Origin of the sequence: Arthrobacter sp. ISL-30 (assembly GCF_018613855.1) — a bacterium.
Classification (GTDB): domain Bacteria; phylum Actinomycetota; class Actinomycetes; order Actinomycetales; family Micrococcaceae; genus Arthrobacter.
On record NZ_JAGGPK010000041.1, the window covers coordinates 1 to 55,224 of the forward strand.

Consider the following 55,224-nt stretch of genomic DNA (forward strand, 5'->3'; position numbering starts at 1 on the left):
CAAAGAACTGGTCTCCGGCTGGACGAAAACCTTTAGCGACCCCCGCCTCTGCGCCGCGATCGTGGACCGGTTGACCTTCAACGGCACGATCATCGAAACCGGCACCGACTCATACCGCCTTGCCCACACCATCGCCCAACACGCAGCCAGCTAAAAGACCTGTGGGGCCAGATATAACCGTCCTGCCGGGGCCAAAAAGAGTTGACATAGTCACTAGCAGATGACCTCACCCGCCAGGTCAGGGCTGCACTATCAGGCCCCGTCACTGCCCTCTACCCCAACTAACCCACCCATCCCGGCGTCAGGCACCCCTAACGCAGCAGGAGAAGGACGCGTGGCAATCACTATGTCGAAGTCCAGTACCGAGCGCTTTCCCATCCGGACGTTACTCTGTGGGAGCAGCGGCAGGCATTGGATCGACTACGCCGGAACGGGCGGGCTCAGGTTGGTGAACAGGACCTGTTTCGGAAGTTGCAGTCTCCCAACTTTGATGGTGCCCCCGGGTCTGGGAGGGCTTGGCGGTGGCTTTTACTACGGTGCGGAACGCGTACCTGCGTCGGTGCTCGGCCCCGATGTTGGAACGAAGTTCCAGTCGAAAGACCCGTCGTCTCGGAGTGTCATCCGGAGGAAACCGTGAGTGTCGCTGAACCGCTTCACAATGTACGACGGACTGCTAGTGAAGGATCGGAGACCAATACCTCCCGTGGAAACCTGGAACGCTGTCATCCCGTCACTGACGCACTGGTCAGCGTTGTTCACCGGACATGAGCGTTCGTAGTTGTGTTGTGACCCTGACAGGGTGAGCCGCACCCGGTGCTTCCACATCACGTCGATCCACGGTTTGTGGTCAGCGGCCCGCTCATGTGCCTTGGTGTTCGACGTGAAGTACGGCTCGTGGTACACGACCGCCAGGTGCTTACCCGCCGCCTTCGCGGCAGCAAGGTCGTTGTCCAGCCACGTCGTCAACGCCCGAGCCTGTGTCGGGTTGTACCGCCAGAGCGCGGACGACAGGAACGCGAAGTGCCAGTTCCCGAAGTCCTTCGAGTACGGATCCCCGTTCCCGATGAACCCACGCTGCTCGTTGATCGCAGCCTTCGCGGGGGCACCCGGGCATTGGCCGTTCATGAAGTTATCGAGGTCTTCATTCCGTCCGGGTCGCCAGTCATGGTTGGGTGCGGACACCCAGTACAACTTGGGTTTCGTGCCACCCCAAAGCCGCGTCCAGTAGTTCACGTAGTCAGCGCAGTAAGCGGTGTCGTACTGGAAGTCCCCGAGCCCCAGGAACGCGTCAATCTCGTTGTTCTGCACGAGCCTGGTGATCGCCGCACCGTTCCGCCCGGACGGGCTATCCGGTGCGTCCGTCTTCACGCCGTTCATGTCACCGACAGCAGCGATCCTCACATCGGTGGATGACAGCCCACCGCCGATAACGAGGGACGCGGCCAAGAGACCAGTGACGCCTAGGAGAAAAGCGGACGTTCCAGCGATCACACGATTGCGGCGCATGGGGGGCGCCTCCCTTCGTGGGGTGCGGTGTGTACTACTTGGGGCAAATTGGGGTACGCCCGGTATGTCTACCTTTGAGTTTAGAACAACCCTGGGACGATCACAGGCCATCACCAGTTCTGGTCAGCACCCGGGTTCCCGTTCGCGGTGCGGTACTTCGTAGTGCGGGTCGCCCCCAGCACGTACAGGGGCGAACACCTTCACGACGCTGATGACGAGGGTGGAGCGGAGCCGGGTGGAGTCAGCTAGGAACACCAGCGTCACCGGCCGTCAATCCCCGAGCTGGTTCCTCGCCCGCACGACTCCAACCCCATCCGTGAACGCACCAACGCCGGCCTCCGGCTGCCCGGGCCCGCGGTAGCTTCGGCGGCCAGCCAGCCAAACTCAGCAAGGAAAAACTCAAGACCGCCCGCAAGCTCAACGACGAAAAGGACATGACGGTCGAGAAAATCGGCCTAGTCCTGAGAGTCAGCCGTACTACCCTGTACCGGGCGCCTCGAACGCAACAGTCGGCGGCGCCTTCGCAGAAACGTGCGGCGGCCTGCAAAAGGAGAAGTAGTTCCTCAGCCCTGTCTGAAGGTGTGCCACACGACAAAGTCCTCCCCGACATATAGGCTCCGTTCAGCCTTCAAATTTCAAGGGGGATGAATGAAGTGCATGAGTGGCCGGCGGCGGAGGCTAGGTTCGCTGCTCGTCGTTGGAATGTTGCTGACATCTTGCGCGGCCGGGATCAGCGACGGATCACCGTCGGCCGCGCCTACGCTTCCTCCAACCAGTAACTCCGGCCATCCGCCGAGCAGTTCGATCAGCCCCACAAGCAGTTCTCCCAGACCTCAGGTAACCTGCGTCTCTTTCCTGACATCTGCTCCTTGCTCCGAATACGTCAGCGTAGCCGGGTCAGCCAGTGGAGTGGACCTGCCATGGGTGGAGCCGGGGAGCCTTACAGTTCAGCTCAGCTCCGTGAACGACAGTCTCCAGTTGGCTGTGAAGACGCCTTGCAATCCGATCAGCGGGCGGGTGTCGATCAACGGTAGTACTCTCACAGCGGAGAGACTCGCGACCGGTGCAATGGGCTGTATCGGCGAACAGTCCGAACAAGAGAAGTGGGTCCTAGACTTCCTGGCACGACAAGTTGAGATGACCTTCAGCCAGAACACCCTCAACTGGAAAAGCGGGCCCGACATGCTCAGCTTTAAAATCAAGTAGCAAGTACTCATCTAGGCAGCCCCCCGAGCCACGCTCGTATACTCCGGTTTGGGAATTTTGCTCTGACTGACTCTAGGAATAGAGGATTTAGTCTCGGGTGCCGTCACATGGCGGCTAATAGCGTACGTTCTAATGACCGACGCCTCCCTCTAAGTGTTTATTCGAGCACTCAGATCCATAAGTGGTCCTGCTCAACCCGACTCCTGAACCGCTGAAATCGTGACTTGTGATTTCGCTGCCGCGCAATTCTTCGGGGTAGCTTGGGTGAACACGATTTGGGGGAAGTGCATGAAGCATCACGCACTGAGAGTTACGACAGTGGCCGCCATCCTATTGCTCTTGACCGGCTGCTCGAGCTACGAGGGTATGGAAGCCTTCCATAGGGAGGCCACATCTGAGGATGAGTTGCCGCCCGAGATAAAACTGGGCCCCGAGGGCGATCCTTCACGAGACAATTTCCGACTGCTCAGCGAACACGAGGGCGTGAAGTACTACGCCGGAGAGAGCGACAACTTCCTCACCGCATGCCTGGTTGTGTTTCCCGAAGACAAACCAACGCAGTGGATTGCTTCATGCAGCCAAGGAGTAACCGGCCAACGTGAAATCCTCACAGCCACTGGGCCTGACGGCTCTACGACAAAACTGGTTACTACGGGCTTCGATACCAAAGGGTTGGAAGCAGCCGGGTGGAGAAAAATCCACGAAAACGTTCTCGTAGGTTCATAACCGCGAAACCACCCATCTCGAGATTCCAAAAGGGTGGCTTTCGGCCGGACCTCGTCCGGCGCAGATGTGGCCATAGCTCGGGGCAAGTGAGGCAGTTGGACTACCTCGGGATCGGTCATTTCAGGGTGTTGCGTCGGATTTCAAGGCGAGTCCCAGTGAAGCACACACTTTTTCGTCGCCGGGGATGACGGCGGCTCGGCCATCATTGAGCACGCATACGGTCAGCGGGTCAGGGACCGGGTAGGAAAAGCTGCGGTCATGCAGGCTTGGATGTGGGTAGCCATTAGGGGCGTCGGGGTCCAGTATGTGTTGAGCCCACAAGTCCCGGCAGGCGGTCAGCGCGTCTTCGATAGGGATGGGATTGGGTGGCGCTGGCTCGCCGGGCCTTGCACCTTCGAGCAGTGTAGCTGTGGTGCCGGGGAACTGGTTGCCGTTGAGTTCGGCTCGTGCGAAGCAAGCTATCGAGCTTTTGTCCGTGACGGGCAGCTGCATAACGACCGCTCCCCCGGTGGCCACAAGCGCGACGGCGACTCCGGAAAGCAGGATCCGCTTGCCTTTGGTGTTCTGGAAGTGCCGGTTTTCCGGGGTTCCGTTCTGTGCGACGCTGGCCAGGAGCTCCTCAATGGCGGCGCTGCGTTCGGCGTTGAAGTGTTGTGAGCGCGAATTGTCGTTCATGGTGTTTCTTCCTCAGAAGTCAGTGGGGTCGGTGCCGGCAGGAACCCGGTTGGCGGGTTCATGAGCTGGGAAAGTTTCCGTTTAGCGCGTGAGAGCCGGGACTTCACGGTGCCGGGTGGAATGCCAAGCAGTTCGCTCACCTCAGCTGTGCTCATGTCCTCTCAAGAACACAGAGCGCAATGATTTCCTGGTCCCGCCGGCTCAGCGAACGGTAGGCCCGGTGCAGGAGCTCAGACCGCCGGTCCCCGTCGACACTGTCAGCTACGAAGTCGCTGTGATCCGGCACATCCTGGCACTGCGGAAGTTTCCGGAGGAGGCGTTCATAGCGCAGTGTGGACCTGAGCTTGTTCCTGGCCACGTTCGTGGCAGTGATCAGCAGCCAACCGAGCATCGAATCGTTGACCAGCCGGATTTTGGACCTGCAGCGCCAGGCCTCAAGGAACACCATCGCAGTGACGTCCTCAGCCTCGAAAGAAGTGTTTACCAGCCGAAGGCTGTGACCGAAGACCCGGTCCCGGTGGCGTCTAAAGAGGGAAGCAAAAGCCGAACCGTCATCACCATCCATGACACGCAGCCAAAGCTCACGGTCCGTGGGTGCCTTCCCTGTGTCCCCCATACCTATAAGTGTCCGGCAACCCCAACACGGTTCCATTACCAAATAGAGAGTCGCCGACGTCTTTCACACGAAGGGTCGCTTTTGAGGACCTTGCTTGAACGGAGGGGTAATTCGCCAATCAAAGGGAGCGACGCCGTCACCAACCGCCGCGGGTCGGCGTATGTCCCTTTCGGGCATCGTCGGGCATTGCCATTTCGGCCCGCAGGCCTAGGAGTCGGATCGGACGGCCCACTTCGATTCCGGCTGCAAGGTCCAAGGCCCGCGCGAGGATTTCGTTCCGGTCGAATGTCTCGGGAATCTTCCTCGCGTGGGTCTTGGTGAAGAACGGCGCGTACCGAACCTTGAGGGTCAGCCCAACCACGGGCCGTCCTTCGGCCACAACATCCTCAAGGACATGCGCTGTCAGCTCCCTTACGGCGTCGTCCACCTGGGAAGGCTCGGTCAGGTCGCGCTGGAAGGTGGTCTCCCGGCTATGCCCGCGGGCGACCCACGGGGTGTCGTCTACAACGCTGGCACCGTCCCCGCGTCCGAGCTCCGCGTACCAAGGACCCATCTTGGGGCCGAACTCCTGGACCAGGTCTTGGGGGTCGGACGCGGCGAGCTCGGCGACTGTGTTGATGCCGAGTTTGGCCAGCCGGCCCGACACTTTGGTTCCGACGCCCCACAGGTCCTTGGTGGGCCGACTGCCCATGACGTCGAGCCAGTTCCCGGAAGTGAGACGGAAGACGCCGGCCGGCTTGCCGAAACCGGTGGCCACCTTGGCTCGGACCAGGGTGTCGCCGATGCCCACGCTGCAATGCAGCTGCGTTCGCTCCAGGACAGCGGCTTGCACCTGCCGGGCGTAGGCTTCCGGATTCTCTGTCTCAGTGCCTACAAAGGCTTCATCCCAACCCAGCACCTGCACGATGGCGCCGGGCTGCGCGCGCAGGGTAGCCATCACCGTTTCAGACGCCGCGAGGTACGCCTCCTGATCGACGGGCAGGATCACAGCGTCGGGCACTTTCCGGGCCGCAATGCGTAAGGGCATTCCGGAACCCACGCCGAACACCCTGGCTTCGTAGGATGCGGTCGACACCACAGCTCGTTCCGTGGGGTCGCCCCGACCGCCGACAATGATCGGCTTGCCCGCAAGCTCCGGCCGCCGGAGCACTTCGACCGCCGCTATGAACTGGTCGAGATCAACGTGCAGCACCCACCGGATTCCGCTCACGCCACCAGTCTGCCCTAAACATCCCTGCCAAGCATCGGCCCTCCACCGAACTTGGCCGCGCAGCCTGCGGTCCTCCTGACCTTGCCAGGGCCAAAATCGTACCGCTCAGGGTTTCCCAAAAGGACCGGCTTGCGGGCATCGCCGACACGTCCACTGGTCGCGTTATACGTTATGCCCATGATCGAACTGCGGGCACTCACCGACGAGGACGTTCAAGCGCACAACGCCGGCGAGGACGATGAGGTGATTCGCTGGCTCTCCGGCGCGCCTAGTACCGACGATTCGACGCGCCGACACTTCGCGATGCTGGCCGAAAACGCGAGCCGCGGGGCAGGTAAGCGCGGATTCGGCATATGGTTCGACGGCCAGCTAGCCGGCTACGTCGACTTCGACCCCGATGCAAACTATTTACCCGCGGCCGGCGATGTCAATATTTCCTATGCCGTTCACCGCCGGGCACGTCGCCGGGGGGGTCGCGACGTCAGCCGTTCTTCTTGTATGCAAATATATTGCGGACGAGGATATCGGCGACCGAGCAATCATCCGCGCTGACCCCTTGAACACTGCGTCAGTCCGCGTAGCCGAAAGCAGTGGGTTCCGCTTCATCACAGAAATCACCTCGACTAGTGACCACCATGCGGACGGCTCGCCCGTCGTATACGTCACGTACGCCCTCATTCTTCGCGACTCAGCCACGGCAGGTGAGGGACCCCCAACGGGCGCCAGGGGTGACATTTAACGCTGCAAAAACTCTGCCATTTAGCGCCGGGAGCCACGTCGAATCAGCGAATCGTGGCACTGAATCGGCAAGTCGAAAAGACTAGCCAGAAGTGGTGGATTTCGACGATGCGGGGTCACGTTGCCGCCAGCTGAGGCGGCCGTTCCGGACTATCGCGTTAGCCACCACCCAGAATCTGCGGCTTGTAGATACTTTTCCCTGCTGAAGCCCGGGAACTCCCGTTCCAAGCGGGAAGGGGCATCGGTTTCGGACAGGTCGCAGCGTTGCCCGACCTCAAGGAGGCGGTTGGTGAACCTCACTGCGTCCTGGATCTCCTTCCGGCTGTAAAGGTGGCTAAAGCCCCTGACGTGTCCCATCACTGGGCCAGCCGCGATGGGCCGTTTGTTCTTCATCAGGATCAATCAACGTCTTTTTGTAGAACGCGGCCGAGTCCTCGTAGCCGAGTTGGAGGTAGAACGCTCCTGCCCTGCGGCTGGCCAGTGATGTATAGGAAGCGCCCTGTTCGCGTCCCCATCGTTCGGCCTCGGTCATGAGTGCCCGCCCGATGCCTTCCCGGCGGTACTGCCCATCGACCATCACTTCTTCGACCCAAGCAACAGGTCCGTTGGCAAGGAAAGTCTCGTGGGTATGAGCTAGCAGGTAGGCGCAGATTCCCTCCTGCAGATGCGCGACAAGGACGAGTGCGTTCGGGCTTCCTAACAGGGCACGGAAGGTCCGCTCAAACAGCTCACGTTCGGGACGGAAAGAGGTGGCAAAATCGCGAGCAAGCGGCCACACGCCCTCCATGTCCTCAGCGACAGCTCGTCGCACCTGCAGTTCAGTCATCTGGCCATAATATGGGCCTTCGCTATCGTGGTCGCGACTTGCCCTCGTATCGCCGTCGTGCCGCATTTCCCGCCGAGGCCCCTCAGCTGAACCCTTACTTCATAAGCCTTTATTCCTTAGCTACGCTTATCCTCAGCATATGCATTACCAATGCTTGAACAAGAAGTTGGCGACTGGTCCGTGCGCGGCTTGTGTGACCTTCCATTCCGTCGGCATTCTTTCCCGGTGTTAGCCGAGTCACTTTTTGAATGCGGCTTGTTGGAATTGGCAAAACCGATCCGGAGGAATTATGGGACTAAGCTCCCCAACGCTGACCCTTGAAACATCGAAAGCGGAAAAGCCCGAAAGCGGCCTGCGCAGGTCGATGGGCGCCCGCCACCTCGTCATGATTGCCATGGGCGGAGTGATCGGCTCCGGACTTTTCCTCAGCTCGGGCTACACGATCGCCCAGGCCGGGCCGCTCGGTGCCATCATCGCCTACCTCATTGGCGCCGTAGTGGTGTACCTGGTGATGGCCTGCCTGGGCGAACTGGCTGTTGCCTATCCGGTGTCCGGGGCATTCCACATCTATGCGGCACGTACCATCGGCCCAGCCACAGGATTTGCCACTGCCTGGCTTTACTGGCTGTGCTGGGCGGTTGCCCTCGGTTCCGAGTTCACTGCCGCGGGCCTGCTAATGCAGCGATGGTTCCCGAATGTAGAAGTGTGGATCTGGTGCCTCGTCTTCGCCACCGTACTCTTCGCCTTGAACGCTATTTCGTCGAAAGTGTTCGGGGAATCGGAGTTCTGGTTCGCCCTCATCAAGGTGGCCGCCGTGATCGGGCTCATCGTCCTCGGCGGCGCAGCCCTCTTCGGCTTCCACCCCTTGGCGGAGTCCGACTATCCCCTCCTTGGCGAGAACCTTGGTACTGCCGAGGGTCTTTTCCCCAATGGCGTTACGGGCGTTCTCATTACCACTCTCGCTGTTTTTTATGCCTTTTCCGGTTCCGAACTCATTGGGGTTGCGGCCGGAGAAACATTCAATCCCGGAAAAAACATTCCCAAAGCCATGCGGACTACGGTTATTCGTCTCATGATTTTCTTCGTTGGAGCAATTGCGGTAATCGCACTGACGGTTCCCTATGAAAACATCGCCCTCGATGAGAGTCCATTTGTCACCGTATTTTCCCGACTTGGAATTCCCTTTGCCGCGGACATCATGAACTTCGTCATCATCACAGCCCTGTTGTCCGCCGGAAACTGTGGCCTCTTTTCCTGCGCCCGGATGCTGTTCTCCCTCGCCGACGAGGGCTACGCTCCGAAGGCCTTCAGGAAGCTGACCAAGCGGGGAATTCCCCTCATTGCACTTTGTGTGAGCATGCTGGGCGGCCTGGCATCCCTGATCAGCAGCGTCGTGGCCCCGTCCACGGTCTACCTTGTGCTGGTTTCTGTGGCCGGATTCGCCACGGTGGGCGTCTGGATGTCAATTACGGCCTCCCACTTCTTCCACCGACGGGCGTTCCTCAGGGACGGGGGCGACACCCGCACGCTTGCCTACAGCGCCCCGCTGTTTCCCCTGCTGCCGATCGCAGCGTTCGTCCTATGCGTCATCTCGCTTATCGGCATCGCCTTCGATCCTGCCCAGGCCACGGCACTCTACTTCGGCATCCCATTCGTGGGCGCCTGCTACGCGTACTTCTATTTCAAGTACGGACGACAGGAAGCGCAGCTGAGCCAGGTCTAGCCTGCGGAGCAAAAAAGGGGCGTGGACACCGTCGTCATGACAACGGCGTCCACGCCCCTCCCCCAATTCCCCCAGTCCCGGACTCCGCCACGAGGGCGGCAGGAGCCCGGACCCCTAGCTCCGGCTGAAGCCCTGGCTGAACCGTCCCGGGCGGAACGTTGCCAGCATCGGATGCTTGTCCCCGGTGAGGATCTCGCCCGCAAGCAGTTCGCCGACGATCAGGGCCAGCGTTGCCCCCGAGTGCGTGAAGGCCACGAAACAGCCAGAAACGGCATCCAACTCGCCGAGCACAGGTTCGCCGTCTCCGGGGATGGGCTTGTAGCCGATCTTCCAGGAGGCGGGCTTCAGCTCGGGGTTGCCGGCGATTAGCTTGGACGCCTCGTCCGCCAGCTCCTGCACCACCTCGTCCGGAATCCCGAAGGTACCGTCGCTGTACTCCGTGATGTGTTCCTTGTACCAGTCGTGGTCCAAGGCAAGAGTGCTGCCGGGATTTGGCCGGACGGCCGCCCTCGGTGTGTTCAGGACACTCTCCAGGCTGTGCTCCACCGGTTTTGTAATCACCAGCATGGAAACCGGAGACCCGTTAGGAATCTCGACGCCGAGCGGCGCGACAACAGACGGGGTGGCCGCGCCGCACGCGACCAGGACGGCGTCGGCGTCGTACGTTTCGCCCGAAGGGAGCACCACACCGGTGGCGCGGCCCTCGCTGGACAGCACGGAAACTTTGCCGGCATTGAGCACAAGCTCTCCCCCGAGCTCATGGAATTCCTCCATCAGGTGCTCCAGGAGATGCGGGAGGCTCACCCACCCCTCGCCGCCGTTGAAGATGGCATTCTCCGGGACCGAGGACGAGTCGACGCCCGGAACAATCCGGCCGATCTCCTCCGGCGCGAGCAGCTTCGAGTCGTACCCAATCGACTTCTCGTAGGCGTGGCGGGCAGAGGTCTCCTCACCATGCCCGACGGCATTCCACATGACGCCGCCATCGAACTGGAGCCACTCACGCGAGGGATCGGCGGCGAAGAGGGTCCGGTAGCGCTCGACTCCCGCAAGGCGGAGCTGATGGTACGGCGTGGACCTTTCCCCTGCCGAGTTCAGCCACGACAGGGAGCGGCCGGAGGCCTCGCTGGCCAACCGGCCCTCGGTGAGCAGAATTACGGACCCGCCCTCACGGAGAAGGTGAACGGCGGTGGAAACGCCAAGGATGCCACCACCGACGACGGCGACGCGCTTGGGAGCTTCGGAAGACATGGGAACTCTCTTTCAGAAATGGTTGTTTGAGGAAGCAGGCTTCAGGCGAAGGCGTGGATCTCTTCGATGATCTTCAGGACGGCGAGGGATTCGGCAGGATCCACCGGAAGAGGTCCCGCTCCATGCAGGGCCGCGGCCAGCTGTGAGTAGAAACGCGGGTAATCGCCGCGCTCCGCCGGCACCACTTCGGTGGCACCGTCCACTCCCAGGACTCCCCAGGAGCTTTGGGGCTCGACGCCGTAAGCCGGGTCCGTGGGAACCACACCATTCGCGAGGGCTGGCTCCTGTCCGTCCAGACCCCACTTCGTGTAGCCCGCCTTTGTGCCGAGGACGTGGAAGCGTGGACCGGCCTGCGCGGCGGCTCCGTTCATCCACAGCCGGGAGCGCACTCCGGATTCGTGGACCAGGGACACGAAGGCCTCCTGCTCGGCGCCGAAATCCTGGCTGGCAGCGCCCTTCCCGCCAGCACCCGTCTCGCCGTAAACCCGCTCAACAGGCCCGAACAACTCAACGGCCTGGTCGATGAGGTGCGCGCCAAGGTCGTGCAGGATTCCGCCGGCGTCACCCTGCGTGGCGGTGTCCGCCAGTTGCCAAAGCCCTCCGGCCGCCACCACTCGAAGCGGGATTCGAAGGTCTTTACGTCACCCAGGCGCCCGGATTTGATGACTCTTCCCAGCGTCAGGAAATCGGCGTCCCAGCGCCGGTTCTGGAACACCGTGAGCTGCACACCGGCGTCGGACGCTCGATCGATCAGCTCCTGTCCCTGCATGGAGGTCGGCACGAATGGCTTATCCACCACCAAGTGGAGACCGTGGCGGATCGCCTCGGTGGCGAGGTCGAAGTGCGTGGACGGCGGCGTTCCCAGGACAACGAGGTCCAGGTCGGCGGCGAGCGCGAACATTGCCTCCGCCGTCTGGACCACCCGGGCCTGTGGGTAGAGGCGCAACGCCTTCCTGGCACGGTCCGGATCGGCGGTGACGATCACGTCCAGTGAGTACGCCGGATTAGCGGCAAGGAGCGGGGCATGGAAGACGCTTCCGGAAACCCCGAATCCGACGACGCCGGTGCGGATCGGCGCGTGGGTGACCGTCAGCATCACAGCACCTCCGACAGGAATCGCTGCAGGCGGGCGCTCTGAGGGTTGTCGAAGATCGCCGAGGGAGTTCCGGCTTCTACAACTTCGCCTTCGTCCATGAAGACCACCTGGTCCGCGACGCGGCGGGCGAAACCCATTTCGTGAGTCACCACCACCATGGTCATGCCGCGACTGCCCAGCCCGGCCATGAGGCTGAGGACGCCCTTGACCAGCTCGGGGTCGAGGGCGCTGGTTGCCTCGTCAAAGAGCATGACCTCAGGTTCCATGGCGAGGGCGCGGGCGATGGCGACGCGCTGCTGCTGTCCGCCGGAGAGGTCGCGGGGACGGTGGTCGGCCCGCTCGGCCAGGCCCACTTCGGCGAGCCGGCGCTTGGCACGTTCCCTGGCCTCGGACTTGGACATGCCCTTCACGCTCCACAGCGCCAGCGCCACATTCTCCAGCGCAGTGTGGTCCGGAAAAAGGTTGAAGTGCTGGAACACCATCCCGATGCGTCGACGCAGGACGTCCGGCTTCACAGCCAGCGCACTTTCACCCGCGAGCAGGACATCCCCGCTCTTGGGTTCGTGCAGCCGGTTGATGCCGCGCAGCAGGGTGGACTTTCCCGATCCGGAGGGGCCGATAATGCAGGTGGTGGTGCCGGGCGCTACCTCAAGACTGACCTTGCGGAGGACCTCGACATCGCCGTAGGCCATGGTGAGGCTCTTCAGCTCAAGGCTGGAGCCGCGGAAGGTCTCGACGTCGGAGGTGGTGTTGGTGGTGCTGATGTTGGCGAGGCTCACTTGTTGCTCCCGGCGGTCAGCGGCTGGGCCGCATCGAGTTCTTTCAGTTCATTGAGGCCGCTGCTGGGTGGAGTGGCACGACGCCGGCCTGTGCGGAAGCGGTCGTCGATGTAGTTGACCAGGTGTGTCAGGGGAACGGTGATGACGAGGTAGAAGATGCCCGCCATGACCAGGGGGGAGAGATTACCGCTGAGCACCGCGGCGTCCTGGCCCACCCTGAACAGTTCGCGTTCGCTGACCAGGAGGCCGAGGAAGTACACGAGTGAAGAGTCCTTGACGATGGCAATGAACTGGTTGACGAGGGCCGGAAGCACCCGGCGGACCCCCTGGGGGACCACCACGAGCGCCATGGCTTTCGCGTAGCTCATGCCCAGGGCGCGGCACGCCTCCGCCTGACCCTTGTCCACGCTCATGATTCCTGCCCGGAAAATCTCACCGATGTAGGCGCTGGCGATGAGGCTCAGGGCGACGATGCCCAGGGGGTACGGAGAGGGACCGAAGATCGACTGGCTCAGCCGGGCGAAGCCTTGGCCGATCAGCAGGATGGTCAGGATTGCTGGAAGGCCACGAAACAGGTCCGTGTAGATTCGGGCCGGGATGCGGAGCCAGCGGGATGAGGAGATGCCCATGACGGCAACCACCATGCCCAGGACTACCCCGATGACGGTGGCGGCTACCGAAATGATCAGCGTGTTGAGGAGGCCGACTCCCAGCAGCTGGGGCAGGACTTCGATCATTGCGTTGAAGTCGAAAAAGGTGCGAATGATGGTGTTGAACCAGTCCATGGTTGCTCTCAGACTTAGTTGGTTGTGGATGCCGGGCGGGTCTCTTCGGACTCAGGACCCTTTATGGTTCAGGTGAAGGAGGCCCGCCCGGCTGAGCTCGTTGCTGGCTGCCGCTACTTAGCCGGCGTGGGGGTGGCCGCCGCCTGTTCGGCTTTGGGCAGGTACTGCTGCGGCATCGGGGAGCCCGGGAACCACTTCTGGTACAGGGTCTTCCACGTTCCGTCTTCCATGGCTTCGGCGAGACCCTTGTCAAGGGCTTCCTTCAGCTCCGTCTTGCCCTTCGCAATAGCGAATCCGGCCGGAGCATCGAAAGACGGAATATCGGCAGCGCTGACCAGGCCGAACTGCTCCTGGTAGGACTTTGCGGCCTCGTAATCCAGGAAGTGGGCGTCAACCGAGCCGCTGTTCACGGCGGAGACGGCAGTGTTGTTGTCCGGGAACCGCACCAGGCTGGCCGAGGTGAAGTTCTTCACTGCATACGCTTCCTGCAGGGTTCCCTGCACCACGCCCAGGCGCTTGCCGGAAAGCCCCTCGGCATCAGTGATTCCGGAGGTCTTTGTGGTGATGACGGTCAGGTAGCCGGCAAGGTAGCCGTTGGAGAAGTCCACGGTCTGCTTGCGCTTGTCGGTAATGCCGATGGCGGCCACACCGACGTCGAACTGGCCGTTTGCGACGGCGGCCAGCAGGCCGGAGAAGTCCTGGCCAGTGAAGACTACGTTGTCCACACCGGCGCGCTTGGCGACGTCCTTGAAGAGTTCGACGTCGAAGCCCGTGAAGTTCCCGGAGCCGTCGGTGAAGGTGTAGGGCTTCGAGTCGCCCAAGCTGGCGACGCGGACGGTGCCGGGCTCGATGAGGCCGTAGGGGTTCTCGGCCGTTGAGGAAGAGGCCGAGGATGATCCGCCGCAGCCCGAGAGTGCGAGGACCGTCGCGACGGCAGCCGCGACAAGCATTCCGGGACGGAACTTCTTTCGTGAGATCACAGCGTTTATCCAATCGTGGGGAGTCAAGGTGGGGCCGAGGCCGCCTCGGGGAGGGAAGTCGATGAACTGCTTGCTGAGTCCGGTCTCACTGCTTAGGATTGAGACCGGACTCACATCGATTGATAAAGAATGTAACCGAAGCCACACAGACCGTCAAGAAAAAAGTCTTCCGGCACTCAGAGACCTGAAAGGGCCGATATGAACAACAGCGCGTCCCGTCGTCGAGACGTCACCGTTGCCGACGTCGCAAAGGCAGCACAAGTTTCCAAAGCGCAAGCCGCACGCGCCCTGGGCAACTACGGCGCTGTGAGCGACGACGTGCGGGAACGGGTCCTTGCCGCCGCCGAGGAGCTCGAATACCATCCCAATGAGCTTGCGCGCAGCATGAACACGGGTCGCTCCAACACCATTGGCGTTGTTCTGGGCGACATCGAAAACCCGCACTTCGGCTTGGCCACGCGCGGAATTACCGATGTAGCCAAGAGGGCCGGATACAACGTCATCCTCATCAATTCCGACGAGGATGACGCGGCCGAGGTGGAGGCCGTCCGGGTGCTACTGGACAAGCGTGTTGACGGCCTCATTGTGGCTCCCGCCTCCTCCCGGAACGTGGACCACCTGCGCCGGGCACAGGAATCCGGACGGCCCCTGATCCTTTTGGATCGCACGGCCGATGGTATGGACGTGGGGACCGTGGCGGTGGAAATGACGGAGGTTTCCTACGAATCCACAACGTATCTGATCGAGCAGGGCCATCGTCGAATCGCCTTCGTTTCAACGCTGAAGACCGATCTGCCCTACTTCCCTGGGATGCCCTTGGATTCCTCCCAGATTTCCGAACGCCGCCGCGGCATGATCCGGGCCTTTGATGAGGCAGGGCTGGAGCAGCCGGAGGACCTGGTGCGCTTCAACGCCGGCAACCCGGAATCCATCAAGCGCATCACCCGTGAGCTGCTGCAATCCGAGGACCCCGCCACCGCAATCATCGCTTCGGACGGGCTCATCGCCCTTAGCGTCGTGGAGGGTATCCAGGAGCTGGGGCTGACAATTCCGGACGACGTGTCGTTCCTCATGTACGACGACTTCCCCTGGACCCGACTCACCACCCCTCCCCTGACGGTGATCGCTCAGCCCGTCTACGAGATGGGCGCTGCCGCGGCGGAGGCACTCATTGGACAGATCCAGGGGAGGAAAAACCCAGGACGACTTCCGGAGTTCACGGCGACGCTCATCCGGCGAGGATCAGTAGGTGCGCCTCCGACAGCGGAGGTGCCGGACGCCGTCGGGGTGTCTGGGGCCGCGGAGGTGCCCGGCGCCGGGGAAGTTCCGGGCGCCGGGGTTCCGGTTCCGTCAGTGGGTTAATTTGGCGTCGGGTTCTGCCGGATCAGTCCTTCGTAAGGCAGGTCCGGCCCCGTCTTTACGGGCAGCAGCCAGGTTGCGCCCGCGAATGATCGGGCAAAAAACCGACGCCGGTAGGCGCGCGAAAGAGTTTGCTCTACCGAGTTGAGGTCCGCCGGCTACTCCACGTCCGTCTTGACGATGTAGACGTCGCAGGGGGCGCCATGGGCCACCGAATTGGCTACGCTCCCCAGGACACGCCCAATTCCGCGCATTCGCTTGTTTCCTACGACAATCATCTTGGCATCATAGGTTTCCGCCTGCTTGATCAAGGCGTTGGCAGGCGTGCCTCGAATTGCATAGAACGACACCTCAATCTCGCTCGTGCCGAGACCATCAGCCACTGTCCGCGCGATCTTTGCAGCATCATCCGCTGCCGAAACGATGAATTGGTCGCTGCCGCTGCCGTAAACCTCAGTGCGATCCCCTTCAAAAGCACTTACCACGTGGAGCTCCGCTCCGATCGCCACTGCCAGGTCCCGGGCAGCTTCCGCTGCCCTCCTGGCGGTTTCGCTGCCGTCAACACCGACGACGATGACTCCGCTCATACAGCCCACTCCTTCGTTTTTTGCGAAATGTGCTGTCCCGTCCGGGTTCGTTCAGGCCAGCACCTTTCCCGAGAATACATCTGCATGTGGTTTAGCGGCGGTATGCGAGCTTCCCCCGCAGGCTCGCGACGCCCCACACGGCCAGGAGCACTCCCACCAGCAGCAGCCCGGCGTCGCCCAGGTCAATTGAGCCCAGCCACGCAGTCACAGGGTCCTCGAGGCGGAACGCCGAGTTGACGAAGCCGCCGAGGGTGATCGCGGCAATGAACAGCGCTGAGAACGCGGATACGCCGGTAACGACGGCGTTGAAGCCCAGTTTGCGCCGGGGATCGGTGATGGCCGAGCGATACATGTTCAGCATAGCCACGCCATTGAGCGAATCGCAGAGCGTCATTGCCGCGGTGAAGGCGAGCGGCAGGGCCAGGAGCGCCAGCGGCGACACGCCGGCGAGGGACGCAGCCGTTGTCATCACCAGCAGGCCGATAGTTGTTGCCGTGTCAAAACCCAGCCCGAACAGGAACCCGATCACGTAGATGTTCCGCGGCCTTTGCACCCGCGCGAGCGGCCTGGCGAGCAGCCGCGCAATAACGCCCTTGGCCTCGAGATCGTCGACGTCGATCGTCCCGCCGGCGCGCGCAGTTCCATACAGCCGGGCGGCGCGCAGGAATGCCGAGCCGTTGAAGATCCCCATCGCCAGCAGGAACAACCCCGAAACTGCGCTGCCGACCAGTCCGAGCACCAGGTTGGAGGTGCTGCCCTCCTCCATAAACCTGCCCACCACGGTGGCACCCGAAACGACCAGGATCCCGGCAAGGACCACCACCGAACTGTGGCCAAGGCTGAACGCGAACCCGACGCTCACGGGCTGCTTGCCCTGTGCCACGAACTTCCGGGTGGAATTGTCGATCGCCGCGATGTGGTCCCAGTCGTAGCTGTGCTTGACGCCGGCCAGGTAGGCAGTGAGCACAAGGCCCAGCGCGAGCGGCTGGCTCGCGGTGCCAACCAACAGGAGGACGACGGCGGCGCAATGCAGGGCGGCGACGGTACCAAACGTCCAAGCCAGCCGGGTGGGCGCCGACAGGTGGTCGCGGCGTCGGTACAGGCTGGCCAGGTCCGTCAGTGCGGTCATCAGTGCTTCCTGAGATTCAATGGTTCCTGGCCGTACCATTTTCCGCGCAGGAGGGTGGTGCAGTCACCTAACAGGCGGTGGAGTTCGCCGGTGCTATTGGAGAGCGAACGCAGCACTAGGCCCCTGGTTTCGCCCCGCGAGGCTGTGAGTGAGATGCCTGTGTAGGCGTCATAAGCCGCTGTGAGCTCGTGGAACTGGTCCGCGAGCGTCTGGTCCACCCGCGGATCGACCACAACCAGGGACCCCAGATGGCTGAAGCCTTCCATGAAGCCGAGGCCAGTCACATCCCCAGCATTCGGCCGAATGAGGAGATTGTCCAGGGCGAGCAGGCCGCCGGACTCTCCCTCCACATGGATCTCGGCACGCAAGCGCAGTTCCTCGTATTTGAACGACGCCCCGTCGGGAGACCAGCCGGGGGTGATGATTTCACTCATGACCAGGCTCGACGTCGGACGCACACTAATGCGCGTATTCTGCCGGTAGCTGGCCTCCCGGTAGGCAATGAGCTGGTCAGGTGCCAACTCCAGCCGCGCCCCCTCCCCCAATTTCAGGTCCATCCGCTGCGCGGCAAACGACCCGGGAGTCCGATAGATCTTAGTGGCCGACTGCGTAGTCAAAAGCAGGGAAGCCCGAGCCTGGACCTCCACATCAACAAGATAAAGATCAGCCCCCAAATAAGCCCCACCAGGATTCACAAGAACAAAACAAACCTGCCCCGAATCATCAAGATAGTGCGGCCTTAAGACTCTTAAAGCGCCCCTGTGGTACTGATGCACCGCCACGGACTTCCCGCCGCGCTCAGCAATTTGCAAGGACAGCTGTCCCATCGGAGACATGGTCTGCGAGGCGGCGGAGCCGGATTTGGGGGCCGCGGCGTGGTGGAGCTCGCGATGGGCCCACTGCCGCGAGGGTCCCGACCCGAGCTTGCGAGGGTTGGGAGCGGCTGGGGACGGGCACGGCCCCAAATCCGGCGTAGCCGCCGGAGGTGAGGGGACTGTCAAAGGTGACCCCTGTTTGCGCTTTTGCAGAGGAACGGTCATGAAGCCAGGTCGAGCATCAGGACGTCGCGCCGAATCCATGCTATGACCTTATCCAACCCCTCGTCGGTCTTCAGGTTGGTGAAGCAGAAGGGCTTCTCACCTCGAAATTGCTTGGAATCCCGCTCCATCACGGACAGGTCAGCGCCAACATGGGGTGCCAGGTCCGTCTTGTTGATGATGAAGAGGTCGGCCTTGATCATCCCTTGGCCGGCCTTGCGCGGGATCTTCTCACCCTGCGCGACATCGATGATGTACACAGAGAAGTCCACCAGCTCCGGACTGAAGGTGGCGGAAAGGTTGTCGCCGCCTGACTCCACGAAGATCACTTGGAGGTCCGGGTGCCGCCGCTTGAGCTCCTCGATGGCCGCCGTGTTCATGGACGTGTCCTCGCGGATGGCAGTGTGCGGGCAGCCGCCGGTCTCGACGCCGATGATCCGGTCCTCGGGCAGGATTCCGTTGGCCGCCAGGATTTTGGCGTCCTCGATGGTGTAGATGTCGTTGGTGATGGCGGCCATCGAGATTTCTTCGCTCAGGTGCCGGGTCAGCCGCTCCACAAGCTGAGTCTTCCCTGCGCCGACGGGTCCTCCGATGCCGATCTTGATCGGTTCAGGCATGTGTCCTCCTACTGTTCCTAGCTCATGAACATACGCGCGCGCTGCCGCTCGTGGCGCATCTGCGAAATTTCCAGCCCGGGGCTCAGTGCCCCGAAGTCGTCCCAGCCGAGGTGCAGTATTCGCCCTACGGCGGCAGCGACGTCGTCGTGCGCTTTCCGCAGCACCCGTTGCCCCGCGTTCTGCCCCAGCGGAATGGCCCGCACAGCGTTCTGCGTCAGCGACGTCATGGTGGCGAAGAGGTACGCGGACAGCGCCTCCTCGAAGGGAACCCCCAAGGAGCGCGCGACGACGGCGAACGCCAGCGGCTGGTGGCCGTCGGCCCGGCCGTCGCGAACCAAGGCCCGGTACGCCTCCACCGCCGCGGACGGAAAGACTTCGGCCCCGATCTCCAGGAGCCGTCCGCCCATCTTGGTGCTCGCCTCACGCAACTGCCGCGGCAAAAGCTGGGCTGTGAGCAGGGACTCCAGCTCCTCAACAGGCGTGCCGTCGTACAGGAAGCGGATCGCCAACCCGTCCGAATACGTCAGCTGCTGCCCCACAAAAGCGGACAGCCAGGTGCTGAACGAGGCCTCGTCCCGCACCAGCCCGCGATCAATGTAGGTTTCAAACCCGAGGGAGTGGGCAAACGCGCCGGTAGGAAGCGCAGAGTCAGTGAGCTGCTGCAGGGCGAGCTGATAACTAGTGGCTGTGTTCGGCATGGCGGAAGGGCACCGGCATTATTCGTTCTTGGCGCGCATACGGCACGCCGACTTGTTTGAGGTAGTCCTCCACGGTGTGGTCGTACTGGCAGACCATTACCTCGCCCGCGTACTCGGAATCGGCGTCGAAGAACTGCGCCTGTAGATGCCGGTTCCCCAGCGAGTGTGCCACGATGCCCATCTCGTAGATGCTGCGCGGCGCGATCACCAGCACGTCCGTGGGCAGCACGGACACCACGACGACGTTCGCGTCGCCCACATGGAGGATGTCGCCGTCCCGCAGGTCCGGGTGGGCGGCAGGGAGCCGGATGCCCAGTTCCTTGCCGTGGTCCGTGGTGACCCGCTGGATGCGCTTGACCAGTTGGGCGCTCGGCAGGACCACCTTCTCCTTATGCAGCCTGGCGAGCGCTGCAGCCTCGGCCTGCGGCAACTCGTGCAGGTTGCCGAGGATCTTTTCTACGATCATGCTTGCTGTCCCCCTTTGTCCTGTTTCGTCTGGATTGGTTCTAGAAAAGGAAGTATCGCTGAGCCATCGGCAGCTCGTCGGCGGGCTCGCAGGTGACGTCCTCGCCGTCGACCTTCACCTGGTAGGTTTCCGGATCCACTTCGATGTTCGGAGTGGCGTCGTTGAACTTGAGGTCGGCCTTGCTCAGCGAACGGATCCCCGAAACCGGCCGGATCACCTTCTGCAGCCCGAGCTCCCCTGGAACCCCGGCGTCGATCGCGGCCTGGGAGAGGAACGTGATGGAGGACTGCTGGAGGGCTTTGCCAAAAGTGGCGAACATAGGGCGCATGGTGCGCGGCTGAGGAGTGGGGATGGACGCGTTGGCGTCCCCCATCAGCGCGTACGCAATCTGTCCGCCCTTGAGAACCAGCTCCGGCTTCACGCCAAAGAACGCCGGATCCCACAACACGAGGTCGGCAAACTTGCCCACCTCCACTGAGCCGATGGAGTCAGCCATACCCTGCGCAATGGCCGGGTTGATGGTGTACTTCGCCACGTAGCGCTTGAGCCGGAAGTTGTCGCTGTCAGCGGAACCATGCGTCCCGCCGTCGGCGTCTGTGCTGTCCCCTGCGCTGCCCCTGCGGGGGTCCTTCAAAACCCCGCGCTGCTTCTTCATCTTGTCCGCCACCTGCCAGGTGCGCGTGATCACCTCGCCCACGCGGCCCATGGCCTGGGAGTCGGAGGAGGTAATGGAGAAGATACCCATGTCCTGGAGGACGTCCTCGGCGGCGATGGTCTCAGCACGAATGCGTGAATCAGCGAAGGCCACGTCCTCCGGAATGTCCGGGTTCAGGTGGTGGCACACCATGAGCATGTCCAGGTGCTCTTCGATAGTGTTGCGCGTGTACGGGAGCGTGGGGTTGGTGGACGCCGGAAGGACGTTTGGCAGTCCAGCAATTTTGATGATGTCCGGGGCGTGCCCGCCGCCTGCGCCTTCCGTGTGGAAGGTGTGGATGACGCGGCCGTCGATAGCCCGAATGGTGTCCTCCACGAAGCCACACTCGTTGAGGGTGTCCGTGTGGATGGCCACCTGGACGTCGTATTCGTCCGCGGTGCGCAGCGACATGTCTATGGACGACGTCGTTGACCCCCAATCCTCGTGGACCTTGAGCCCAATGGCACCTGCGCGGATCTGCTCGGCCAGGGGCTCGACGGCGGACGCGTGGCCCTTTCCGAAGAAGCCGAGGTTGACGGGCAGGCCCTCGGCAGCCAGCAGCATCCGCTGGATGTGCCAAGAGCCGGGCGTGACAGTGGTCGCTTTAGTGCCCTCGGCCGGGCCAGTGCCGCCACCCAGCATGGTAGTCACGCCGCTGCTCAACGCCGTGGGCACCTGGTCCGGGGAGATGAAGTGGATGTGCGTGTCGATGCCGCCGGCCGTGAGGATCTTGCGTTCCCCGGCGATGATTTCCGTTCCCGCACCGATCACGATGTCCACGCCGTCGGAGATCTGCGGGTTGCCGGCCTTGCCGATGGCAAAGATGTGGCCGTCCTTGAGCGCGATGTCGGCCTTGTAGATGCCGGTGTAGTCGAGGACAACAACGTTGGTGATGACGGTGTCCGGCACCCCGCCGTCGGAACCATCACGGGTTGCCTGGCCGTTCTGGCCCATGCCGTCGCGGATGACCTTGCCGCCGCCGAACACTACCTCCTCGCCGTAGACGGTGTAGTCCTTTTCAATCTCGAGGAACAACTCGGTGTCCGCCAAGCGGATGGCGTCTCCCGTCGTCGGGCCGTAAAGGTCCGCATACTGCTTGCGGGGCAGTTCGAAGCTCACGCGGGGCTCCCTTCCGTGGTGGCGGTGTCAAGGGGGCCGTTAACCGCGTTGCTCAACCCGTACACTTCACGGGTTCCGGCGAGCGCCACCAGCTGCACCGTGCGGGAATCTCCGGGCTCGAAGCGCGCTGCCGTCCCTGCCGGGATATCGAGCCGCCTGCCGTAGGCTGCTTCGCGATCGAAGTCCAGTGCACTGTTGGCTTCGGCGAAATGGTAATGCGAGCCGACCTGGATGGGACGGTCGCCCCTGTTCACAACCTCGACGGCGATCGCGTCACGGCCGCTGTTGCATGGGATGGGCTCCGAGCGGAGCCGGTATTCACCTGGAATCATGCCGCCTCCTAACGGATCGGATCGTGGACGGTGACCAGTTTGGTGCCGTCGGGGAACGTAGCTTCAATCTGGACATCATGGATCATCTCGGGCACGCCTTCCATCACGTCGTCACGGGTCAGGAGGGTGGTTCCGTAGCTCATGAGCTCGGCCACGGTCCTGCCGTCACGCGCGCCTTCGATCAGTTCGTAGCTGATAATTGCGACGGCTTCCGGGAAGTTCAGCTTGAGTCCTCGGGACTGGCGACGGCGCGCTAGATCGGCGGCCACGACAATCATGAGCTTCTCCTGCTCACGGGGCATTAGATGCATGCGTACTCCTTCTGGCCGCGGCCTCATGGAACAACGCCGGCGAGGCCATCCCTGCCGAGCCTCCCGAACGGTTTGTGACCAGCGTAAGCCGTGGAGGTTTCAGTGAGATTTCGGACGGTTCCGTGGGGTTATCTCGGTTTCCGCGAGGCGCGGCGGCCCGTTGTCCCCCAGAAGGTCAGGGAACCCGATCTTTGATAAGCGCGTACGGAACGCTCGGGAGGTTTCCCGCCTTCCAAGGCTCTTCGGACGGCTCCGGCGGCAGCTCATGGCGGCCATCATGAAGGACCGTCACCACGGTTCCGATCATTGCTGTCAGGGACACAATCCCAAGGATGACCAGCAGGATTGCAACGGACATGGACACCTTCGAACACCTCGCCAGTTCCATCCTACGACCCAAAACCCTTCCCCAAGTGACTCGCATTTGTAGTCGTTAAAACGGCTCTTAGCGACAACAAATGCGAGTCACTTGGGAAGCTCAGGGCCCTGTTCGCCCGTCTGGCCCGGCGGTATGGTAAGCATACTGACGAATTAATGATTGGTTCGTCACGGCCTGTTCCACGTTCAAAGGAGACATTGTGAGCACGAAGGTTGAAAAGCGGATTCTCGTCAACGTCCCGGTGAGCACGGCGTACAACCAATGGACACAATTCGAGGACTTCCCCCACTTCATGGGTGGCGTGAAGAGTGTCAAGCAGCTGAGCGACGACCGCTTGGAATGGGTGGCGGAGATCGCCGGGGTACGGCGGCAGTGGCAAGCGAAAATCCTTGAGCAGGTCCCTGACCGCAAGATCGCCTGGGCAGCAACAGAAGGCGCAACCAACGCCGGAGCCATTGAATTCGAAGATGTCGGAGGCGGCCAGACCTCGCTGCGGCTGACGCTGGAGTACGAGCCTGAAGGCCTCGTGGAGAAGATCGGTGACAAGCTTCATTTGGTGGAGAACCGGGCGGAAGCAGACCTGAACAGGTTCAAGGCCTTCATCGAGGACGAGCGTTACGCGAGTGGCGCTTGGCGTGGCACCATCGGCGAAGGCGCCACTGCCGGAACGCCCGGAGTCGAAGACGCTGCCGCATCACAAGGTGACAGCGGCAAGGCTGGAGTGTCAGGAAAGGTAGTCGCGGGAGCCGCCGGGGTGGCGGCCGCTGCTGCGGCAGCAACCGCCGCCATGGGAAGCAAAGACAAAGAGTCGGACGCCCCATGGCCCTCTGACCCCGAGCCATCCAAATCCAGGCCAGCCAGTTTTGAGGACATGGGCACGGTGCGCGCCCCTTCAGGGGAAGCTTCTTCAACAGCCGACGCCGAACCCGAAGTGCCTGACGACGTGATCGCCCGCCCCTTCGACCAGACGAACGATCTGGTGGACACCTCAGGCGATTCTGACGAAACCGCCGCGAGCGATACGCGGAGTGCAGCCGAACGCGAGCGGTCGCGGAATGATGAGGCCGGAGTTATCCCGCCGGGGGCAGCAATTCCCCCGGGCGCGATCCCTCCGGCAGGAGGCAGCGCCGGTCCACGCTGACGGGTGAACACCGGCCGGCCAGAACTGACCGTGCACCAACTACCGGCCGGTGGGCTCCGTAGCCGCCGCATTTTCGGAGGCGATGCGGTGGTTCCGCCACCATCTGCGAACCAGGTCCACCAAGGCAAGAAGCCCCGCGATAGGGGAAAGCACCACGATGGTGTACACAAAAAGCAGCCAGCCCAGCGTAGCCAGCGGAGGCTGATGCCCGGTGAGCAGTGACAAGCCGCCCAACAGTGCGATTGTCCAGAAAATAACGACGACCAACAGCACCGCAGCCGCCGGGAAATACTCGTTCGTCACCACATTCATGAGAGTCGTCATGCTTGTCCTCCTGCCTGCTAATCCACGGGTTTCAACGCCCAGATTCAGTATGCGGCGAGCACATGCCGTAAGGGCGTCAAGACGCGGGAAGTGTGATGGAAAGAACCTCTCCCAACCACAGAAGGAGCCATCATGATCATCAGGGAGCACATTGACCGCTTGCTTGAAGGCAACGGAAACGTCATCGGTCAAGACGGCGAAAGAATTGGAGGCATCGGCCAGTTCTACGTCGACGATGTAGGCAACGAGCCAAGCTGGGTCACGGTCAAGACGGGCCTGTTTGGAACCCGGGAGTCCTTTGTCCCGCTCGAAGGGGCACGGATGGAGGGCGATGACCTCGTTGTCGCCTACACAAAGGAGCAGGTCAAGGAAGCCCCTTCCGTGGACCCCGAGGGCCACTTGGACCTGGCTGACGAGGACCTTCTCTACGAGCACTACCGGATGGGTGGCCTCCGTACTGCCAGGGGCCAGGCTTCCGTAGGAGTCCAGGAAGAATCCGTAGGAGTCCCGGAAGAAGCGGGAACCTTCGAGCGGGGCGACTACGGGGAGGCAGGCTATGTTGCGGCCGACGATGAGCAGACGGGCTACGTACGGAAAGACGAACAAGCGGCCACGCGACCGGTCGGCGACACACTACCGGTCGGCAATGAACAGGCAGGCTACGAGCGGGGCGACTATGGGGACGCCGGTATTGTGCGGGCCGAAGACGAGCAAGCAGGGTACGTGCAGGCCGATCGGGAAGACATGGTGAGCCGTCCACGGCTGCGGAAATACCTGACCACGGAGCGCCCGCCAGAGGGTCCCGATCATTTATGAGAACCAGGGCTGGAAAATCCAGGTGATGGAACCAACGGGAGGGGGCTTCGGCAACAAACACGCCGGGCCCCCTCCCGTCGCCGCCAACCAGTGGCACACTGGGGTTCATGCGTGAGTTGGTCGTCCTCGGCACTGCCTCGCAGGTCCCGACCCGGACCCGCAACCACAACGGGTACCTGCTGCGCTGGGACGGCGAGGGCCTGCTCTTTGATCCCGGAGAGGGAACGCAGCGGCAGATGATTCATGCCGGAGTGGCCGCCTCGCAGATCACGCGTATTTGCCTCACCCATGTCCATGGCGACCACTGCTATGGCCTGCCGGGCGTCCTTTCACGCATGGCACTGGACAAGGTGCCCCATCCGGTTCACTTGCACTACCCGGCGTCGGGTGAAGAGGTGGTCCGGGCCCTCGTTTCCGTCGCCTCCCCTGGCATAGACCTGCGGCTGCATCCGCATGGAGGCTTTGCGTACGGGGGCGTGGCACATGCGGGGCCTAACCATAGGGCTGCTGAGCCGATCGCGCCGGGACTGGAAGTGCGGCCCTTGAACCACCGCATCGAAGCCTATGGCTACCGGCTCATGGAGCCCGACGGCCGGACATTCCTGCGGGAGCGGCTTGCTGCCGCTGGGATTACAGGGCCCGACATCGGCCGCCTGCACCGCGAAGGGGGCCTGGACGGAGTGCGCCTGGAGGACGTGAGTGTTCCGCGGCCCGGCCAGCGCTTCGCCTTCATCATGGATACGGCCCCCTGTGAGGGTGCGGAGGAGCTGGCGGAGGGGGCGGATCTTCTCGTCACGGAATGCACATTCAGTGACGACGACGCCGAGCTCGCCTCGCAGTTCCGCCATCTCACCGCAGGGCAGGCGGGCGATCTGGCGGCATCCGGCGGCGCCGGGACCCTTGTCCTCACCCACTTCTCCTCGCGATACGGGGACGTCGCCCCACTCGCTGAACAGGCTCGAAGCCGGTCCGCTGGAGCTCGGGTGTTGGCTGCGATGGACCTGGACCGGATCCAATTTCCGCCGCGCCGGGTGCATCCCTCCTAAAGGCAGACGCCTTCCAGGTTGGTGACTATTTGTGAGTTGTCGGCGCCGAACGGGCCCTCCTGAACCAGGCTGCCATCGGCGAGGGCCGCGATGACGTCGTCGATCTCGTCGTTGAAACGGAACGATCCGATCAGTTCGAGTTCCCGCGTAATGGGGAGTGAGATCGGGACCGGCTGATCTCCGGTGGGAAGCAGGCCGACCATTATGACGCGACCGCCCCGCCGAGCACCCCGGATGGCAGAAGCCAGTCCTCGGTGGTTGCCCGAGGACTCGATCACGACGTCCGCCTCGGTGGCGTTGATGGCTTCAACGTCGGTTGCCTGGACTGTTCGCGTGGCGCCGAGTGCCCGGGCGATCTCCAAGGGTTTCTCGTGGAGGTCCACGGCTGTGATTTCTTTGGCGCCGGCCCGTTTGAGAGTGGCGACGCTGAGGGCGCCGATGGGTCCGCTGCCGATGACAAGGGCGTTCTTGCCTCGGATGTCACCTGCCCGGGACGCTGCGTGCCATGCGACACTTGCCGGCTCGATGAGGGCGGCGGTCTTTAAGGGGATACCCGGCGGGATGGTTCGAAGCATCCGGGCAGGGAGCACGGCATATCTGACGAACGCACCATCCGTATGAGGAAATTGGGCGGCGCTGCCGAGGTAAGTGCACCCCGGCGATAAGTTTGGCCGGTTTTGAGGATATTTGGCATGATCTCCATCCGGTGTGGCCGGATGGACAGCCACGGCTGTTCCTGCAGACGGTCCGCTCCGGTTGGAGGCGGCACGAAGGACAATGCCCACAACCTCGTGCCCAAGGACCATAGGGGCCTTCAGCACCGATTCACCGGCTGCTCCATGCATCCAGTAATGCAGGTCTGAGCCTACTCGGAGAACTTTCGTGCCGGCCTCGCCCTCACATGCGCCCGCTGACCCTGCGGCCCAAACAGCGACAGATACTCCACAGCCTGATTGTCGGCGTTGCCCATCCAGTGCGGCAGGCGTGTGTCGAACTCGGCCGCCTCACCGGCGGCCAGGACCAGCTCCTTGTCGCCCAGCACCAGGCGGAGTCTGCCGCTGAGAACATAGAGCCACTCATAGCCCTCGTGTGTGCGAGGATCCGGTTCAGCCGTCCGCTCCGTAGCCGGAAGCAGGTGCTTGTATGCCCGCAGCCCTCCGGATCGCGGAGTCAGCGGAATGATGGTGGTCCCGAAGCGGCGGATGGGACGTAGATGCACCCTCGGGTCTCCTGTTGGCGGAGCACCCACCAGCTCATCGATGGCCACCCCATGTGCCCGTGCCAGGGGCAACAGCAGTTCCAGCGTCGGACGCCGCTGGCCGGATTCCAGCCGCGACAGCGTGCTGACGGAGATGCCCGTGGAAGCCGAGAGCTCCGCCAGCGTGGTCTTGCGCTCCTTTCGCAGGACTCGCAGTCGGGGTCCGACGGCGTCGAGCACCGTTTCCAAGTCAAGGTCCATTCCGCAATTTTGCCAGTCCGGCAAAAACCTTTGCCAGCCGGACGGCTACACCTGAAGACTGGAAGGGCAGCCTGCTCCCAAGGCACGGGCTGCGTCAACGACCAGTGATAACCAGAAGGTGCGCGATGACAAACGGATCCAGCCAGTGGCCAGGCAGTGACAATTACGGGGACAGCTATGACGTCGCTATCGTCGGCGGGGCGCTGCAGGTCTCAACGCAGCCCTAACGCTGGCGCGGGCCCGGCGCTCGGTCCTGGTGGTGGACTCAGGCCAGGCCCGGAACGCCCCGGCCGGACACGTCCACAACTACCTCGGACGCGAGGGCACGCCCCCTGCCGAGCTGTACCGGGACGGCCGCCTGGAGGTCATCGGCTACGGCGGCCAAATCGTGGAGGGCACTGTTACCGGCGTTCAGCGCGACGACGACGGGATGTTCCGCCTTGAGGCGGCCTACAGCACCGCCCACAGCACCCGGGCCCACCGCGTCATACGGGCCCGTCGGCTCCTGGTGACCAGCGGCCTTGTAGACCAACTGCCTGATATAGAGGGGCTGGCCGAGCGCTGGGGAAAGGACGTCCTCCACTGCCCGTACTGCCATGGCTGGGAGGTGCGCGACCAGGCTATCGGCATCATCGCGACCAATCTCACCATCGCCATGCACCAGGCCCTGCTCTGGCGGCAGTGGAGTGACGACGTCGTACTGTTCCTGCACACTGCGCAGGAACCTTCCGCGGATCAACTTGAGGAACTAGCTGCCCGCGGTATACCCCTTGTCGCGGGGGAAGTGGCCGCCGTGGAATCCGGCGCCAACGGCCTGACCGGAGTCCGGCTGCACAGCGGCCAGATGGTGCCACGGCAGGCCGTCGCCATCATGACGCGCCTTGAGGCCCGCGCCGGATTCCTCGCGGACCTGGGCCTGCTGGCGAGCGAACAGTACGTCGGAGAAGTTTCGATAGGCACGGCAATTCCCGCCGGGCCTACCGGTGCCACCGACGTACCCGGCGTTTACGTCGCAGGCAATGTCACCAACCCCATGGCACAGGTAATCGTTGCGGCCGGGGCTGGGCTCGGTGCCGGAGCTGCCATAAATGCGGACCTAATGGCCGAGGACACCCGTAACGCCGTCGAACACTATCGGCCGGGTCAGCCTTCGCACTCGATGCAGTAGGCCTGGCCGTTGGACTCGCGGGCAATCTGCGAGCGGTGGCGGACCAGGAAGCAGGAGAAGCAGGTGAACTCATCCTCGGCCTGGGGAATGACGACGACGGTCAGCTCCTCCCCGGAGAGGTCGGCGCCGGGCAGCTCAATACCGTCGGTAGTGTCAGCCTCGTCCATCTCGCGGACGACGCTGCGGGCGTCCGGAGCGTTGGCGGACTTAAGGGCCTCCAGGGAGGCGTTCCGCGATTCCGCGACGTCGGAGCGGATTTCGTCATAATCGGTTGCCACAGGTTCTTTTCTCTCTGCTTCGACTGGATCTGTCGGGATAGAACCGTACACTATGGACCCTTGGATTCCATGATCGGCGGCCGGAATGACGTTATTCCGGCCGCCGAACGGTAAAAACAGCGCTTGGAACGCTTAAAACAGGGGCAGAACGAAGCCTGACGCCAGCGCAGCCACTCCGATGGCCGTAAGGAGTCGGCCAACCACGAGGAAGGGCTCGCCGGGCGAGTCTGGTGCGGTCGTCCGGCACAGCGAAGGATCCCGCCTCTCGTAGTAGACAACGAGGTCATGACCGGCCTTGAGGCCCCGGGCGTCCCCCGGCTCGAGCAGCGCACTGTGGACCTCGTGCAGGTGATCGAACCATCTCACGCCTATGCCGCCGTCGTCCTGGTAAACCACCCCTTGCGTGGAGATCCAGGCGACCTGGAACCGTGCGACGACCGCCGCAGCCACCCACAGGATGATTCCGAGGGGAAGGCACAGCCAGGTCAGGACTTCCAGGATGGGGCCGGCCATATCAAGAACCTCGGGCATGGTCATGATGGTATCGCGGCGCTGGAGGATGAGTCCTCCCGGCATGTAACGCTCGACGGCGTCTGGTTGGCAGCGCCGCGCCCGTTGCGAACGGAGCGCCTTAGGGAAACACCCCTGAGCCGGTCCCGCAGCTTCAATCCACTGTGCCTGCTTTGCAGGACCAGGGCGAACAGGCCTGCGGCGAACACAGCTATGCCGCCGACGGCGACAGCCCAGCGGGCCCCGAACTCGGTGCCGATCCAGCCGATCAAAGGGGCCCCCAACGCGGTTCCGCCCTGCATGACCGCCATGTACAAGGCCAACACACGACCCCGGAACTGCGGTTCCACCGAGAGCTGGATACTTGTGTTGCAGCTGTTCAGGAACGTCAGCGACGCCAGGCCTACCAGGACCAGGGACGCGGCGTAGAGCCAAAACGAGGGCATCACGCTGCCGGCGAGGGTGAAGACTCCCAGTCCGATCGCGCCGCCGAGGACAAGCCGCAGGCGGGGTCCCTGGCGTCGCGCGGCGAGAAGGGCGGCAGACAGTGTCCCCACCGCCATGATGGAGCCCAAAAGTCCGTACTCCCCCGGGCCCTGGCCGAACACCGCCGTCGCCATAAGCGCATTGGTGACTTGGAAGTTCATGCCGAAAATCCCCACCAGCCCCACCAAGGCCAGGATCAGCATGAGGTCAGGACGCCCTCGCAAGTATCGGAGTCCCTCCACTACCTGATGCTTGCCGGACGGCGCCTGCACAGACGGGAACAGCTCTGCACTGCGCATCCGCCACAGGGACAGGATGACGGCGGCGAAACTTGCGGCGTTAAGCAAGAACACCGGCCCTGTGCCGATCCAGGCGATGAGGACCCCGGCGATACCCGGACCGGCGAGGCGGGTGATGTTGAAGGAGGCCGCGTTAAGGGCCACTGCGTTGGGCACGTCCTCCGATCCCACCACTTCAGAAACAAAAGCCTGGCGGGCAGGGCCGTCAAAGGCGCTGGCCACACCCAGGCAAAGGGCGGCAACATAGACCTGCCACAGCTGCGCCCAACCTGTCACCACCAGAACGCCCACCGCCATGGCACACAAACCCATAGCCGTCTGGGTCCACAAGAGGATCACCCGCTTGCGGTAACGGTCGGCCAGGACACCGGCATACGGGCCAAGAAACATGATGGGCAGGAACTGCAGCCCTGTGGTGATTCCGACAGCCGTGCCGGAGTGATCCGTGAGCACAGTCAGCACCAGCCAGTCCTGGGCTACCCTCTGCATCCAGGTCCCGACATTGGACACGAGCGCTCCGGCCACCCACAGACGGTAGTTGCGGATTTTCAGGGCACGGAACATCTTGTTCATCTGCCGCTCAGCTCCTGCATCAGCCAAGCGGCACGGCTCAGGGTGCGGCGGTCCTCCTCGCTCAACACTGCGACCCGTTGCGCGAGCCACGCGGTGCGCTGGCTGCGCGCCTCGTCAAGAACGGCTTCACCCGCAGGAGTAATCGCGGCAAGCACCTGGCGCCCGTCTTTCGGATGGCCGGACCGGGCCACAAAGCCCTGCTCGGCCAGCAGGTTGACGATTCGAGTCATCGACGGCGCCTGCACTCTCTCGCGCTCCGCCAGTTCCCGCGGCGTGAGGGGCCCATAGTGCAAGTGGGCCAGCACGGCGTACTGGCCGGGGGAAATAAGGTCCCCGCTTGCTTCCGTGCGCAGTCTCCTTGATGTCCGCATGATTGCGGTCCGCAACTCGATGGCCAAGATGGCGGGCCGAACGTCCTCCGCCAACTGCTCGGGCTCCCCTGGATGCGGTTCCGTGTTCATTGTTTGGCCTACTCTCGGTGCTGCTTGGATTGACGTTGGATTAGTTAGCACTGCTTATTAGCTATGCTAACTACATTTCGGGCGGTGGCCAAGGGCGGTAGTTTGCGGAGTTTTTTTTGAACCAGTAGCGCGCGCGGGCTTCGGTGGCTTCTTGCAGCGACGCGGTCCAAACACCTAGCGTTCGGATCATGGCCGCACTTGAGGGATCCGCTCGTCACGGACGCACGACGCCGACACTGCTTCCGTAGCCTGCCTCGCCGTCGTCGCTCTATCCGCCGCCTGCGGGACGTTCACTTCAGGTTCCACCATGCCGGCGCCCATGCCCCGTGGTCCCGGAATGAGCTCTGGTGACTACGCCATTAGGTTCGGCAGCATTGGCGGCCGTACGTTGATGACAGTGCGCGTCCCATGTGCCTCCTACGCCGTCAGGGTCAGCATCGCTGGCGAAACAATCACGCCTGAACCTGGGACGCTAGAAAGTTATGTAGGCACCTGCAACTTCCCGTGGGATGAGGAACAAAAGCGGATGGCACGGCATCTTCAGGCTCCGATTCAGTTCGCGCGACGGGAATCGGAGATCGTGCTGCACAATCCTGAATGGGGCGTAACTCTCTTCCGCACCCCATACGAGGCCGCCTGATTTTCCGGCCAACTACCCAGTGAGGGACAAATGACATGAAGTCCTAAAGGCCACCGCCACACTTCGGCACAACCGTCAGGGAGCAGTTTCGGAAAAGGAGGTTTCCACGGCAGTCCAGGTGGGCAACTACACGCATCCAGCCCAACTTCGGCTAAACAGATACCCAATACACCATCCGTATACACCATCCGTGTTCCTGCCGTGGCGGACCTGGTCATCTGGGGCGTCTCCACGAGATGCCTCCACCTCATGTAAGGGCATGCGCCGCATGCCTTACCTTCGCTAGCTGGCAAGGCCCTCGGACAACGGCCGGAAAGCATGGACAAGGGCGTCGCGCACGGCAACGACGCTGTCCCGTTCCAGCGCAGCTGACCGGGCAATGGCCACGATGAACCGCCGGGAGTCAGCCGGCAGGACGGCAATTGGGCTTTCGGTGGGGCGCAGCCCGATCATGAGGGGCGTGGCCAGCGTAATCCCCACCCCTGATTCCGCGAGGGCGATCGAGACGGCGGTATCCGTGACCGTGTGCTGAACCCTTGGTTCGATGCCCGCCTTTGCGCAGGCGAAGCGGCACGCCTTGCCGAAAAAGCTGTCCACAGGTGGCAGGATCCAGTCGCTGGTATTGGCATACTCCACCAGGGCCGCGGGGTCGTCGATAAGCGCGCGGGCAGCGGCCGGAAGCACCATGAGGAACGGTTCCCGGTGCAGTTTCGACGTCACGAGGCCGCGCTGCGGCGGCTGGGGCGCGTCGGAATAGTTCAATCCCAAGGCGATGTCGATCTGTCCTTCCAGGACAGCCTGCGGCATGGTCTCGACGTCGACCTCCGCCGCCTGAATGGCGACGTGCGGGGCCGTCTCGCGCAAGTGTCCTATGGCCGGCTGGATGGCAGAGACCGCCGCCGATCCAAAGACGCCGACGGAAACCACCATGCGTTGTTCGGACTGCGGTCCGCTGAGGGCAGCGGCCGCCTTCCGCTCGTCGTCAAGGAGGATGCGTGCGTGGCGCAGAAGGGTCATGCCGGCGTCGGTAAGTGCAACCCGGCGACCGTCACGGGCGAAGATCGGGCGGGACAATCCGCCCTGCAGCGCGGCCATCTGCTGCGAAACGGCGCCGGGCGTGAATCCCAAGGCTTCAGCCGCTGAGGTCATGGTGCCCAGCTCGGCGACCACTTTGAAAGTCCTCAGCTGTTCGAGAGTCCACTTCATATAGCAACTCTATACGAAAAGTTAAAGATTCATCGATTGACCTAAACCTTTCGGGATCTGATGCTTGACGTATTAGACGTTTTTGGGAGGATCACAGTGCATCGAAATCATGTGGACAATGTTGTCCCGTTGAAGGCGCCCGCTGGGGCGTTGCCAGCCGCAGCCCAGGTTGTCATTTTGGGCGGCGGAATCATGGGCACAAGCATTGCCTACCATTTGGCCGAGGCCGGTGTGCGGAACGTGGTGCTGATCGAGCGGAACAGCCTCGGCTCCGGCTCATCCGCAAAGCCCCTGGGCGGAGTGCGCGCCACGTTTTCCGACCCCGGAAACATCAAACTCGGCCACCGCAGCCTCGAAGCCTTTGAGCGCTTCGGCGAGAAGTTCCGGACCGACATTGGACTGCACCAGGTGGGATACCTCTTCCTGTGCCGGAACGAAGCCGAGGTGCTGCAGGTTGAGGACAGCACCCACATCCAGAACCGGCTGGGCGGGTCCAGCCGCATGCTTACCCCCGAGGAGGCCCAGGAAATCAATCCGTTCCTGGAACCCAAAGCCCTCCTGGCGGCGTCCTACTCCCCTAGGGACGGTTTTGCCCAGCCTTCCAAAGTGGTCAAGGCCTACGCAGAGGCCGCCCAGGAGCTGGGAGTGACCATCTGCCAGGACACCGAAGTGCTGGACATCGATGCGAGCGGAGATGCCGTACAGGCCGTTCACACCAACCGTGGCTCAATCCGGACGTCGACGGTGATTTGTGCTGCCGGAGCCTGGTCCACCCGGCTGGGTGCCATGGCCGGCGTCCACCTGCCGATCCAAGCTGTCCGCCGCCAGATCGGCATGACTCCCCAGCTGAGCACGCCTTTCCCGACCGTTCCCTTCACGCTTGACCTGTCAACCACCCTCTACTTCCACAACTACCTCAACGGGATGCTCCTGGGCATCTCGAACCAGGACCAGGAACCGGGATTTTGCCGGGAGTTCGACTACCAGTGGCTGCCGGCCTTCAACCGGGCAGCGGAAGTTGTCGCCCCCGCCCTCGCACATCAGGAACTGGACGTGGGGTGGGCCGGGCTCTATGAGAACACTCCCGACCACAACGCCATGATCGGTTCCTCGGACACCGTTCACGGCTTCATGTACGCCACCGGCTTCTCTGGCCATGGCTTCCTCCAAGGACCGGCAGTAGGGGAGCTGGTCAGGGACATGTACCTGGGCAGGGAATCCTTCATGGATCCTGAACCGTTCAGCGCGGCTCGGTTCGCCGGCGAACTTTCGCCGCTGAGGGAAGTCCACATCATCTGATCTGCCCAGTGCCGGCAGCACATCACTCGACCACTACGACAGCACCAGAAAGGACACAAAGCCCATGACAACGACGACGAAGCTTCAGCTCTGGGAACTGCGGGCCGAGTTCGCGCTCCGGCTGGCTACGCTCTACGGCAAGGAAGTACCGGCCTACAACACCCTCGTGGACGTCTCCCGAGAGGTCAACGAGGACTTAATCCGTAAGAACGGGGAAGACGCGGAGAGGCTGGGAAGCATCCATCGCGTGACCGCAGAGCGCCATGGAGCCATCCGTGTGGGATCGGCACGCGAACTCGCCCAGGTAGCGCGCGTTTTTGCGGCCTTTGGAATGTACCCGGTGGGTTTCTATGATCTGCGGGACGCCTCCAAGAGTTCGGTTCCCGTGGTTTCCACCGCGTTCCGCCCGATCGATGCTGCGGAGCTGGCCAGGAACCCGTTCCGGGTCTTTACCTCAATGCTTGCCCATGACGACCGGCGCTTCTTTGACGAGGAAACCGAGAAGCAGCTCGAATCCTTCATCGGGGCGCGGACCTTGTTCAGCGAGGAACTCCTCGAGCTCGCCGACAAGGCCAGCGCCGAAAAAGAGCTGTCCGAGGCCGAGGCGGCCCGTCTTTTGGACCTGGCGACGACGGCGTTCGAGCTGTCGCAGGAACCTGTCGACCATGACTGGTACTTCAAGCTGGAGCGCATTTCGGCGGTAGCGGCTGACATCGGCGGCGTTCCCTCCACCCACATCAACCACCTCACGCCCCGGGTCCTGGATATCGACGATCTCTACGCCCGCATGGAAGCCCGAGGCATCGCCATGATCGACGAAATCCAGGGCCCGCCGAACTGGGAAGGACCCGACATCCTCCTCCGCCAGACCTCGTTCCGCGCACTCGCCGAGGAACGCAGCTTCCGACATTCCGACGGCGAAGTCCGTCCCGGCTCGCTGCGCGTCCGCTTCGGTGAAGTCGAGCAGCGTGGCATCGCGTTGACCGAACGCGGCCGGGACGTCTACGACCGCATGGTGGCCGAAGTGGACAGCCTCCTGGCAGCAGCCCCTGCGGGAACTACCCGGATCGACGTAGCCACCGAGGTCTGGCGTAAAAACCTGCCCAATACCGAGCGGGAACTGGCCCTTCAGGGGCTGGCTTTCTTCACCTACCGGGTCGCCAATCCTGGCCCCGCCTCCGGGCGGGAATCGGCGTCGTTACGTGAACTGGTCGACGCCGGGAGCCTGGTTCCCGAGCCAATTGTCTACGAGGACTTCCTGCCCCGTTCCGCGGCAGGGATTTTCCAGTCGAACCTCACCGATGACGGTTCCCGCGACGACAAACAGCTCGGCACCCCGTACGACATCAACCGCCTGTCGGAGGTCCTGGGAAGCCGGATCTTCGACCCCACCGAGCTGTACGCCGCCCAGCAGGCGGCGTCACTTGCGGCAGCCGAAGGTCAGCTCAACCTCACCATCACCGACCGCCCGTTCTAGTCACTACCCGGTTCTAGTCACTTCTTTGATCAAAGCACTACCGAAGGAAAGGCAATCATGCCCACGTTGACATCCTCCATTCCGGCCACTTCCGAAATCACGGCAGAGGTCAGCAAGAGCCTCAAGGCCATCGGCGTCGATCCAACCTCACTGGAGGGAACACGGGAAACGCGATCTCCGATCACTGGCGAGGTGATCCTCCACACCAAGGTTCACAATGACGAGGAAATCGAGTCCGCCATCGCCCAGGCCTCCGAGGCCTTCAAGACCTGGCGGAACGTCCCGGCGCCTGTCCGCGGCGCGCTAGTCAAGCGATGGGGTGAACTGCTGACCGAACACAAGGAGGACGTCGCCACCCTGATCACCTCCGAGGTGGGCAAGATCCGCTCCGAAGCGCTGGGCGAAGTCCAGGAAATGATCGACATCGCTGACCTGGCCGTGGGCCAGTCCCGCCAGCTCTACGGCAAGACCATGCCCTCCGAGCGCCCGGGCCACCGCCTCGCCGAAACCTGGCACCCGCTCGGCGTCGTCGGCATCATCTCCGCCTTCAACTTCCCGGTGGCGGTGTTCGCCTGGAACACGGCCCTCGCCCTCGTCGCGGGGGACACTGTGGTATGGAAGCCCGCAGACGCCACGCGCCTCTCGGCCCTCGCCGTCGACACGCTCCTGGCCCGCGCCGCCAAGGACGTCGGAGCGCCCGAAGGCATTCACCACCTGCTTCTTACTGACAGGGTGGGTGGACAGAAGCTGGTGGAGGACCCCCGCATCGCCCTCGTGTCCGCCACCGGTTCGGTGCGCATGGGCCAGGAAATCGCGCCGATCGTGGCCAGGCGTTTCGGCCGGGCTCTGCTGGAACTGGGCGGCAATAACGGTGCGATCGTGGCGCCGTCGGCCGACCTGGACCTGGCCCTGCGCGGCATCGTCTTCGCCGCCGCGGGCACCGCCGGCCAGCGCTGCACCTCCCTGCGCCGGCTGATCGCGCACTCCTCCATCGCGGACACCCTAGTGGGCCGGATCGTGGACGCCTACCGCACACTCAACATCGGCAGCCCCACGCTCGACGACACCCTCGTCGGACCACTGATCAACGCCGGCAGCTTCCAGGCCCAGCAGAAGGCGCTGACCCAGGCAGTGACTGAAGGTGGCGAGGTCGTTTACGGCGGCAACCGCGTGCTGGCCGACGACCAGCCGGAGGCCTACTACGTCGAACCGGCTGTGGTCCGCATGCCAGCACAGACGGCGGTAGTTCACGACGAGACCTTCGCGCCCATCCTCTACGTGATGACCTACGAGACCCTGGACGAAGCAATCGAGATCCACAACAGCGTCCCCCAGGGCCTCTCCTCGGCCATCTTTACCCAGGACCAGACCGAGGCTGAGCGGTTCCTGTCAGCCAGCGGTTCCGACTGCGGCATCGCCAACGTCAACATCGGCACGTCCGGCGCGGAAATCGGCGGCGCCTTCGGCGGGGAAAAGGAAACAGGCGGAGGCCGCGAGTCGGGATCCGATTCTTGGAAGGCCTACATGCGCCAGGCGACCAACACCGTGAACTTCTCCGGAGAACTGCCGCTCGCCCAGGGCGTGAAGTTCCTCTAACCCGACCAGCAACTGGACTGACCACGTATGCGGTGGCTGCCTTCGGGCGGTCACCGCATACCCCTTTCACCACCCGCTCAAAGGAAGACCAACTGTGACTAAAACCAAGGACCTGGAAGAGGAACTCGGAGGACGTGTCCTGACCGAGCCTGCCGAGCTGCTTCGCTACAGCGCCGATGCATCCCGCGCAAAGCCCCAAGGCCTGCCCCTGGCAGTCCTCACAGCCCACTCCGCCCAGGACGTTGCCGCAGGGGTACGCTGGGCCGCTCGAAACAACGTCCCGGTCTCCGTCCGCGGCGCAGGCACCGGCCTGGCCGGCGGCGCCGTAGCTTATCCCCAAGGCCTGGTGATTTCCCTCGCCGAGATGGACGCCATCGTGGGCATTGACCCGGGCAATCGTCTGGCAGAGGTCCACGCTGGTGTCATCACCGCAGATATCGACGCGGCCGCCGCGGAATACGGATTGATGTACGCCCCGGACCCGGCGAGCTATCGGCAGTCCACCATCGGCGGAAACATCGCCACCAACGCTGGTGGCTTGCGCTGCGTGAAATACGGGGTCACCACCGACAGCGTTGCGGGCCTGGAGGTTGTCCTGGCCAACGGAGAGACCATCAGGACCGGGTCAAAAACCCGCAAGAACGTAGTGGGCTACGACCTGACCAGCCTCTTCGTTGGTTCCGAAGGCACCCTGGGAATCGTCACCGGTGCGACGCTCCGTCTCCGGCCCCGCCCTGCCGGAAACGCGGTCACCTTCCGTGCGACCTTCCCCTCAGCGGCCGCTGCAGGACGGGCAGTCACCGCCATCATGAACAGCTCGGTCGTTCCGGAAGTCCTTGAGCTAATGGACCGGGCCAGCGTGGAGATTGTCGAAAAGTTCCATCCAACCGGACTATCCACCAACGGTGCCGCGATCCTGGTGGGGCAGTTCCTGTCACTGACGTCCGACGTCGACGCCGCGACGGCTGCGCGGCTCTGCCGGGAAGCGGGCGCCACCGACGTCGAGCAGGCCGAAGGAGATGTCCTCCTCGAGGCCCGGCGCGTCTCGGGCAAGGCGCTGGATGCGAGGGGCCTGCGTGCCTCCTGTGATGTGGCCGTTCCCATCGCCCGACTGGCCGACATGTTCGAGGCGCTGGACAAGATCAGCTCCAACGAAAATGTCGCCATCCCTACTTTCGCCCACGCCGGGGACGGCAACCTGCATCCTTCGGTGGTCATCGGGGACGAGTCCCCCGAGGCCTACGCAGAGGCCGAACGCATCCTGGATCTCATCACGGACCAGGCGCTCATGCTGGGCGGGACCATCAGCGGGGAACACGGGGTCGGTTCGCTCAAGTACGGATCACTGGGCAAGCAGTTGGATCCCGCCGCACGCTCCGCCCACCTCATGATCAAGAATGCCTTCGACCCCCAGGGCATCCTCTCCCCCGGCCGCGGCGTCTAGGAGACTGCAGCCCGCCGTCGGGCCAGGCGTCCCGACGTCGGGCGTCGCAACGTCGGGCTCTAGCAGGAAAGCACGAAGCGGCGGCCCCCACAAGGGGGCCGCCGCTTTGTCATTGCGTTCGGAATTGCCTACTTGATGAGCCGCGCGTCTCCCGTATCGGCAGCGGAGGCGTCCAGGCCGTTGGCGGTCAGGATTTCCTTGAGCTTGCCGTTCTCACGCAGCGTCTTCAAGTCCTCGTTCAGCGCCGCCAGCAGCTCCGTGTTCTTCTGCGGAACGGGGATACCAATCTGGGCCGCTTCCTTGGACGCGGCGATTGCATCATTGGGCTTGATGACCGCTACCTCGAAGTCCCCCTTTTTGTTGAATTGGGCTGAGCCGTAGCTGTCAATCCCGACGTCGATGCGGCCCGCTGCCAGGTCCTGGTTCATGTTCAGCGTGGTGGGGTACACCTTCAGGGAATCGCCGAGGAGCTTCTTCATGTCGTCCACCCACAAGTACCCGTCAACGGTTCCCACCGACTTGCCCTGAAGCTGTTCGGCGTCGTCAATACCGTCTTTGGAGATGATGGCCATCTGGTCGGTGTAGATGGGATCCGTGAGTCCCACGATTTCCGCCCGGGCCGCAGTGCGGTACCAGGCGGCGATGGAGACGTCAGCGCGGCCGGCCTGCACAGTGGGGATGTTCGCAGCGGTGGCCACGGACTTGGCCGAGACCGTCAGGCATTCCATCTCGGCGATCGCGTTGATGATGTCACCATCCACACCCGTTACTTTGCTTCCTTCAAGCTTCGAGAAGGGCGGGAGGTCGTACAGGACCACCGAGAGCTTTCCCGGTGCGACCGTCTGGAACGTATGGGCAGGTTTGCAATCGGCGCTTTGGGCACTGCTGGCGGCGGCGCTGCAGCCAGTCAGAGCCGTCACTGCTATAGCCAGGGCTGCCATGACAGCGGTCTTCTGGTACTTCATCGGTCTCCTTGAGTTGGGTGGGGTTTGGGACGCAGTTGCAGTTCGGGGAGGCGGAGGACTAGAGATGCTGGGCCAGGCGCTTTTCGGCCCTGCCGGTGAGCCAGCTGGCAGGAATAGTGATTGCCGCGTACATCAGGCCCGCCAGGAGCAGCACGCTGAGGTAGTTGAAGGTGGTGGAACCGATCGAGTAGGCCTGGCTCAGTAGTTCCGGAAGGGCGACCGTGTAAGCCAGGGATGTGGCCTGGAAAATGAGGATGGCGAAACCAATCAGCGACGGGATGGCTACCCTGAACCCTTGCGGGATGACGATGAAGCGGAGAGTGTCCTTCCGATTCATGCCGAGCGCACCCGCTGCTTCTGTCTCCCCCTGCGGCACTGCCTGCAGCCCGCCTCGAAGGATTTCGCTGGTGTACGCCGCGGTCGTTGCCGCCAGGGCGACCACACTCGCCGCCATGGATGTCAGGGTCAGCCCGCTGGCCGGAAGCCCGAAGTAGAAGATCTGGAGGACTACCAGGGCAGGGGTGCCGCGGCCAATCTCGACAACGCCAATGATGAGCACCCTGACGAGCTTGTTTTTGCTGCCGGCGCCGATCGCCAGTAGGAGTCCCCCGGGAATGCCGATCGCCAGGCTTAGCAGCGCCACCTGGACGCTGACGCCCAGACCCGCCAGGAGCTCCGGCAGGTATGACGGCCAGTCAGTGAAGATGTTCATCGCGCTACTCGCATTCGCAGTCGGGCATCCAGCGCCCGGGTAGCCCAGGCACAGGGAATGGTCATGATGACGTACACCAGGGCGGCGATGAAGAAGGGGCCCAGGGCGTCCGAGCTTTGCCGGGACTGGTCATTGGCGAAGTACACGATTTCCGTCACGCCGATGGTGTAGGCCACAGAGGAATCCTTGATCAGCCCGATCGCGTAGCTGGCCGCCGCCGGGACGGAGACCCGGAAGACCTGCGGGCCGATGATGAAGGTCAGCACCGACTGCCGGCCCATCCCCAGGGCCTCACTGGCCTCCCACTGACCCTGCGCAACCGCCGATAGTCCACCGCGGTAGATCTCGGCCATGTAGGCGCAGGAAATCACGCCCAGGCCGACGATGGCCGACGTCAGCGGGTCCAGCTGGGGAAGGGCCGTGCCGAGGCCGAAATAGATGATGAAGAGCCACACGATGGGTGGGATGCCGCGAAGGATCTCGATCAGGGAGACGGCCAGGAACCGAAGAGCGGGGATCTGCGAGCGCCGGCCCAGTGCAAGGGGAATGCCGCCCACGGCGCCGATGGCGAGCGCCGACACAGTCAGTCCGATGGTCATCGGCACGCCTTGAAGGACGGTCAGGAAGATGTCCACCGGCCTCAGCGCTCCAGTACGGCTCGGAGGAATTCCCTGGTGCGGGGCTGGACAGGGTCCGTGAAGATGTCTTCAGGATGCCCTTCTTCCAGGATGGCCCCGTTGGCCATGACGACCAGGTGGTCTGAGACGTCACGGGCGAACTGCATTTCGTGCGTGACAACCACCATGGTCATACCCTCGGCGGCCAGCTCCTTCATGACCGCCAAGACCTCGAGCCCTACTTCCGGGTCCAGGGCCGACGTCGGTTCGTCGAACAGCATCACCCGCGGGTCCAGGGCAAGAGCCCGGGCGATCGCGATGCGCTGCTGCTGGCCTCCGGAACAGCGGGAGGGATATTGCTTTGCTTTGTCTGCCAGGCCAACACGTTCCAGAAGCTGCAGGGAGCGGACGTCAGCTTCCTTGCGAGTCCTGCCAAGAACGCGCTCCTGGGCAATGCTGACGTTGCGCAGGACGTTCAGGTGCGGAAAAAGGTTGAAGGACTGGAAGACCATGCCCACGTTGCGTCGCAGCGCCGCCAGATCCTTGGTCGTGAAGTTGGTCCCGGCGTCGATCCGGCTTCCCTCTACCGTGATGCAGCCGGTGTCCGGACGCTCCAGCAGATTGATGCAACGCAACAAGGTGCTCTTGCCTGCGCCGCTGGGACCGATGAGGGCGGTTACTTCTCCTTCGCGCACCGTCAGCGAGACGTTCTTGAGGACTGTGTGTTCTCCGTAGTTCTTGGCGATGGAATCCAGCCGGATCGCCAGCGGCTTGGTCAAGGGTTTTTCCTGCATAGGTGGCATTGCTGGATGTGCTCCTGTGGGTCGGTCCAGGGAATACGTGGGCGGGGAAAGCGAGCCCTTATCTGCTTGACTATGCCCGAGGTGAGTTGCGTCACGGAAGCATTCCAGAATGACTGATATTGGCTCTGGCATAAATGATTCTTGCCCTGGTTTTTTACATGGCTCCTTGCAGAGCCCTGCCAGCACCACAACCATCGCTTAGAGTCTTTGCAGTCGATGTCCTGATGCGATTAGCTGGCCTTATGCTGAATACCCTGCACTTGAGAACCCTGATCGTTGTGCTGCGGACAGGGTCCTTTGCCGAAGCAGCCCGTCAACTTGGCTATACGGGATCGGCGGTTTCGCAGCAGATGGCCAGCCTTGAGCGGGCCGTGAAGATGTCACTGTTCGAGCGGGACGCGCATGGCATCAGGCCCACGCCCGCTGCCGGCTTCCTCGGCCAACGGGCCCAGGAGGTGCTGGCGGCGGTGGGGACCTTCGAAGATGAAGTCCGCGCCATGTCTGAAGGAAACGTCGGCAGGGTGCGGCTTGGCAGCTTTCCGACGGCGAGCCAACAGTTGCTGCCGCTCGCCCTGTCCGTGTTTGTCCAGTCCCACGAAAACGTGGAGATTGAACTCGATGAGGGAGAGCCGGACATTCTGGTTCCACTCCTTGTGGACCGGGACCTGGACCTTGCCCTGGTTTATCACTACGACCTCGTGCCGCATGGGTGGCCGAAAGCCCTGCGCTCCGCGAAGCTGCTCAGCGAAGACCTTGTACTGCTCCTGCCTACCGATCACCATCTCGCTGGCTCTGAAATCTCCCTGGCGGATTTAAGTGCCGAAACCTGGGTTTCCACCGGTGAAAGGACGTCCGGCGCCCGGGCCTTGCGACGGGCCTGCGCCACAGCCGGGTTCGAGCAGGACGTGAAGTTCCGCAGCGACAACTATGAAGTGATCCGTGGCTTCGTCCGGTCCGGCCTGGGGATAGCGTTCGTCCCGGCATTGTCCGACGTCGATAACCGCGACCTTGCCACCGGCCGGGTACACGACCTGGGCGTCCGCCGGCACGTAGTGGCCCTCTATCCACCGGCCAGCGTTAATCCGGCGGTACAAGGAGCAGTGAGCGCCTTGAGGGAGGCGGCTGCGAAGGCTGCTGAACGCCTGGAGGGCGTCTTCGTCGCCTGAGGCATTCTGCTGCAACCGGCCCGATCTTCGCTGTGCCCAGCAGGGCAAGGATTGCTTATGCCTTCTGCACGAAGACTGGGACTCGAGGACTGGCGTCCGCCAAGATCCAGCCTGCAAGCTGATTAGCAACTACTAATGCTGCTGCAGGATAAGGATGGACTGACTGTGACTGACTGTGTGTTTGACCTGATCGACGAGTGGGGTCCCGAGAAGGTAGTTGTGGTCTCCGACCGCAAGACGGGCATGCGTGGAGTCCTGGTCCTGGACAATACCGCCCGCGGAACGGGCAAAGGCGGGACCAGGATGAGTCCCAGCCTTACTGTGCGGGAGGTTGCACGCCTGGGCCGCACAATGACGTGGAAGTGGGCCGCCGTGGACCTGTTCCACGGAGGTGCCAAGGCCGGCATCCTCGGTGACCCCAACGATCCAAACAAGGAGGCAATCCTCCGCGCGTTCGCCCGGACGCTGTCCAACGAAGTTCCTTCGGAGTACGTCTTCGGTCTCGACATGGGCCTGTCCGAGGAGGACGCGGCCATCTTCCTTGATGAGCTGGGTGACCGGGGTGCGTCCACCGGCCTTCCTCGCGCCCTTGGAGGCCTCCCTTACGATCAGCTCGGAGTCACTGGATATGGCGTGGCAGAGGCCGTGGACGCTGCCGCCCAGAGCCGGGACATCACCCTCAAGGGATCCCGCGTCGCCATCCAGGGGTTCGGGGCCGTGGGGCAGGCAGCGGCAACACGCCTGGTGGAACTTGGAGCCGTGGTCGTAGCGGTGTCGACGGCGGTCGGTTCGGTTCACGACCCGGACGGGCTCGACGTCGACAAGCTCGTCAGGCTGCGTGCAGAGGCAGGCGATTCCTGCGTGAACCATTACGGAACTGTGCTGCCGGCCGAGATCGCTTTGACCGCGGATGCCGACATCCTCGTCCCTGCCGCCCGGGAAGACACCGTCACCGACGTCATCGCCGCATCCACCAACGTCAAGCTCGTCGTCGAAGGCGCAAACCTCCCCACCTCCACCAATTCCCGCGCCATCCTGCATGAACGCGGCATCGCTGTTGTCCCGGATTTCATCGCCAACGCCGGTGGCATAGTTGCGGCAGCTCATTCCATGGCAGCCAGGTATTCGCCGTTTGTTGTGGAACCGGCAGACATCTTCTCGATGATCTCCACCAAGCTTCGCGCCAACACCAAGGCCGTCCTCGACGAGAGCAGCCGGGCAGGGCTGACACCGCACGAGGCCGCCTACGCCTTGGCACAAAAGCGCGTCCTGGAAGCCATGCGCCTGCGCCGGCAGACACCACATGGCGCAATGGAGTCCATCGACGTCCTGGTGTAGGTCGTCGTGGTGCAGGTGCCGGGGTCAACTTGCTTCATTTCTGACCCTCTTTGCCCCGGATTCCAGGCCGACACTCCGGCATACAGCCCGCCTTTGAGTCGGATGCAGTTTTGACCCTCTTTGCCCGGAAATGGCTGGCTGGACGCGCCCACAGAGGCCCAGCCCATGTAGCTGGCAGTTGTTGTCGCCATGAGCGCGAATGACGACAACAACTGCCACTCAGTTGGGTGACTTGAACCGGTACAGCGCCGCGCCGTGGGCCGGCAGCCTCAGTTCCAGGGCGGGACCTGCAGGGGACGGAACATACGACGCCGGCGCTCCCGTCCAGGCCTCGCGGCCCTCCCAGCCCTCGCGCCCGCCGGCGACCCCGACGTCGGCAAGCAGCACCGCGCGCTCGAGGTCCCCCTCTCCCAGGTTGAACGCAGCCACAAAACAGTCTGCCGACGTCGTACTTTGAGCGGTCCACAGTACGAGGCCTGCGTCGCTGAGGACTTCCCGGTTCCCGGTGCTGTGCTTGAGGACGTCCAGGAGGTCGGCGTTGGTGAGGAGCTCCAGGGTCTCCGGCGGCGAGGAGGGAAGGTCGCACCCCAGCATCAGCGGCGACCTGGACATGCACCAGAGAGTCATCATGGTCCGCTGCTCGTCCAGGGTGAGCCGGCTAAGCCGCTCGGTGCCGCGCTCGGCACGCAGTGCAATGTTGCCCACGGGCAGCATGTCGGCGTCGGCCCATGAACCCGGGCGCTGATGCGGTGCCCAGCGTGCCATGCGAGTAAATTGCGCCTCGACGTCCTCCCAGATGTCCCACAGATCATCCGACACCCGCCACATCTCGGCATTGTCCCGCAGGTGATCAAGGTGCTCCAGGGACAGCGCCCGGCCCGGGGAGAGGCTCAGCGCAATGTTCCGGCCGGTCTTGTCTATGGCCTGCCGGTAAGACTCGATCTCGACATGGAAGTACGGGCCAACCATGTCGTCGGCCTTGATGAAATCCACGCCCCATTCGGCAAGAAGCGCCAGTTGGGAGTCGTAGTACGCCTGGGCGCCGGGGTGGCTGTGGTCCAGGCCGTAGTTGTCTGGGTTCCATTCGCAGACCGACGTCGTGTCCGCGATCTGGTCTGCGGTATACGTGGTGCCGAGCACTGGAAGTTTCTCGTTAACGGCCTGCCGCGGAATGCCGCGCATGATGTGCAGTCCGAACTTGAGCCCCATGCCATGGATCTTTTCCGCGAGGGCAGTGAAGCCCTGCCCGTTCACTGCGGAGGGGAACCGGTTCCCGGCTGGAAGGTGGCGGCCGAAGCCGTCAAGGAGCAGCCGGGCGCCGGTATAAGGCCCTGCCTTCGCGGCGGGATCGTACCAATGGCTATCCAAGACGACGGTGTCCCAGCCGTGGCTGGCGAGGCGGTCGGCGATGAAGCTGGCGTTGGCCAGGACTTCGTGTTCGGTAACGGTGAGGCCGTAACAGTCCCAGCTGTTCCAGCCCATGGGTGGGGTTTGCGCTATCAACATTCCTACAACGTTATAGAACTACCGCGCAGGAGGGAAGGGGGATGCGCGGGTAGATCTCGGCTGGCAGCGGCGGCAGGCAGCAGCCCTGGCCGCCAGCGGCGGACGATCAGCGGGGCTGGCAGCCCCTGACCGTAGGCGGGAGCCGATCAGCGCGACTCCAGCAGCTCCTTGAGTCTGGCCAGATCCTTACGTGTTGCGCGTCGTATCATCGGCGCCATAACCAGGTTCGCCAGCCGCGAGAAACCGGCCGGAGTCCCGTTGTTCCGGAGGGACATGCGCGTGGCGCCGCCGTCGGCGTCGTTCCAGGTGTAGGTGGTCTGCATTGGAAACGGGCCCTGGGAAGTCCGCATGACCAGCTTCCGGCCGGGTTCGAGCTCTGTGAATTCGTAGACGTAATTCAGGGTCCGGCGGAGTAACCGGGCGGAGAACGCCAGTTGTGAGCCGACGCGGAGCGGCGGGCTGGTCTTCCAGTCGACGGACTTGATGTTCGAGTACCACTCCGGCGCGTTTTCCGGATTCCCGGCGTAGGCGGCAACCACCTCGGGCGGCTTGTTGATGACAGTGTGAACGGTGACGTCAACCATGACTCTCCCCTATCCCTTGACGGGCTCCTAGTCCTTGCCCGGCTCCTAGCTCTTGCCAGGTGCCGATTCCCGGACTTTCAGTTCGAAGCCCGCCTCAATGTGAATCGCACTCTCGGAAGTCTCCGCGCCTTCGATCCTATCGATCAACAGCCCGACAGAGCGCTCCGCAATTTCATCCATGCCAGGCGCTACAGTTGTCAGCGACGGCGACGCGAAACGCGCCTCCTCGATGTCGTCGAAGCCGGCGAGCGCAACATCCTGCGGCACTTTGACGCCGCGGATGATCAACTCGTGCAAGGCACCCAGCGCGACCGCGTCGTTGAGCCCGAAGATCGCGTCGAACTTGACGTCGCTGTCCAGGAGGTTTCCGACGGCGGCAGCCCCGGCATCGCGCCGCCATTCGCAAGGCACCACGAGGGCCGGGTCATAATCGGCCTCCGCCGCGGCGAGCGCACCACGATAGCCGGTAAGGCGGAGACCGTTGCTGCCGCCGACGTCACCGTGCGCGGCACCGAGGATGACCACTCGGCGTCGCCCCGAAGACAGCAAATGTGCGGTTACCGCGGAGGCTGCCTCCGTGTTCTTCATGGTGACCAGGTCGAAGCGCGGATCGTCGATGTGTTCGCCCAGCATCACAACGGGCTTCCTGCCGCTGTTCGCCGCGATGTCATCAGCATTCAGCGCCAGCGGAGTGAACAGGAGGCCGTCCGTCAGCTGGCGGAAGGTTCCCTTGAGGGCACTGAGTTCATTGTCCTTTCGCGCCGCGGACTGTTCCACGAGGACGCGATAGCCCCTCGCGGACGCCGCCTTCATCAGCTTTGACGCGAGTTCGGCGTAGTACGGAGCCGCCAGGTCCGACAAGACCAGGCCGAGCATGCGCGTTTTGCCCGACCGCAGGCTGCGGGCGGTCAGGTTGGCTTCATAGCCAAGCTCGGCAATTGCGTCGAGCACTTTTTGCTTGGTGGCGGGGCGAATGAACTCGTAGTCGTTGAGCACATTGGACACTGTCTTGAGCGAGACTCCTGCGGCACGTGCGACGTCGTTCATGGTTACAGCCATGCGTGGCCCCCTTCTCCCGGAATATCCTCTGGATACATCGTTGCAGATTAGAGCCGGTTCCCCCTGTTCCCTAACATCTACAACGTTATAGAATCATCCCCACCATTCGTGATCACCCAGTTGCCAGGAGTCCCATTGACCCCCGTATCTTCGCCGCTTTTCCGCTGCCCCGTGTTCGATGGCGCCGCCGATCCCACCGTGATCCACCGCCGAGGAACCAACGAATGGTGGATGTTCTATACGGCCCGACGGGCGACACTAGTCACGGGAGGTGTCGACTGGATTACCGGCACGCGCATCGGGATAGCAGTGTCGGAGGATGGCGGTGCCAGCTGGAGTTATCGGGGCGTGGTGGAGGGCCTCGACCCGGATGGCTCCCCCGCCCTCAATACCCATTGGGCCCCGGAAGTCGTGTGGCATGCCGGGCAGTACCACATGTTCCTGACGTGGGCGGCGGGGGCAGCCGCCACTTGGGAGGAGCAAGTAGAACGCGGCCTGGTGCACTTTGTCAGCGACGATCTCCAGCACTGGGTGCGCGCCGGCACGGTCGACGCCGGCTCGGAGAACGTCATCGATGCGGCCTTCGCGTTGGTCGGGGACGGGAAACAAAGGCTCTGGTTCAAGGACGAGTTGGACGGAGCCACCACGTGGTCAGCTGTCAGCGAGGACATGATCCACTGGCAGCTCGAGGGACTGGTGATTCCGAAACCCCCACACGAGGGGCCCAACGTGTTCCGATTGGGCGGGTGGTACTGGATGGTGGTGGACGAGTGGCGGGGGCAGGCCGTTTACCGCTCCCCCGATGGCCTTGAATGGACGCGGCAGGAGGCGAACAACGGGCTGATCCTGGATGCCCCGGGGAGCGGCATCGACGACGCCACCTACGGTCGCCATGCCGACATCGTTACCCAGGGCGACTACGCCTACATCTTCTACTTCACCCATCCCGAATGGCAGGACACCGAAATGGCCAACGGGCTGGAAGATCCGGAGCAGGCTGTACGTGAGCAGCGCACCAGTATCCAGGCAGCCCTGTTGCACGTGGAAGGGGACACGCTCATCTGCACCCGGGACCGGGAGGCCCCAGTCAGTCTGGACCCTGCGCTGTTGTAGGACCTGGGCGTCCTGACAACTCCGCCTGGTTCCTCGAATCTTGCCAGCCGACGGTCAGTGAGCTTACAGGACGCGCAATACTTCTGCGGAGCTTCGCTCACGACGCGTAAGGGCGCGAAGCACTGCGATGTCTCCGTGTCGTTCCCTGGCGACATCGAGCAGGACGTGCTCGGCCAGTTTGGCTGCGGCCGGGGGGAGTCGGGGAGTCGCGATGCCGATGCTCACGGCGAGGTCGTCGGTATGGACAAGGAGTTCAACCACCCGGGTGGCGAGGTACTGGTCGAGGGTCAGTACGAGGCCGCCAGCCACGGTGACGAGTCGGTCCTGGGACGCGTGAGCCAGGACTATACCCGCCTCGGTAACTGCCCCCTCCCAGCTCCGCAGAACCTGCTCCGCACCGGCGGCCGCCTCCGAATGGGCACGTTGCCGGACGGCGGTGTTCTGGGAGGAGGTGAGGTCCGTCGGGTCGTCGATGACGGCCAGATAGTATGCCGCCGCGGAAATCGGCTGACCAATCGGGGCCGGTTGGGAGAGGTAGGACACCACAGTGGTTACTGCCCGGACAAGGTGGGCGGTCAGGTCCCCCACGGACATTTCCGCCAGGGCGCTTCCCTGGCTCCAGAGTTCCTGGATGCGCGGCGAGGTGAGCACTGGCTCCGCGACCCGGACTGCTTCCCAAAACCCCTCGGCCCACGACTCCGGTGAGTTCAACGGGGACGCGGAGCCCGAATGCGACTCACTCACGGTCTTCAGGCTTGGCCAGACCGGCATCCGCCCCGGTCACGTTGCGGTCCTGGCCGACCCTGCCGTCGGGGACGGCTTGATGCCGCAGGGCGGCGGCGACCGCCGGCAATCCTTCGCGCACACTCCGGTATCGCGGCACCCACGCTGTCTTCTCTCTCAAGGAACGATTGCTTGTCGGGTCCGTAGAAGGCACCGAACCGGAGGACGACAGTCGCGCAACCATACTCGACCAGGCGCCGCGCCTGGTTCTCCGCCTCCCCCGCCGAAGCTGTGATGACGCTCGGACGAACCAGATGGTCCTCGAAGATCCATTCTGACCCTGCGTCGGCGTAGAGATATGCTACGGACTCCTGGATGAACCGTTCGACGCCGGCGGCAGCAGCCGCGTCCGCCAGGTTTCTTGAGCCCTCTGCGCGTATCCGGTCGTTAAGTTTCCATGCCCTGGACAGTACGGCGCGGGAGAACGGCGGAATGCTCGTCGCAAGATTTACAACTGCTTCATGTCCTGGGATCGAGCGAGCGAGTCCGGCAGGGTGGAACAGGTTTACCTCGACAGCCCGGGCTCCCGCTTGGCTGACGGCCTCGGCCTTCTCCGCCGAACGGACCAGGACCGTGACTTCATGTCCTTGCCTGAGCAGCAAGGGGACCACTCGTCGACCCACCACTCCGGTACCACCCGCAACAAAAACCCTCATCGCCGCCACCTCGCCCAAATGCTAGGGAGTGCCCATTGCCCCCACGGTGCCGACATAGATCCCAGGTGTCAAGATCCGATGCCGGACCGGCATTCAGCGCCTAGACGAGAGTATTAGTCAGCGTGCCGATTCCACCGAGGGTGATGTCAACGCGGTCACCCGGCTTCACGGCCACGAACGTGTTCGGCGCTCCCGTCATCACCACGTCACCCGGCTCGAGGGTCAGCCACGAGGTGACGTAGACGAGGCAATCCGCAACGGATGACGGCAGATTAAAGGAGCCGGAGCGGGCCTCCACTCTCCCGTTGATGCTGACTTCTGTCGGGACGTTGTCAGGGTCCACGAGCTCGGTCTCGATCCAGGGGCCAAGCGGCGTGTAGTTGATCCCTGCCTTGCTCTGGAAGTTCTTTTCGTCATGCAGTCCCTGGTCCACGTTCGTCACATCATTGACCACGGTGTAGCCGAGCACGTGGTCCAGCACATTTTCGGCCGTCAGATTGGCGGCCCGTTTCCCGATGACGACGGCTAGTTCACCTTCGACGTTGACGGTGCCGACACCGCGGGAAGCCGTGATGCCATCACCCGGGTTGGCGATGGTGTGAACCGACTTGTGCCAGGCCTGGATCGGCAAAGGGTGGTCGTTATTCGTCAGGTTATGGGCAATGCCGAGCACCACCGCGGGACGCACCGGGGCAAGGAAGATGGCGTCTCTGGCGGCAGTTTCGGCTCCTGTGAACGAAAGCGTCTCCGCAAAAGGGTCCTCAATGTGCTGCCATGCCCCATCAGCACTCACAGCGTGCGTGGGTCCGGACATGGTTTGCAGTCGTGCGATGCGCATGGAACTCCTTGTGATCTCGCCGTACCGCCGTTGGTGCCGACCACAAGAATCTAACACTAGCTGAACACTGTCCAACATTATGAACTCAAGGTGAAACTGACTCGCAGTTGTTGTCGTCAGGGGAGTGCATAACGACAACAACTGCGAGGCAGTTGGGGGCCACCTACGCGAGGTTCAGGCGGATCATCGTCCAGGAAGTGGCCGGCAGCTCAGCGGTGAGGCGACCGGCGTCGAGCTTTACGCTGCCGTTTGCCACCGGCACTACGGACGTCGAGTCGTCGGCGGTGGCCTGCCAGTACGGATCCTTGTTGCTGTAGCTGAGCGCCTCAACCACCTTGACGTTGCCCAGGGCGGCGAGCGCGACGTCGAGCGACAGGTCCTGCTCGATCGAGCGGTTCACGGCGAACACCACTGCTTCGCCCGTCTCCTCGTTGAAGGTAGCGACGGCGGACAGCGCGGCAAAGTCCTTGGTCTTCTCGCTGCTCACCAGCGGCGATTCGACGGCCAGGTTCAGCACGGTGCCGGAGGCATAGCGGGACGTCAGCGCGAACGGGTGGAAGCTGGTCTGCTTCCACGAACGCCCGCCCGGTTCGGTCATGATCGGGGCGATTACGTTAACCAGCTGCGCCAAGCTCGCGGAGTGAACGCGATCGGTGTTGCGCAGGAGCGTGATCAGGAGGTCACCGACGACGACGGCGTCAGCCACTGTGTAACGGTCCTCGAGCAGGACGGGCGCCACAGGCCAGTCCTTGCCGCCGGGCGCCTTGGATTCGGCCCTGCTCATGTGCCAGACGTTCCACTCGTCGAACGAGATGTTGACCTGCTTGGTCGACTTCTTGACCGACTTCACGTGGTCGATGTGCGCCACGATGTCCTTGATGAAGGCGTCCATCCGGTGGCCTGCGGAGAGGTGCTCCTGGAGGTCGCCGAAGTCTTCGAAGTACTGGTGCGCCGAGATCAGGTCCACCACTTCGTAGCTTTCGCTGAGGACCACGCGCTCCCATTCGCCGAAGGTGTCCATACCGGGAGATGAGCTGCCGCAGACTACCAGCTCGAGGTCGGAATCAACCATGCGCATGGCGCGGCCGGTTTCAGTGGCGAGGCGGGCGTACTCAGGTGCCTTCTTGTGGCCAATCTGCCACGGGCCGTCCATTTCGTTGCCAAGGCACCACATTTTGATGCCGTAGCCGTCCTCGGCTCCGTTCTTCCGGCGTTCGTCAGACCGTGCCGTACCGCCGTCGATGTTGCAATACTCCAAGAGGTCCACGGCCTCCTGGGTGCCGCGGGTGCCCAGGTTCACGGCCATCATCGGCTCCACACCGGCCTTGGCGGACCACTTCATGAACTCGTCCACACCCACGAGGTTGGGGTCGGTAGAGTGCCAGGCCAGGTCGAGGCGGGCCGGACGATTCTCCACCGGCCCAACGCCGTCTTCCCAGCGGTAGCCGGAGACAAAGTTGCCTCCCGGGTATCGGACAGTGGAGACGCCCAGTTCGCGGGTCAGCTCCAGGACGTCCTTGCGGAAGCCGTCCTCGTCGGCCTGCGCGTGGTCCGGTTCGAAAATGCCTGTGTAGACGCAACGGCCAAGGTGTTCCACGAAGGCGCCGAAGGTCCTGCGTCGGACGGGGCCCACGATGAAGACGGGATCGACGGTGATTTTTGCTGCGGCAGCTTCTGCATTGCCCACGAAATAAGTCCTTAGCTTGATGATGGGAAGGTAGGTGGTCTGGAACTGGGTGATCCGGGGAACCAGGTGACCCGGAACGTCTTCTACAACGTTATAGAAACATTGTTAGCGCTGCCCCTGTGGACCGTCAAGTACTTTCCATTGGAAGGTCCGGGACTACCGCTGGTCGCCCCACCAGGAAGCGCGCCAAGTCAGTTCTGCAAGGCGCGCCTGTCCGCTCACGCTCGGGTGAAAGTAGTCCAGGGTGCTCACATCGTCGGCAGAGAACTTGAAGTTGTACACCGCGTTGTTGTCCCAGCGGCAGTTGCTGTATCGCCCGCATGCCTCGGCCAGGATCTGGTTGAACGCGAGTTCACGCTGGACTACCTGCTGGCGCTGTACGTCGGTGTTGCTGCTTGAAAGCATGGACTGGCAGGTATCGGCGGACCATTTCTGGCGTGCCAGCGGGTTGCCGTTCAACACGGTCCAGAGCTGGTAGATATCCGGAATGCTGCTCACGAATATTCGCACCCCGGGCAGCCCCTGGCGCAGAGTTGCCAGGGCTCTGTTCACACTAGCTGCGAACTCCGCCTCGGACGTCATGGTGGCAGCGGAGGAGGTGCACAGATCGTTCGCACCTATCAGGATGGTGACGTAGTCGACCTCCCGGGAAACAGCGGCGGCTGCTTGCCCCGGCAGGCTGGCGGCCCTGCCACCCGCAACGGCGTTGTTGTAGTTTCGTCCCGCAATCGCGGGGCTCAGCACCGTCAACCGTTCGTAGTGGCTGGCGATCCCGTCGTCGCGGCTGTCGCCCGTGGACCAGGACTGGCCCTGGTAACTCCCGGGCGGGCAGCAGACGTTTGTCGCGCGGGTTATGGAGTCGCCCAGGGCCGCCATGGAAGCTGGCGGCGATGAAGCCGAAATAGGCTGCGCGGCTACAAAGGCAAACAGCAGGACCAAAGGGAGAAATAGGAAGCGGGTTGCCTTGCGCACGGTGACCTCCTCGTGGGCGGGCACCTCACCGTGTCGGCCGCCGGGGATCTCTACATTTCGACGTTACGCCCGGCTTCTTCCCCCTGTCGAGGTGGGATTTTTCGACCCCAAGTAGCTCGCAGTTGTTGTCGTTATGAGGCCCCAATAACGACAACAACTGCGAGTCAGTTGGGCGACCAGACGAGAGTTAGCCGGCCCCTCCGTTTAGCACGGTGACGTTCCGGTATTCGACGCCGGAACCTGTGGTCCGGACGACGTCTCCGGTCTGGGGTGTGTCCGAGGTGACCGTAAGGTTTTCGACGACGGTGCCGTCACCAGCCACCCACAGCGTCACGCCGCCCTCTGCGATCAGGACGACATCCTCGGCCCGGCCGGTGGCACCGCGGAGAGTCACGTTCCGACGGTCCTTCCAGATCACGGCGGGCTCCCGATACACGCCGGGCTGCAATTCGATCGTTACGGCACGCGCACTGCCGGAAGGAATCAGTCCCACCGCGGCCCGAATGCTGCCTACGTCGCCGGTTCCGTCCAGGGCCACGAGAATGACCTCGGCCGGCGTAGATTCCGTACCGCCTGCCGGTCCGGCGAACCTTCGCACCAGGGCAGGCACAGCTGCCGCAGGATCGATGTTGTACGCATAGCTGTCCCGGGGGTTGAAGGCCGTTCCGAACTGGATGCCTGTGTCCCCGATGCACTCGGCGAAGATGTTGTCGCGCGCTACGAGCCCACCGCCAGACCCTTGATGCTTCAGGGGGTTGCGAACATCCCTAAAGTAGTTGCCCTCCACCACCATCCTGGCGGCGTTGCGTCCCAGCATTCCGTAGCTGGAAATGTCCTCCAGCAGGTTGTTGAAGACGTGGGCCGCAGCCGTGTTATCGATGCTGGCGTTGCGTTGGTGGGTGTTCCGGATCCAGTTGTGGTGCAGGGTGAGCCTGGTAATCACGTTCTCCGTCCACCCCTCTCCCAGTGCCTTGTTATGGTCCGCGAAAACATTCCAGGAGTAGGTAACCAGGTCGCAGTCCTTGCGTGTGTCCACCAGGCCGTCGCCGAGTCGAGTGAAGTACATGTGGTCCACCCAGACATGGTGCGATGTGTCTACTTGGATGCCATCGCGGTCGTTGTCGGGACGCTTGCCGTCGAAATCCCCTGGAATGTATGAATCCTGGATGGTGAAGTTCCGGAAGATCACGTTGGAGACGTTGATCAGCTTAAACCCCGCGTTGACCACTTCAGCCCCGGCGCTAAAGCCCAGGAAGGACTTGTGCGACAGGACCTGCAGTTTCTCATAGCTGCCAAACACGATGGAGCCATGCAGGATCACGACCAGCGGCTCCACTGCCCTGGCCGCGTTCCCAAG

General features: G+C 63.0%; 58 protein-coding genes and 3 pseudogenes (1 of these 61 only partly in view). 19 read left to right on the forward strand and 42 right to left on the reverse strand.

All coding sequences use genetic code 11. The features are described from left to right. On the forward strand, positions 1-154 hold a 154-nt coding region (locus J7E82_RS15885; RefSeq protein WP_214864444.1), incomplete at its 5' end, for an ATP-binding protein. Positions 155-531: 377 nt separating this feature from the next. Here the strand turns inward: J7E82_RS15885 and J7E82_RS15890 are convergent. Continuing rightward, positions 532-1,506, reverse strand: a complete 975-nt coding sequence (locus J7E82_RS15890; RefSeq protein WP_214864337.1) for a hypothetical protein — start codon at positions 1,504-1,506, stop codon at positions 532-534. Between the two features lie 425 nt (positions 1,507-1,931). Between J7E82_RS15890 and J7E82_RS20815 the strand changes: the two are divergent. From J7E82_RS20815 to J7E82_RS15905, 3 genes and pseudogenes are all read left to right on the forward strand, one after another. Then, positions 1,932-2,120: pseudogene (locus J7E82_RS20815) on the forward strand (hypothetical protein); the annotation flags it as partial. A gap of 346 nt (positions 2,121-2,466) precedes the next feature. Beyond that, positions 2,467-2,712, forward strand: coding sequence for an META domain-containing protein (locus J7E82_RS20820; protein WP_374223624.1), 246 nt, complete (start codon positions 2,467-2,469; stop codon positions 2,710-2,712). 318 nt (positions 2,713-3,030) lie between these two features. Continuing rightward, the gene (locus J7E82_RS15905) at positions 3,031-3,438 is read left to right on the forward strand and encodes a hypothetical protein (protein WP_214864339.1); all 408 of its coding nucleotides are present in this window, start codon (positions 3,031-3,033) and stop codon (positions 3,436-3,438) included. Between the two features lie 120 nt (positions 3,439-3,558). On the opposite strand, the gene J7E82_RS15910 is transcribed toward J7E82_RS15905, so the two are convergent. The 4 genes from J7E82_RS15910 to J7E82_RS15920 all read right to left on the reverse strand — a co-directional run bounded on the left by J7E82_RS15910 (position 3,559) and on the right by J7E82_RS15920 (position 5,921). Continuing rightward, the gene (locus tag J7E82_RS15910) at positions 3,559-4,113 is read right to left on the reverse strand and encodes a hypothetical protein (RefSeq protein WP_214864340.1); all 555 of its coding nucleotides are present in this window, start codon (positions 4,111-4,113) and stop codon (positions 3,559-3,561) included. Further along, positions 4,110-4,268 (reverse strand): RNA polymerase sigma factor, encoded by a 159-nt coding sequence (locus J7E82_RS20825; protein ID WP_251041985.1) that lies wholly within the window; start codon positions 4,266-4,268, stop codon positions 4,110-4,112. Before J7E82_RS20825 ends, J7E82_RS15910 begins: the two co-directional genes overlap by 4 nt. Next, on the reverse strand, positions 4,265-4,729 hold the full coding sequence (locus tag J7E82_RS15915; protein WP_251041986.1) for an RNA polymerase sigma factor: 465 nt from the start codon (positions 4,727-4,729) through the stop codon (positions 4,265-4,267). Before J7E82_RS15915 ends, J7E82_RS20825 begins: the two co-directional genes overlap by 4 nt. A gap of 136 nt (positions 4,730-4,865) precedes the next feature. Next, positions 4,866-5,921: a DNA polymerase IV gene (locus J7E82_RS15920; RefSeq protein WP_214864448.1), complete on the reverse strand. Its 1,056-nt coding sequence runs from the start codon at positions 5,919-5,921 to the stop codon at positions 4,866-4,868. A gap of 195 nt (positions 5,922-6,116) precedes the next feature. Between J7E82_RS15920 and J7E82_RS15925 the strand changes: the two genes are divergently transcribed. Together J7E82_RS15925 and J7E82_RS21345 are read left to right on the forward strand one after the other, a co-directional pair. After that, the gene (locus J7E82_RS15925; RefSeq protein WP_214864462.1) at positions 6,117-6,491 is read left to right on the forward strand and encodes a GNAT family N-acetyltransferase; all 375 of its coding nucleotides are present in this window, start codon (positions 6,117-6,119) and stop codon (positions 6,489-6,491) included. Next, positions 6,379-6,678, forward strand: coding sequence for a GNAT family N-acetyltransferase (locus J7E82_RS21345; RefSeq protein ID WP_214864342.1), 300 nt, complete (start codon positions 6,379-6,381; stop codon positions 6,676-6,678). The genes J7E82_RS15925 and J7E82_RS21345 overlap by 113 nt, the downstream gene beginning before the upstream one ends. A 333-nt stretch (positions 6,679-7,011) precedes the next feature. Here J7E82_RS21345 and J7E82_RS15935 read toward each other — a convergent pair whose 3' ends face one another. Then, the gene (locus J7E82_RS15935) at positions 7,012-7,503 is read right to left on the reverse strand and encodes a GNAT family N-acetyltransferase (protein WP_214864344.1); all 492 of its coding nucleotides are present in this window, start codon (positions 7,501-7,503) and stop codon (positions 7,012-7,014) included. A gap of 289 nt (positions 7,504-7,792) precedes the next feature. Here J7E82_RS15935 and J7E82_RS15940 point away from each other — a divergent pair, with 289 nt between their 5' ends. After that, complete coding sequence (locus J7E82_RS15940; protein ID WP_214864346.1) at positions 7,793-9,226, forward strand: amino acid permease; 1,434 nt, start codon at positions 7,793-7,795, stop codon at positions 9,224-9,226. Positions 9,227-9,340: 114 nt separating this feature from the next. On the opposite strand, the gene J7E82_RS15945 is transcribed toward J7E82_RS15940, so the two are convergent. The 5 genes and pseudogenes from J7E82_RS15945 to J7E82_RS15965 all read right to left on the reverse strand — a co-directional run bounded on the left by J7E82_RS15945 (position 9,341) and on the right by J7E82_RS15965 (position 14,087). After that, the gene (locus J7E82_RS15945; protein WP_214864348.1) at positions 9,341-10,477 is read right to left on the reverse strand and encodes an FAD-binding oxidoreductase; all 1,137 of its coding nucleotides are present in this window, start codon (positions 10,475-10,477) and stop codon (positions 9,341-9,343) included. Between the two features lie 41 nt (positions 10,478-10,518). Then, positions 10,519-11,573, reverse strand: a pseudogene (locus J7E82_RS15950) (Gfo/Idh/MocA family oxidoreductase). Further along, the gene (locus J7E82_RS15955) at positions 11,573-12,352 is read right to left on the reverse strand and encodes an amino acid ABC transporter ATP-binding protein (RefSeq protein WP_308113887.1); all 780 of its coding nucleotides are present in this window, start codon (positions 12,350-12,352) and stop codon (positions 11,573-11,575) included. The pseudogene J7E82_RS15950 and the gene J7E82_RS15955 overlap by 1 nt, the downstream one beginning before the upstream one ends. Beyond that, positions 12,349-13,137 carry an amino acid ABC transporter permease gene (locus tag J7E82_RS15960; RefSeq protein ID WP_214864350.1) on the reverse strand — a complete coding sequence of 263 codons (789 nt, stop codon included), beginning with the start codon at positions 13,135-13,137 and terminating at the stop codon, positions 12,349-12,351. The genes J7E82_RS15955 and J7E82_RS15960 overlap by 4 nt, the downstream gene beginning before the upstream one ends. 113 nt (positions 13,138-13,250) lie before the next feature. Continuing rightward, the gene (locus J7E82_RS15965) at positions 13,251-14,087 is read right to left on the reverse strand and encodes an ABC transporter substrate-binding protein (protein WP_214864452.1); all 837 of its coding nucleotides are present in this window, start codon (positions 14,085-14,087) and stop codon (positions 13,251-13,253) included. 228 nt (positions 14,088-14,315) lie between these two features. Here J7E82_RS15965 and J7E82_RS15970 point away from each other — a divergent pair, with 228 nt between their 5' ends. Then, positions 14,316-15,479 carry a LacI family DNA-binding transcriptional regulator gene (locus tag J7E82_RS15970; RefSeq protein WP_214864352.1) on the forward strand — a complete coding sequence of 388 codons (1,164 nt, stop codon included), beginning with the start codon at positions 14,316-14,318 and terminating at the stop codon, positions 15,477-15,479. A 155-nt stretch (positions 15,480-15,634) separates the two neighbouring features. On the opposite strand, the gene J7E82_RS15975 is transcribed toward J7E82_RS15970, so the two are convergent. The 10 genes from J7E82_RS15975 to J7E82_RS16020 all read right to left on the reverse strand — a co-directional run bounded on the left by J7E82_RS15975 (position 15,635) and on the right by J7E82_RS16020 (position 22,824). Next, entirely contained in the window at positions 15,635-16,063 is a 429-nt protein-coding gene (locus J7E82_RS15975; protein ID WP_214864354.1) for a universal stress protein, read from the reverse strand. A 91-nt stretch (positions 16,064-16,154) separates the two neighbouring features. Continuing rightward, positions 16,155-17,192 (reverse strand): HoxN/HupN/NixA family nickel/cobalt transporter, encoded by a 1,038-nt coding sequence (locus tag J7E82_RS15980; RefSeq protein WP_214864356.1) that lies wholly within the window; start codon positions 17,190-17,192, stop codon positions 16,155-16,157. Then, positions 17,192-18,028, reverse strand: coding sequence for an urease accessory protein UreD (locus J7E82_RS15985; protein WP_214864454.1), 837 nt, complete (start codon positions 18,026-18,028; stop codon positions 17,192-17,194). The genes J7E82_RS15980 and J7E82_RS15985 overlap by 1 nt, the downstream gene beginning before the upstream one ends. Positions 18,029-18,228: 200 nt before the next feature. Beyond that, on the reverse strand, positions 18,229-18,846 hold the full coding sequence (gene ureG, locus J7E82_RS15990; protein ID WP_214864357.1) for an urease accessory protein UreG: 618 nt from the start codon (positions 18,844-18,846) through the stop codon (positions 18,229-18,231). A 17-nt stretch (positions 18,847-18,863) separates the two neighbouring features. Then, positions 18,864-19,544, reverse strand: coding sequence for an urease accessory protein UreF (locus tag J7E82_RS15995; protein WP_214864359.1), 681 nt, complete (start codon positions 19,542-19,544; stop codon positions 18,864-18,866). Beyond that, positions 19,525-20,010, reverse strand: a complete 486-nt coding sequence (gene ureE / locus J7E82_RS16000) for an urease accessory protein UreE (RefSeq protein ID WP_214864361.1) — start codon at positions 20,008-20,010, stop codon at positions 19,525-19,527. Before ureE ends, J7E82_RS15995 begins: the two co-directional genes overlap by 20 nt. Positions 20,011-20,050: 40 nt before the next feature. Beyond that, a complete protein-coding gene (gene ureC, locus J7E82_RS16005; protein WP_214864363.1) occupies positions 20,051-21,823 on the reverse strand; it encodes an urease subunit alpha in 1,773 nt (590 codons plus the stop codon). Next, the gene (locus tag J7E82_RS16010) at positions 21,820-22,155 is read right to left on the reverse strand and encodes an urease subunit beta (protein WP_214864364.1); all 336 of its coding nucleotides are present in this window, start codon (positions 22,153-22,155) and stop codon (positions 21,820-21,822) included. The genes ureC and J7E82_RS16010 overlap by 4 nt, the downstream gene beginning before the upstream one ends. An 8-nt stretch (positions 22,156-22,163) precedes the next feature. After that, a complete protein-coding gene (locus J7E82_RS16015; RefSeq protein ID WP_214864366.1) occupies positions 22,164-22,466 on the reverse strand; it encodes an urease subunit gamma in 303 nt (100 codons plus the stop codon). Positions 22,467-22,641: 175 nt separating this feature from the next. Then, complete coding sequence (locus J7E82_RS16020; protein ID WP_251041987.1) at positions 22,642-22,824, reverse strand: hypothetical protein; 183 nt, start codon at positions 22,822-22,824, stop codon at positions 22,642-22,644. Positions 22,825-23,044: 220 nt separating this feature from the next. On the opposite strand from J7E82_RS16020, the gene J7E82_RS16025 reads away from it, so the two are divergent. Next, positions 23,045-23,986 (forward strand): SRPBCC family protein, encoded by a 942-nt coding sequence (locus tag J7E82_RS16025; protein WP_214864370.1) that lies wholly within the window; start codon positions 23,045-23,047, stop codon positions 23,984-23,986. 39 nt (positions 23,987-24,025) lie between these two features. Here the strand turns inward: J7E82_RS16025 and J7E82_RS16030 are convergent, their stop codons facing one another. Then, complete coding sequence (locus tag J7E82_RS16030; RefSeq protein ID WP_214864372.1) at positions 24,026-24,310, reverse strand: hypothetical protein; 285 nt, start codon at positions 24,308-24,310, stop codon at positions 24,026-24,028. A gap of 132 nt (positions 24,311-24,442) precedes the next feature. On the opposite strand from J7E82_RS16030, the gene J7E82_RS16035 reads away from it, so the two are divergent. Next, positions 24,443-25,126: a PRC-barrel domain-containing protein gene (locus J7E82_RS16035; protein ID WP_214864374.1), complete on the forward strand. Its 684-nt coding sequence runs from the start codon at positions 24,443-24,445 to the stop codon at positions 25,124-25,126. Between the two features lie 107 nt (positions 25,127-25,233). Further along, positions 25,234-26,172: a ribonuclease Z gene (locus tag J7E82_RS16040; RefSeq protein ID WP_214864376.1), complete on the forward strand. Its 939-nt coding sequence runs from the start codon at positions 25,234-25,236 to the stop codon at positions 26,170-26,172. A gap of 65 nt (positions 26,173-26,237) precedes the next feature. On the opposite strand, the pseudogene J7E82_RS16045 reads toward J7E82_RS16040, so the two are convergent. Further along, positions 26,238-27,146, reverse strand: a pseudogene (locus J7E82_RS16045) (zinc-binding dehydrogenase); the annotation flags it as partial. Next, positions 27,038-27,631: a helix-turn-helix domain-containing protein gene (locus J7E82_RS16050; RefSeq protein WP_214864380.1), complete on the reverse strand. Its 594-nt coding sequence runs from the start codon at positions 27,629-27,631 to the stop codon at positions 27,038-27,040. The pseudogene J7E82_RS16045 and the gene J7E82_RS16050, both read right to left, overlap by 109 nt. Before the next feature lie 259 nt (positions 27,632-27,890). Here J7E82_RS16050 and J7E82_RS16055 point away from each other — a divergent pair, with 259 nt between their 5' ends. Continuing rightward, positions 27,891-28,799 carry an NAD(P)/FAD-dependent oxidoreductase gene (locus tag J7E82_RS16055; protein WP_308113889.1) on the forward strand — a complete coding sequence of 303 codons (909 nt, stop codon included), beginning with the start codon at positions 27,891-27,893 and terminating at the stop codon, positions 28,797-28,799. Here J7E82_RS16055 and J7E82_RS16060 read toward each other — a convergent pair. From J7E82_RS16060 to J7E82_RS16080, 5 genes are all read right to left on the reverse strand, one after another. Next, positions 28,775-29,077, reverse strand: coding sequence for a DUF4193 domain-containing protein (locus J7E82_RS16060; RefSeq protein ID WP_214864382.1), 303 nt, complete (start codon positions 29,075-29,077; stop codon positions 28,775-28,777). The two genes, J7E82_RS16055 and J7E82_RS16060, sit on opposite strands and share 25 nt — an antisense overlap. A gap of 132 nt (positions 29,078-29,209) precedes the next feature. Further along, positions 29,210-29,608, reverse strand: a complete 399-nt coding sequence (locus J7E82_RS16065; RefSeq protein WP_214864384.1) for a hypothetical protein — start codon at positions 29,606-29,608, stop codon at positions 29,210-29,212. Between the two features lie 2 nt (positions 29,609-29,610). Next, positions 29,611-30,945 carry an MFS transporter gene (locus J7E82_RS16070; RefSeq protein ID WP_214864387.1) on the reverse strand — a complete coding sequence of 445 codons (1,335 nt, stop codon included), beginning with the start codon at positions 30,943-30,945 and terminating at the stop codon, positions 29,611-29,613. Next, the gene (locus J7E82_RS16075; protein WP_214864389.1) at positions 30,942-31,406 is read right to left on the reverse strand and encodes a MarR family transcriptional regulator; all 465 of its coding nucleotides are present in this window, start codon (positions 31,404-31,406) and stop codon (positions 30,942-30,944) included. Before J7E82_RS16075 ends, J7E82_RS16070 begins: the two co-directional genes overlap by 4 nt. Before the next feature lie 922 nt (positions 31,407-32,328). Then, entirely contained in the window at positions 32,329-33,252 is a 924-nt protein-coding gene (locus J7E82_RS16080) for a LysR family transcriptional regulator (RefSeq protein ID WP_214864391.1), read from the reverse strand. A gap of 96 nt (positions 33,253-33,348) precedes the next feature. Here J7E82_RS16080 and J7E82_RS16085 point away from each other — a divergent pair, with 96 nt between their 5' ends. The 4 genes from J7E82_RS16085 (at position 33,349) to J7E82_RS16100 (ending at position 39,068) form a co-directional block, all read left to right on the forward strand. Next, positions 33,349-34,551: an FAD-binding oxidoreductase gene (locus J7E82_RS16085; protein WP_308113890.1), complete on the forward strand. Its 1,203-nt coding sequence runs from the start codon at positions 33,349-33,351 to the stop codon at positions 34,549-34,551. Positions 34,552-34,615: 64 nt separating this feature from the next. Then, positions 34,616-36,028: a VOC family protein gene (locus J7E82_RS16090; RefSeq protein ID WP_214864395.1), complete on the forward strand. Its 1,413-nt coding sequence runs from the start codon at positions 34,616-34,618 to the stop codon at positions 36,026-36,028. 57 nt (positions 36,029-36,085) lie between these two features. Then, complete coding sequence (locus J7E82_RS16095) at positions 36,086-37,624, forward strand: aldehyde dehydrogenase family protein (protein ID WP_214864397.1); 1,539 nt, start codon at positions 36,086-36,088, stop codon at positions 37,622-37,624. Between the two features lie 94 nt (positions 37,625-37,718). Further along, a complete protein-coding gene (locus tag J7E82_RS16100; protein WP_214864399.1) occupies positions 37,719-39,068 on the forward strand; it encodes an FAD-binding oxidoreductase in 1,350 nt (449 codons plus the stop codon). A 128-nt stretch (positions 39,069-39,196) separates the two neighbouring features. Here J7E82_RS16100 and J7E82_RS16105 read toward each other — a convergent pair whose 3' ends face one another. The 4 genes from J7E82_RS16105 to J7E82_RS16120 are packed head-to-tail and all read right to left on the reverse strand — an operon-like array spanning position 39,197 to position 42,156. After that, a complete protein-coding gene (locus J7E82_RS16105) occupies positions 39,197-40,033 on the reverse strand; it encodes an ABC transporter substrate-binding protein (protein ID WP_214864401.1) in 837 nt (278 codons plus the stop codon). A 58-nt stretch (positions 40,034-40,091) separates the two neighbouring features. Then, positions 40,092-40,745, reverse strand: a complete 654-nt coding sequence (locus tag J7E82_RS16110; RefSeq protein ID WP_214864403.1) for an amino acid ABC transporter permease — start codon at positions 40,743-40,745, stop codon at positions 40,092-40,094. Beyond that, the gene (locus J7E82_RS16115) at positions 40,742-41,380 is read right to left on the reverse strand and encodes an amino acid ABC transporter permease (RefSeq protein ID WP_308113892.1); all 639 of its coding nucleotides are present in this window, start codon (positions 41,378-41,380) and stop codon (positions 40,742-40,744) included. Before J7E82_RS16115 ends, J7E82_RS16110 begins: the two co-directional genes overlap by 4 nt. Positions 41,381-41,385: 5 nt before the next feature. Further along, positions 41,386-42,156: an amino acid ABC transporter ATP-binding protein gene (locus tag J7E82_RS16120; RefSeq protein WP_214864456.1), complete on the reverse strand. Its 771-nt coding sequence runs from the start codon at positions 42,154-42,156 to the stop codon at positions 41,386-41,388. A gap of 251 nt (positions 42,157-42,407) precedes the next feature. On the opposite strand from J7E82_RS16120, the gene J7E82_RS16125 reads away from it, so the two are divergent. Together J7E82_RS16125 and J7E82_RS16130 are read left to right on the forward strand one after the other, a co-directional pair. Next, positions 42,408-43,331 (forward strand): LysR family transcriptional regulator, encoded by a 924-nt coding sequence (locus J7E82_RS16125; protein ID WP_214864408.1) that lies wholly within the window; start codon positions 42,408-42,410, stop codon positions 43,329-43,331. A gap of 135 nt (positions 43,332-43,466) precedes the next feature. Continuing rightward, a complete protein-coding gene (locus J7E82_RS16130) occupies positions 43,467-44,669 on the forward strand; it encodes a Glu/Leu/Phe/Val dehydrogenase (RefSeq protein WP_251041989.1) in 1,203 nt (400 codons plus the stop codon). Between the two features lie 219 nt (positions 44,670-44,888). Here the strand turns inward: J7E82_RS16130 and J7E82_RS16135 are convergent, their stop codons facing one another. From J7E82_RS16135 to J7E82_RS16145, 3 genes are all read right to left on the reverse strand, one after another. Further along, positions 44,889-46,175 carry a glycoside hydrolase family 27 protein gene (locus J7E82_RS16135; RefSeq protein WP_214864410.1) on the reverse strand — a complete coding sequence of 429 codons (1,287 nt, stop codon included), beginning with the start codon at positions 46,173-46,175 and terminating at the stop codon, positions 44,889-44,891. A gap of 146 nt (positions 46,176-46,321) precedes the next feature. Then, the gene (locus tag J7E82_RS16140) at positions 46,322-46,759 is read right to left on the reverse strand and encodes an SRPBCC family protein (protein ID WP_214864412.1); all 438 of its coding nucleotides are present in this window, start codon (positions 46,757-46,759) and stop codon (positions 46,322-46,324) included. Between the two features lie 45 nt (positions 46,760-46,804). Continuing rightward, positions 46,805-47,818: a LacI family DNA-binding transcriptional regulator gene (locus J7E82_RS16145; RefSeq protein ID WP_214864414.1), complete on the reverse strand. Its 1,014-nt coding sequence runs from the start codon at positions 47,816-47,818 to the stop codon at positions 46,805-46,807. Between the two features lie 135 nt (positions 47,819-47,953). Between J7E82_RS16145 and J7E82_RS16150 the strand changes: the two genes are divergently transcribed. Beyond that, the gene (locus J7E82_RS16150) at positions 47,954-48,931 is read left to right on the forward strand and encodes a family 43 glycosylhydrolase (protein ID WP_214864417.1); all 978 of its coding nucleotides are present in this window, start codon (positions 47,954-47,956) and stop codon (positions 48,929-48,931) included. A gap of 63 nt (positions 48,932-48,994) precedes the next feature. On the opposite strand, the gene J7E82_RS16155 is transcribed toward J7E82_RS16150, so the two are convergent. The 6 genes from J7E82_RS16155 to J7E82_RS16180 form a co-directional block, all read right to left on the reverse strand. After that, positions 48,995-49,675 carry a maleylpyruvate isomerase N-terminal domain-containing protein gene (locus J7E82_RS16155; RefSeq protein ID WP_214864419.1) on the reverse strand — a complete coding sequence of 227 codons (681 nt, stop codon included), beginning with the start codon at positions 49,673-49,675 and terminating at the stop codon, positions 48,995-48,997. A 5-nt stretch (positions 49,676-49,680) separates the two neighbouring features. Then, on the reverse strand, positions 49,681-50,370 hold the full coding sequence (locus tag J7E82_RS16160; protein ID WP_214864421.1) for an NAD(P)-dependent oxidoreductase: 690 nt from the start codon (positions 50,368-50,370) through the stop codon (positions 49,681-49,683). Between the two features lie 100 nt (positions 50,371-50,470). Continuing rightward, the gene (locus J7E82_RS16165) at positions 50,471-51,208 is read right to left on the reverse strand and encodes a fumarylacetoacetate hydrolase family protein (RefSeq protein WP_214864423.1); all 738 of its coding nucleotides are present in this window, start codon (positions 51,206-51,208) and stop codon (positions 50,471-50,473) included. Positions 51,209-51,371: 163 nt separating this feature from the next. After that, a complete protein-coding gene (locus J7E82_RS16170) occupies positions 51,372-52,895 on the reverse strand; it encodes an alpha-N-arabinofuranosidase (RefSeq protein ID WP_214864425.1) in 1,524 nt (507 codons plus the stop codon). Positions 52,896-53,051: 156 nt separating this feature from the next. After that, the gene (locus J7E82_RS16175; protein ID WP_214864427.1) at positions 53,052-53,867 is read right to left on the reverse strand and encodes an SGNH/GDSL hydrolase family protein; all 816 of its coding nucleotides are present in this window, start codon (positions 53,865-53,867) and stop codon (positions 53,052-53,054) included. Between the two features lie 187 nt (positions 53,868-54,054). After that, on the reverse strand, positions 54,055-55,224 hold the 3' portion of the coding sequence (locus J7E82_RS16180) for a pectate lyase (protein WP_308113894.1). 360 nt of this gene lie beyond the right edge of the window; the window shows 1,170 of its 1,530 coding nt (coding positions 361-1,530); its start codon lies beyond the right edge, outside the window; it ends in the stop codon at positions 54,055-54,057.

Bases quoted from the DNA above. Each gene is read 5' to 3' on its own strand.
- J7E82_RS15890 (WP_214864337.1), bottom strand. From the start codon at position 1,506: ATGCGCCGCAATCGTGTGATCGCTGGAACGTCCGCTTTTCTCCTAGGC.
- J7E82_RS15910 (WP_214864340.1), bottom strand. From the start codon at position 4,113: ATGAACGACAATTCGCGCTCACAACACTTCAACGCCGAACGCAGCGCC.
- J7E82_RS20825 (WP_251041985.1), bottom strand. From the start codon at position 4,268: ATGAGCACAGCTGAGGTGAGCGAACTGCTTGGCATTCCACCCGGCACC.
- J7E82_RS15915 (WP_251041986.1), bottom strand. From the start codon at position 4,729: ATGGGGGACACAGGGAAGGCACCCACGGACCGTGAGCTTTGGCTGCGT.
- J7E82_RS15925 (WP_214864462.1), top strand. From the start codon at position 6,117: ATGATCGAACTGCGGGCACTCACCGACGAGGACGTTCAAGCGCACAAC.
- J7E82_RS21345 (WP_214864342.1), top strand. From the start codon at position 6,379: ATGCCGTTCACCGCCGGGCACGTCGCCGGGGGGGTCGCGACGTCAGCC.
- J7E82_RS15935 (WP_214864344.1), bottom strand. From the start codon at position 7,503: ATGACTGAACTGCAGGTGCGACGAGCTGTCGCTGAGGACATGGAGGGC.
- J7E82_RS15940 (WP_214864346.1), top strand. From the start codon at position 7,793: ATGGGACTAAGCTCCCCAACGCTGACCCTTGAAACATCGAAAGCGGAA.
- J7E82_RS15945 (WP_214864348.1), bottom strand. From the start codon at position 10,477: ATGTCTTCCGAAGCTCCCAAGCGCGTCGCCGTCGTCGGTGGTGGCATC.
- J7E82_RS15960 (WP_214864350.1), bottom strand. From the start codon at position 13,137: ATGGACTGGTTCAACACCATCATTCGCACCTTTTTCGACTTCAACGCA.
- J7E82_RS15965 (WP_214864452.1), bottom strand. From the start codon at position 14,087: ATGCTTGTCGCGGCTGCCGTCGCGACGGTCCTCGCACTCTCGGGCTGC.
- J7E82_RS15970 (WP_214864352.1), top strand. From the start codon at position 14,316: ATGAACAACAGCGCGTCCCGTCGTCGAGACGTCACCGTTGCCGACGTC.
- J7E82_RS15975 (WP_214864354.1), bottom strand. From the start codon at position 16,063: ATGAGCGGAGTCATCGTCGTCGGTGTTGACGGCAGCGAAACCGCCAGG.
- J7E82_RS15980 (WP_214864356.1), bottom strand. From the start codon at position 17,192: ATGACCGCACTGACGGACCTGGCCAGCCTGTACCGACGCCGCGACCAC.
- J7E82_RS15985 (WP_214864454.1), bottom strand. From the start codon at position 18,028: ATGTCTCCGATGGGACAGCTGTCCTTGCAAATTGCTGAGCGCGGCGGG.
- ureG (WP_214864357.1), bottom strand. From the start codon at position 18,846: ATGCCTGAACCGATCAAGATCGGCATCGGAGGACCCGTCGGCGCAGGG.
- J7E82_RS15995 (WP_214864359.1), bottom strand. From the start codon at position 19,544: ATGCCGAACACAGCCACTAGTTATCAGCTCGCCCTGCAGCAGCTCACT.
- ureE (WP_214864361.1), bottom strand. From the start codon at position 20,010: ATGATCGTAGAAAAGATCCTCGGCAACCTGCACGAGTTGCCGCAGGCC.
- J7E82_RS16010 (WP_214864364.1), bottom strand. From the start codon at position 22,155: ATGATTCCAGGTGAATACCGGCTCCGCTCGGAGCCCATCCCATGCAAC.
- J7E82_RS16015 (WP_214864366.1), bottom strand. From the start codon at position 22,466: ATGCATCTAATGCCCCGTGAGCAGGAGAAGCTCATGATTGTCGTGGCC.
- J7E82_RS16020 (WP_251041987.1), bottom strand. From the start codon at position 22,824: ATGTCCGTTGCAATCCTGCTGGTCATCCTTGGGATTGTGTCCCTGACA.
- J7E82_RS16030 (WP_214864372.1), bottom strand. From the start codon at position 24,310: ATGACGACTCTCATGAATGTGGTGACGAACGAGTATTTCCCGGCGGCT.
- J7E82_RS16035 (WP_214864374.1), top strand. From the start codon at position 24,443: ATGATCATCAGGGAGCACATTGACCGCTTGCTTGAAGGCAACGGAAAC.
- J7E82_RS16040 (WP_214864376.1), top strand. From the start codon at position 25,234: ATGCGTGAGTTGGTCGTCCTCGGCACTGCCTCGCAGGTCCCGACCCGG.
- J7E82_RS16050 (WP_214864380.1), bottom strand. From the start codon at position 27,631: ATGGACCTTGACTTGGAAACGGTGCTCGACGCCGTCGGACCCCGACTG.
- J7E82_RS16065 (WP_214864384.1), bottom strand. From the start codon at position 29,608: ATGCCCGAGGTTCTTGATATGGCCGGCCCCATCCTGGAAGTCCTGACC.
- J7E82_RS16070 (WP_214864387.1), bottom strand. From the start codon at position 30,945: ATGAACAAGATGTTCCGTGCCCTGAAAATCCGCAACTACCGTCTGTGG.
- J7E82_RS16075 (WP_214864389.1), bottom strand. From the start codon at position 31,406: ATGAACACGGAACCGCATCCAGGGGAGCCCGAGCAGTTGGCGGAGGAC.
- J7E82_RS16080 (WP_214864391.1), bottom strand. From the start codon at position 33,252: ATGAAGTGGACTCTCGAACAGCTGAGGACTTTCAAAGTGGTCGCCGAG.
- J7E82_RS16090 (WP_214864395.1), top strand. From the start codon at position 34,616: ATGACAACGACGACGAAGCTTCAGCTCTGGGAACTGCGGGCCGAGTTC.
- J7E82_RS16095 (WP_214864397.1), top strand. From the start codon at position 36,086: ATGCCCACGTTGACATCCTCCATTCCGGCCACTTCCGAAATCACGGCA.
- J7E82_RS16105 (WP_214864401.1), bottom strand. From the start codon at position 40,033: ATGAAGTACCAGAAGACCGCTGTCATGGCAGCCCTGGCTATAGCAGTG.
- J7E82_RS16110 (WP_214864403.1), bottom strand. From the start codon at position 40,745: ATGAACATCTTCACTGACTGGCCGTCATACCTGCCGGAGCTCCTGGCG.
- J7E82_RS16120 (WP_214864456.1), bottom strand. From the start codon at position 42,156: ATGCAGGAAAAACCCTTGACCAAGCCGCTGGCGATCCGGCTGGATTCC.
- J7E82_RS16125 (WP_214864408.1), top strand. From the start codon at position 42,408: ATGCTGAATACCCTGCACTTGAGAACCCTGATCGTTGTGCTGCGGACA.
- J7E82_RS16130 (WP_251041989.1), top strand. From the start codon at position 43,467: ATGCTGCTGCAGGATAAGGATGGACTGACTGTGACTGACTGTGTGTTT.
- J7E82_RS16135 (WP_214864410.1), bottom strand. From the start codon at position 46,175: ATGTTGATAGCGCAAACCCCACCCATGGGCTGGAACAGCTGGGACTGT.
- J7E82_RS16140 (WP_214864412.1), bottom strand. From the start codon at position 46,759: ATGGTTGACGTCACCGTTCACACTGTCATCAACAAGCCGCCCGAGGTG.
- J7E82_RS16145 (WP_214864414.1), bottom strand. From the start codon at position 47,818: ATGGCTGTAACCATGAACGACGTCGCACGTGCCGCAGGAGTCTCGCTC.
- J7E82_RS16160 (WP_214864421.1), bottom strand. From the start codon at position 50,370: ATGAGGGTTTTTGTTGCGGGTGGTACCGGAGTGGTGGGTCGACGAGTG.
- J7E82_RS16165 (WP_214864423.1), bottom strand. From the start codon at position 51,208: ATGCGCATCGCACGACTGCAAACCATGTCCGGACCCACGCACGCTGTG.